This is a genomic window from Glycomyces sp. NPDC046736, from assembly GCF_040645615.1.
GTDB lineage: Bacteria > Actinomycetota > Actinomycetes > Mycobacteriales > Micromonosporaceae > Glycomyces.
The window spans coordinates 1-57,671 of sequence record NZ_JBEYYO010000009.1; the positions used below are offsets into that span (position 1 = coordinate 1).

Here is a 57,671-nt window from a genome sequence, read left to right on the forward strand (position 1 = left end):
CAGAAGTCGCGGCGGCCCTCGCGCATGAACGAGCCGACGTTCACCACGCCGGGGATGTTGGAGCCGACGCCCCATTTCGCGCCCGGGAACCGCCGTACAATCGCGGTATGGACGCCACCATGCGCGAGCTCAATCAGCGCACCGCTCAAGTACTGGCTCACGTCGAGTCGGGTGAAACCGTGACCGTCACCAAGAACGGCGCACCGATCGCGGTCATCCAGCCGATCGACGCGCACAGCCCGCAGACGTACGCCTTCCGTACCGATCCGATGGGCGACGACGACCGAGCACCGACCTTCAGGGGCGACCCGCTCTTCTCCGAGCGCGTCGACGACTGCCTGGCGGGTTTCGGCAGTGACTACTGACCTTCCTGTCGTCATCGCCGACACCTCGGCGCTGATCGCGTTCTTCAACGCCGACGACAAGCACCACGAGTCCACTCGCGCGGTGATCGCCGCAACCGGTCACCTGGTGGTCTCACCTTGCATCCTCGCTGAACTCGACTACCTGCTGGCGACCCGCAAAGGCCCGCACATGTCGAACCCGATCATGGGGTACATCGCCTCCAGGGTCGCCTCGGGCCGATGGGAGGTCCCGGGGATCGGCCCGCTGCTCCTCGCCGCCCACGCCGTGATGCAGGACTACCCCTCGATCGGATTCGCGGATGCCACGAATGTCGTGCTGGCCAGGGAGTTCCGGACGAACGCGATAGCCACATTCGACTGGAAGCATTTCAGGATGATCCGCCCGCTGACGCCCCACGACTCCTTCCGAATGCTGCCGGAAGACTGAGCCTCACGATCAAGGGCCGCAACCGGAACGGTTGCGGCCCTTTCGCTTTCAGCCCGGGTTGACGGTGATCGTGGGTTCGGCTCCCGGCCAGCCCGCCGGGGCGGGCGGCGGGGGCGCATAGGCCGGGGCCAAGCGCCGCTGCATGAAGAACGTGCTCACCGCCAGCAACGCCACCCCGATCACCACCAGGTACACCCCGCCGTCGGCGGTGATCTCCACCTGCGAGATCGCCGACGCCGCCTCCTCGTCGTAGTAGTCGTTGCCCGAAGCCGAGTTCTCCGCGAACTGCCGCATCTCCATCACCGGGTGGTACGAGAACGCCGCCGTCAACGCCGCCGACCCGATCGCGCCCAGCCGCGCGGGCCAGCGCAGCGCCGGGCTGCGGTGCGCGCTGATCCCCACCGCCGCCAGCAGCGCCACCGACATCACCACCGTAGGCGTGTCGACCGAGTACGTGCTCAGCCCGAACAGCCCCGCGAACGAATACGACCCGAACGTGTTCTCCGGATCGTCCACCTTCACCCGAGGCAGCATCATCGAGACGCACAGGATCGCCAACCCCACCCCGGCCACGGCCAGGCCCACCGGCGAGGGCGCGTCCGAAGGCGGACGCGGCGGGGCCAGGGGCGGCGCGAAACCCTGCGGCGCAGGAGGAGGCGGCGGCACCATCTCGGGCGGCGGCGCGGGGGAGGATTCCGGGGGAGGCATGGAGTTCACGCGCTCATGCTACCGGCGCGGCCCCGACCCCAGGGTCCGCCGAACGGCCGCCCGGGGCACGCGAAAGGGCCGCGTCCGAATCGGACACGGCCCTTCTCTGCTACTGCTGCGGGGCTCCGGGCCAGCCGCTGCCCGGCTGCTGCGGAGGCTGCTGCGCCTGCGGCTGCTGACCGGTCGGGGGCTGCTGCTGGTATGGCTGCTGCGGTGCGTACTGCTGCGGCGCGGGGGCCTTCGGCGGGGCCCAGCGCATCAGGAAGATGCTCGCCGCCAGCAGCGCCGCGGCGAGGATGTAGAGCCACACGCCGCCGCCGGCGCTGGCCTTGATCTTGACGTCTTCCCAGGCTTCGGAGCCGAAGACCTGGTTGAGCTCGATCACGGGGTGGAGCGCGGCCGCGGCGGTGATGGCGGCCAGGCCGATGCCGCCGAGCTTGGTGGCCCATTCGAGGCCGGGCTTGACGCCCGCGGCGGCCCAGCCGACGAGGACGACGAGGATCAGCGCGGCGGGCAGGCCGGGGAGGGCGACTCCGGCGGTCTCGTGTCCGAAGCCGGCGATCTCGTCGGCGTCGCTGCCGCCGAGGGAGATCTGGGGGATGAGGGACCCGATGGCGAGCAGGAGCAGGCCGGCGCCGGCGAGGCCGAGGCCGATGGGGGTCGGGCGGTCGGGGCCGCCGGGGAGCAGCGAGCTGTGCGGGGCCTGCTGGGGCGGCTGCTGGGGCTGCGACGGGTAGGGCTGTTGGGGGGCTGTGTAATCGCTCAAGCGACTGATCACACCTAACTGTGAGTGGTTCTGGCCGGATTGGGGGTGTCAGCCTTGGAATCCTACGGCCCCGGTGCCATTCGACGCGTATCCCGTTGAACGCGAGCCACTTTCGTAAACTCGCGTCGCTGATTCGTGTCGTACCCCCGCGCTAATATCGTGCCAGGGGTCCCTTAAGGGGGATTTATCGTGATATAGCGGGATTCGTCAGTTTCGCGCCTGGATCGGGAGCGGGTTCGGCGGCTCGATCCGCAGCTCGTTCACCACCATGTCCGCCGGGACCCCGAGCAGGTCCACGATGGTCTTCGCGACCGAGTCCACGCTGGTCGCACGCGCCACGTCGTAGTCCGAACCGTACTGCTCGCGCACACTGCGCTGCATGTCGGTGTCGAAATGCGAGGGGAACACGCTCGTCACGCGCACCCCGTTCGGCCGCTCCTCGGCCCGCAGCGCGTCCGCGAGCGCCTTCACCGCGTGCTTGCTCGCCGCGTACGAACTCCACTTCGCCCCCGCGCTGAGACCCGCGCCCGAGTTCACGAACACCACGTGCCCGCGCGCGGCCCGCAGCGCCGGGAGCAGCAGCCGGGTCAGCTCGGCCGGGGCGGTCACGTTGACCGCGAGCGTGCGCTGCCACCACTCCAGGGACTGCTCGGTCACCGGGGCCACGTGCGCGATCCCCGCATTGTGGATCACCGCGTCCAGACGCTCGATGCCCGCCTCGGCGCACGCCGCGGCCAGCGACTCCGGTTCGGCCAGGTCGGCGACCAGCGCCTGCGCGTGCGGGACGCGCTCCAAAGCGGACTCCGAGCGGGCGTGCGCGATGACGCGGTCCCCGCGGGCGCTCAGCCGCTCGGCCAGGGTTCGCCCGAGTCCGCGACCGGCGCCGGTCACCAAGATCGTTTTCGACATGCCGTCACATTAGCGGGGACCGCGAGTGGCTTCACCGCAACGCCGGGAGGCGTGCGGACGGTAACGTATGCACCATGATGGCCAGGACGAGCGGCAGATCGGGCGGCACCGCCCGCAAGGGAGGAGCGGCCCGCAAGGCCGCGCCCGCGGCACGTCGCAAACCCGCCGCGCAGCGCAAACCCCCAGCTCGCAAAACCGCCAAGAAAGCCGCGAAGAAGACCGCCCGCAAGGCCGCGCCCAAGCGCCGCGACGCGATCCCCGGCCCCCTCGAAGCCCTCGGCATGGGCCTGCGGGGCCTGTGGGTCGGCACCGCCCGCACCACCGGCTGGATGGCCCGCTCGGTCGGCAAAGAGGCCGCCACCGCCCGCGAGATCGACCCCGCGCACCGCCGCGACGGCCTCGGCCTGTTCTATGTGGCCGTCGCGATCGTCCTCGCCTGCGCGGTCTGGTTCGACGTGGCCGGGCCCGTGGGCGAGCGCCTCGCGTTCATCCTCGACTGGACCATGGGCCTGGCGACCCGGGCCCTGCCGGTCCTTTTGGTCCTGTGGGGACTGCGCATCATGCGCCAGAGCCCGCCCGAGGAAGGCGCGCACGGCCGCGCGCTGGTCGGTTGGGGCGGGATCTGGCTCTCCAGTCTCGGCCTCTTGCACCTGATCTCGGGCCTGCCCTCCGACATGGGCGAGCGCATGGCCGCGGGCGGCCAGATCGGCTGGCTCGTCGGCGGCGGGGTGGCCGCGGGCGTCTCGGCCTACGTCGCGTTCCCGCTGCTGGTGCTCCTGCTGCTCTTCGGGGTCCTCGTCGCCACCGCGACCCCGCTCAACCAGGTCCCGTACAAGCTCGGCCGCCTGTGGGTCCTGGCCACCGGCAAGGTCGAGTCCTACGAGGACGACGAGGCCGAGGACGAGCCGACCCCCCGCAAGACCCGCGCCGAGAGCCGCGAGGCCAAGCGCCTCAAGGAGGAAGAGGCCCGCCGGGTCCACCGCCCGACCACCGTCCTGCCGCGCCTGGCCCCCGAAGAGGTCCCCGAACTGGGCGTCGACACCGTCCGCGACTCGGAGCCGCTGCCCGAGCCCGAACCGGTGCGCGAACCCCCGAAGCACTCCGCGCCGCCCCAGCGCATCGAGCAGCCGACGCTCTCGGACGGCTCGGCCGCGATGGACGGCGACTACCGCCGCCCGCCGCTGGACCTGCTCCCGGCCGGGCCCGCCGCGAAGAAGCGCTCGAAGGCGAACGAGACCGTCATCGCCGCGCTCCAGGAGGTGTTCGCGCAGTTCAGTGTGGACGCCGCGGTCACCGGTTTCACCCGCGGCCCCACCGTCACCCGCTACGAGGTCGAGCTGGGCCCCGCGGTGAAGGTCGAGCGCATCATCCAGCTGTCGAAGAACATCGCCTACGCGGTCAAGAGCTCCGACATCCGCATCATCAACCCGATCCCCGGCAAGAGCGCGGTGGGCGTCGAGATCCCCAACACCGACCGCGACGACGTGGCGCTGGGCGACGTGCTGCGCTCCAAGACCGCCGAGTCCGACGACCACCCGATGATCGTCGCGCTCGGCAAGGACGTCGAGGGCGGCTACATCCTCACCAACCTGACGAAGACCCCGCACATGCTCATCGCCGGAGCCACCGGCAGCGGTAAATCCTCATGCATCAACAGCCTGCTCACCTCGTTGCTGGTGCGGGCCACGCCCGAGCAGGTGCGGCTGCTCCTGATCGACCCCAAGCGGGTCGAGCTGTCCAACTACGAGGGCATCCCGCACCTGGTCCACCCGATCGTGACCAACCCGAAGAAGGCCTCCGACGCGCTCCAGTGGGTCGTCAAGGAGATGGACATGCGCTACGAGGACCTCGCCAAGGCCGGGGTCCGGCACGTCGACGACTTCAACCGCAAGGTCCGCTCCGGCGAGCTCACCGCCGAGCCCGGTTCGACCCGCGAGCTGCGCCCGCATCCGTACCTTCTGGTGATCGTGGACGAGCTCGCCGACCTCATGATGGTCGCCGCGCGCGACGTGGAGGACTCGGTCGTGCGCATCACCCAGCTCGCCCGAGCCGCGGGCATTCACCTGGTGCTGGCCACGCAGCGCCCCTCGGTGGACGTGGTCACCGGCCTCATCAAGGCCAACGTTCCCTCGCGCCTGGCGTTCTCGACCTCGTCCCTGGCCGACTCCCGGGTCATCCTCGACCAGCCCGGCGCCGAGAAGCTCGTGGGCCGCGGCGACGGCCTGTTCCTGCCGATGGGCGCCTCCAAACCCGAGCGCATCCAGGGCGCGTGGGTCTCCGACGACGAGATCGACGCGATCGTGGGGCACGTCAAGAACCAGATGGAACCGCAGTACATCGAGGAGGTCACGGCCGCGCCCGGCTCCAAGCGCGACATCGACCCCGACATCGGCGACGACCTCGAACTGCTCATCCAGGCGATCGAGCAGGTCGTCACCACCCAGTTCGGGTCGACCTCGATGCTCCAGCGCAAGCTCCGCGTCGGGTTCGCCAAGGCCGGGCGGCTCATGGACCTCATGGAGACGCGCGGCGTCGTGGGCCCCTCCGAAGGGACCAAGGCCCGCGACGTGCTGGTCAAGCCCGACGACCTCGACGGCGTGATCGCCTCGATCCAAGGCGAATGAGACGGGGCCGGCCCGAAAGGACCGGCCCCGAATTCCTTGCGCCTATTCGAAGCTGACGCTCAGCTCGTGCGCCTTGTCGCCGGTGATCGGCAGCGTCACGCCCTCCTCTTTCCACTCCACCGGGCCCTTGGGGTGGAACACCAGCGAGTACGCCAGGGCGTCGGCGGGCACGTCGTACGACAGGTAGAACGTGCGCCAGACCCCTTCGGTGAACTCCTCGTCCACGTACTCCGAGGTGACCGCGGTGAGCGCCCCGTCCGGCCCGGAGACCTTGAGGGCCTCCTGCGGGTCGATGGCCCATTCGAGGCCGGAGCTGGAGTGCAGCCACCCGAACTCGACGTTGAGGACCGCCCGGTCGGGTTCGGCGACCCAGCCCTGGCCGGGTCGGTAGACCTCACGCGTGAAGGTGAACTGCGTGGCGTATTTCCAGTCGTCGAACCAGTACTCGTAGCTGCCGCTGGTGGCGTAGCCGTCGACCGAGCCTTCGGCGAGCGCGGAGTTGACCGTGTCGGTGGCGCCGTTGTACAGCGCCTGGATCAGGCCCTCGCGCGTGCGTTCGCGCATGTCGATCGACTGGGTGCGCTCGGAGTCGACCACGTCGAGGGTGATCGGGGCGTCCTCTTCGGTGACCACGAGGTAGGCCGCGCCGGGCGCGGGCACTTCGCCGTCGAAGTCCCAGGTCCGCTCCCCGATGGTGAGGGTCGCGGAGAGGTCGGTGAGGTCGTCGGTGTGGTAGGGGGCCTCGACGCCGGGTTCGGGCGCGAACTGGACGAGCGTGAACTCGTGCCCGGCGGGCGGCGCGTACGGGTCGGGGCCGTCGCCGAGGAGGTATTCGAGCTGGAAGTCCTCGGGGATCTCGGTGAAGGAGGCCACGCATTCGATGCGGAGCGCGAAGTGGGCGCCGACGAGGAGCCCTTCGTCGCCTTCGAAGCGGGTCTCGCCTTCGGCCGGGCAGACCGAGACGGGCACGTCGTCGCTGGCGAGGGCGAAGCCCGCGCGGGTGTTGAGCGTGCCGGTCGGGGCGGCGCCGCACGCGGTGGCGGTCAGGGCGGTCGCGCCGGCGAGGACCGCGAGGGCGGTGCGGCGGGCGGGGCTGTGGGGGGCAATGTCGCTGAGGGACATGCGACCAGCCTAAAGGATGCCCGCCACGCACCGTGATCCACTGTTGCCCCAGCGCAGTGCGGGTGTGAAAGTCCCGAATCGTCCGGTGCGAATTCGGGCCCGCGCGCCCGGGCCGGGCCATTTCCGCGCGGATGGGACGTAAGGTCGGCCACTGTAGCGCGGGACGCGACTGTGGCCCTGCCCGCCGCGCGGGCGTTCGCGGGCCGCCGGTGGGTACGCTTTCTTGGTGTCTCCAGCTCATTCGACCAGTGCTCAGGAAGCGACCGACCGTGACGCCTCCCGTAAGAGCGTCGCGCTCCTGACCCTCGGCTGCGCCCGCAACGAGACCGACTCCGAGGAGTTGGCCGCCCGGCTGGCCGCCGGAGGCTGGCAGATCAGCGACGACGGCGAGAACGCCGACGTCGTCATGGTCAACACCTGCGGGTTCATCGAGCAGGCCAAGACCGAGTCGATCGACGTCCTCCTGGACGCGTCCTCGACCGGCGCGAAGGTCGTGGCCACCGGCTGCATGGCCGAGCGCTACGGCAAGGACCTCGCCGAGAGCCTCCCCGAGGCGGACGCGGTGCTCGGCTTCGACCACTACCCGGACATGGCCGCGCGCCTCGACGACATCCTCGCCGGGCGCACCGTGGCCTCCCACCAGCCTTCCGACCGCCGCAAGCTCCTGCCGCTGGCCCCGGCCGCGCGCCAGGGCTCGGCCGCGGTCGTCCCCGGCCACACCCGGGCCGCCCAGGCCGACGGCGCGGCCGTCGCCGCCGGTTCGCCCCAGCACCTCGTGATGCGCAAGCGCCTGACCGAAGGGCCCGTGGCGAACCTGAAGCTCGCCTCCGGTTGCGACCGGCGCTGCACGTTCTGCGCGATCCCCTCGTTCCGCGGCTCGTTCGTGTCCCGCACGCCCGAGGAGATCATCGCCGAGGCCGCCTGGCTGGCCTCTGAGGGCGTCAAGGAGCTCAACCTCGTCTCGGAGAACACCACCTCCTACGGCAAGGACCTGAGCGACCCTCAGGCCTTGGAGCACCTCCTCGAAGGCATGGCCGCGATCGACGGCATCGAGTGGATCCGCCTGTCCTACCTCCAGCCCGCCGAGCTGCGCCCGAGCCTCATCGAGGCGATGCACCGCACCGAGAAGGTCGTCCCCTACTTCGACCTGTCCTTCCAGCACTCCTCGGCGAAGGTCCTGCGGCGGATGCGCCGCTTCGGCTCCACCGAGAACTTCCTCGCGCTGCTCAAGCAGATCCGCGACGTGGCCCCGCTGGCCGGGGCCCGTACCAACGTCATCGTCGGCTTCCCCGGCGAGACCGAGGATGACGTCCAAGAGCTCATGGGCTTCCTCGAAGAGGCCCGCCTCGACTCCACCGGCGTGTTCGCCTACTCCGACGAGGACGGCACCGAAGCGGTCGACCTCGACGGCCACGTCGACGAAGACGAAGTCTCCGATCGCCACACCCGCGTCTCGATGCTGGTGGACGAACTGGTCAGCCAGCGGGCCTCCGACCGGCTCGGCGAGGTCATGAAAGTCCTGGTCGAATCGGTCGAAGACGACGGCGTGGACGGCCGCGGCGAGCACCAGGCCCCCGAGGTCGACGGTTCGATCGCGCTGGTCGGCGAGGTCGACGGCCTCGAAGTCGGCGACTTCGTGACCGCGAAGGTCGTGGACTCAAGTGGCGTGGACCTGGTCGCCGAGATCGTGGAGGAGTCCTGGTGACCACCGCCCCGCCGGTCTCGCCGTGGAACATCGCGAACGTGGTGACGGTGGCCCGGATCTTCCTGGTGCCGGTCTTCGCGGTGTTCGTGGCGCTCTCGGGCATGGAGCACTCGGGGTGGCGGATGGCCGCGTGCGCGCTGTTCGTGTTCATCTCGGCCACCGACTTCGTGGACGGGTGGTTGGCGCGCTCGCGCAACCTGGTGACCGATTTCGGCAAGCTCGCCGACCCGATCGCCGACAAGGCCCTCATCGGCACCGCCCTGGTCCTGCTCAGCTACTACGGGGACCTGCCGTGGTGGGTCACCGTCGTCATCCTGGTCCGGGAAATCGGGATCACGGTGTGGCGCATGGCGATCCTGCGGCGCACGGTGGTCGCGGCCGACCGCGGCGGCAAGCTCAAGACCGTCCTCCAGATCACGGCCGTGGCCTGGTACCTGTGGCCGTGGCCCTCGCCGCTGGACGCGGTGGGCCCGTGGCTGATGGGCGCTGCGGTGATCCTCACGGTGCTGACGGGAATGGATTACCTGTGGAAAGCATTCAAAACGAGGGAGAGCGAGTCGAAGCGTCCGAGCTAGGCTTGCACGACCCACTTAAGCTCGCTTGAGCGATTGCGGCGCGGAGGAGAGTCCTATGGTCTTGTTGCGGGAACTGCTGGGAGAGACCCTGCGGCGCCGCCGCCGCGCGCAGAAGCGGACGCTGCGGGACGTGTCGAAGCAGGCCAACGTCAGCCTCGGGTACCTCTCCGAAATCGAACGCGGGCACAAGGAGCCGTCGAGCGAGCTGCTCGCCTCGGTGTGCGGCGCGCTCCAGGTGCGCCTCTCGGAGGTCCTCGCCGAGGTCTCCCGCGAGGTCGCCTCCCATGAACGCGGTGACGACGCCGCGCAGGGCCGCCCGGCCCTGGTGCTGCCGCGCGTGCGCGAGGCCGAGGCCCCCGAGGAGTCGGCCCGCCGCCGCCGTCACGCGCCGCCGGTCTCGCCCCCTTCCATCGCGCAGGTCCGCTCCCGGCACCGCCGAGGCGAAGTGACCGATTCGGTCGTTCGCGCGGCGGCCTGACTGAGTACTCGTCCTCGACGGTCGATGATGTAGTTTTGGCGAATAAGACGTCACCGTGTCCCGCATGGGTGGCGCGAATGTCCGACACTAGAGGCAAGTCGGCGTTGCACGGCAAAATTCTATGGCTCGCGAGCTTCGCCAAGGCTCCACCGGAAGGACCCCGATAATGGCCAATCCGTTCGTCAAGGGCTGGAAATACATGATGGCGCTCTTCGGTGCGAAGATCGATGAGTACGCCGACCCCAAGATCCAGATCCAGCAGGCGATCGAGGAGGCGCAGAAGCAGCACCAGGCCCTGGTGGGGCAGGCCGCCTCGGTGATCGGCAACCAGCGCCAGTTGGAGATGAAGCTCAACCGCTCGATGTCGGAGGTCGAGCGCCTCCAGGCCCAGGCCCGCCAGGCGCTCGTGCTCGCCGACAAGGCCCGTGCCGAAGGCGACGAGGGCAAGGCCCAGCAGTTCGAGTCCACCGCCGAGATCCTGGCCGGTCAACTGGTCTCCACCGAGCAGTCCCTTGAAGACATGAAGGTGATGCACGACCAGGCGCTCACCGCCGCCGACCAGGCCAAGAAGGCCGTCGAGAACAACCAGATGATCCTCCAGCAGAAGCTCCAGGAGCGCACCAAGCTCCTCGGCCAGCTTGAGCAGGCCAAGATGCAGGAGACCATCGCCTCGTCCCTGGAGTCGATGTCGCAGACCGCCGCCCCCGGCAACGTCCCCAACTTCGACGAGATCCGCGACAAGATCGAGGGCCGCTACTCCAACGCGATGGGCCGCGCCGAACTCGCCTCCAACTCCGTCGAAGGCCGCCTCCTCGAAGTGAACCGCGCCACTCGCGACATGGCCGGGGTCTCCCGCCTGGAGCAGATCCGCGCCTCCCTCGAAGGCGACCAGCTCTCCGGCACCAAGGCCGCCCCCGCGGTCGAGTCCAAGGAATCGGTCACCAACGCCCGCCTCGCCGACATCCGCGCCTCGCTCGGCAACGACGAGGGCACGGCCGAGGCCGAAGCCGACAAGACCAAGGGGTAGCCCCGCATGGACGCCAAGGCCCGCAAGCGCGCACTCAAGCGCCTGCGGGCCCGGCTGTCCTCCGCGAAGGAATGGTCGGTCACCGCCGGGGCCACCATCGCCGGCAGCGCGTTCTTCGTGCCCTACATGGGACTCGGCGTCGCCGACGGCGTCTGGGTCACCGCCGCAGGGCTCGCCACCACCATGTCGGTGATCCGCTGGGCCGACTACCGGCGCCTGGCCAAGGCGATCCCGGCCGAAGACCGCGCCTCCCTCGAACTCCACGGCCCGGCCGGGCTCTCCAAAGAGGCCAAGAGTCTCTTCGGCGAGACCGCCGAGGCGATTCGCCGCGGCCGCATGCGGGCCCAGTTCCGCCGCAGCCGCGCCCTGCGCCCCTACGAGCGCCTCGAACAGGCCACGATCGCCGCCGAGCAGATGGCTCAGCGCCTCGAAGGCAACGCCGAAGCCGTCGCGATCCTCTCCGGGGCCGCGAACGCCGGCGGCGAGCTCTACCGGCTCGCCTTGGGCGTCAAGGACATCGAGCAGGCCATCGCCGTCGCCCCCCAGGCCAAGCGCGCGGGCATGTCGTCGAGCCTCGACCGCATGGTCGAACGCCTGGAGACCGGTGTGGCCGCCTACGAGGACATGGTCAGCGCCGCGGGGGAGTGCCTGGCCGGTTCGATAGGCCTCAAGCACGCGCTGGCCGAGCACGGGCACGACCAGACCTTGGAGACGCTCACCGACGCGGCGGACAAGCTCCGCGCGGCCGGGGACGCGGCCAGCGAGATCCGGGACCTCGGTCCGCAGCGCGGCTGAACCCCAAGCGCCGCAACCGCATCCGAGCCGGACATTTCGGGACCCAATGCCAGGTACCCGAATATGTCTCATTTGATCTAATCTGCGGATGAAAACCCTGTTGTCTGGAGCCGCGGCGCTCGCCGCCGGCTCGATCGCGTTCTGGGGCAGCCCCGCCCAAGCCGACCCCGTCCCCGAGGGCCCGGTGCGGATGCACCTCAAGGACCACGCCGACATCCCGCTCGACGTGGACGGCGACGGGGTCCGCCTCGCCACCGAGTTCGACCTGTGGACCCTGCGCGCCCCCGAGGCCCTGGTGGACCTCGGCGAGTACCAGATCGTCCACGTCGAGTCCGGGCGCTGCCTCGCGGCCGACACCTCCGGCGGCGGCGAGACCGCCCCGGTCGCGCTCGCCGACTGCGCAGACTCCGAACCCTGGACCGTGGTCTTCGACGACGTGCCCTCCAACTCCGACTTCCGGTTCCTCACCCCCGACGGGTACTTCCTCGGCCTCGAAGACGACGCCGAGGCCGTCCACGGAGTCGAGGTCTTGGCCGTCCTGCCCGAGTCGGGCGCGAGCCGCCACTTCCAGGAGTGGCTCTTCGCCGCCCCGCCGGACGAGCCGTCCACGCCCCCGCCGAGCGAACCGCCCACGACCATCGTCGAGAGCGCCCCCGAGACCGAGACGCCCGGCCAACCGCAACTGCCGACCACCGGCACCGGCCTGGGCGCGGCCCTCGGCGGCGGCGCGGTCGCCGTCGCGGGCGGCGCGGCGCTCGTGTTGTGGCTGCACCGTCGCCGCTCACTCCGATCGGAATGGTGAAGCCGCTCATGCGCACAGCCGCGACCAGGCGATCCCGACACACTGAATCCCAGCATGCGGGAAATGCTGGCTCGGGTGACCGCTCGGTGGCATACTTCGACTCGTGACTTTCCAGCGCATGATGATTAGCTGCGGGCGTTCCGCGGGGCCTCTTCGATAGATGCCACCGCCGAACGCCAGACCTCCTGCCGCCCGCAGGGGGTCTTTTTCGTTCAGGGCGAACGAACGTTCAGGTCGGCTGCGCACACCGCAGCCTGAGACTAGAAATACCTGGAGCACCAAGTGACGCAACCAGACCCGCAACACGCGCGCAGCGGGGACTTCCACGTCTTCGACACGACCCTCCGCGACGGGGCCCAGATGGAGGGCCTGCGCTACTCCGTAGCCGACAAGCTCGCCGTCGCCGAGCTCCTCGACGACCTCGGCGTCGACTACATCGAGGGCGGCTGGCCCGGCGCGATCCCCTCGGACACCGAGTTCTTCTCCCGCGCCGCCGAGGAACTCAACTTCAAGCACGCCAAGCTCGTCGCCTTCGGCATGACCCGCCGCGCGGCCTCCAGCGCCGCCGAGGACCCCGGCTTCCGCGCCCTCCTCGACTCCCGCGCCCCGGTCCTGTGCCTGGTCGCCAAGTCCGACATGCGCCACGTCGAACAGGCGCTGCGCACCACCGCCGAAGAGAACCTCGCCATGATCGCCGACTCGGTGCGCACCGGCCGCGAGCACGAACGCCAGGTCTTCATCGACTGCGAACACTTCTTCGACGGCTTCCGCCACGACCCCGAATACGCGACCCTGGTGGTGCGCACCGCACTCCAGGCCGGAGCCGAAGCGGTCGTCCTGTGCGACACCAACGGCGGCCGCATCCCCTCCGACATCACCGCCGCCGTCACCGAACTGCGCCTGCGCCTGCTCGAAGACCTCCCGCCCGAACGCGTCCGCCTCGGCATGCACGCCCAGAACGACACCGGCTGCGCCGTCGCCAACACCCTCGCCGCCGTCCAAGCGGGCGTCATGCACGTCCAGGGCACCGCCAACGGCTACGGCGAACGCCCCGGCAACGCCAACCTGTTCAGCGTCATCGCGAACCTGGAGACCAAACTCGGCCGCAAGGTCCTGCCCGACGGCGGCCTGGAGAAGCTCACCCGCATCTCCCACGCCATCGCCGAGATCGCCAACATGATCCCCGACGAGCACGCCCCCTACACCGGGCACGCCGCGTTCGCGCACAAAGCTGGCATCCACGCCTCCGCGATCAAAGCCGACCCGGCCCTGTACAACCACGTCGACCCCGTCGTGGTCGGCAACGACATGCGCATCCTCGTCACCGAGATGGCCGGCCGCGCCTCCGTCGAACTCAAGGGCCGCGAACTGGGCATCGACCTCTCCGGCGACAAGACCGCACTCGACCGGATCACCAAGCGCGTCAAGGAACTCGAATCCAAAGGCTGGTCCTTCGAGGCCGCCGACGCGTCCTTCGAACTCCTCGTCCGCGACGAGGTCGAAGGCGGCCTGCCCCGCCCGTTCACGCTCGACACCTACCGCGTGATCGTCGACCACGATCCCGTGGGCGCGACCGTCGCCGAAGCGACCGTGCGCCTCGACGTCGACGGCGAACGCGTCATCTCCACCGCCCAAGGCAACGGCCCGGTCAACGCACTGGACGCGGCCCTGCGCTCGGCGCTGGCGGCCCGCCACCCGCGCCTGGCCGAGCTCACCCTCTCCGACTTCAAGGTCCGCATCCTCGCCGGCTCCAAGGGCACCGACGCGGTCACCCGCGTCCTGGTGTCCATGAGCGACGGCGAATCGGAGTGGACCACCGTCGGGGTCGCCCCCAACCTCATCGAAGCCTCCTGGAACGCGCTGGCGGACGCTCTCGCCTACGGCCTCAACCGCCGCTGAACTCTCCCACCTGATTCGCCACGAGCGACACCGATTCGGCCCGGTCCACAAGACCGGGCCCGAGCCCGGCCCGCGCCGATCGCGCTGGAGGGCGACGAAAAGGGGACCCGGCCACCCGGCCAGGTCCCCTTTCTCGCGCATCCGGTCAGTCGAAGACCGCGAGTCGCTTCTGCTCGATCGTGCCCGCGGCGAAGGTCGTGAACGACCCGCCCACGGCCAGGCTCGACCCGTCGGGGCTCGCGGTGGCGTCCCACGCCCCGATCACGCCGTTGGCGTTCGGGTTCCACGGCAGTAGCTTCCCGTCGCGGTCCACCGCCAGGAGCTTCCCGCGGTCGGCCTTGACGCCGTCGACGCATTCGCCCCGGGGCCCGGCGTGGTTGTTGACGCAGGCCTGGTCGAAGTGCCCGCCGCCGATGATGGTGTCGCCCCAGACCTCCACGGTCTGCATGCCGCCGTCGGTGGCCTGGTACCACAGGGTCGCCCCGGTGGTCGTGAACGCCCGGACCTCGCCGCCGCGCCCGTCCAGGGCCGCGTAGACGCGGTCGCCGGAGACCACGACCTGGCGGGTGAGGACGTACACCTTGGACTCGAATCCGGTGTCGACCGCGCCGGTGGCCGGGTCGACCGCGCCGAGCTTCCCGTACTTCTTCTCGCCGCCGAGGTAACTGAACGCCCCGGCGATGTAGAGCCGCCCGTGCCCGGGTTGGATGTCGCGCACGGCGCCTTCCTCGACGCGCGGCGCGAACGTGGTGATCGGCGCGCCGTCGGATGCGGTGACGGCGGCCAGGCGCGGCTGGGCCACGCCGCCGACGGTGGCGAACAGGCCGCCGAGGTACACGGTGGACCCGACCGGCTCGACCGCGTACACGGTGGCTGAGGGCTTCGGGTTCCAAGTGGTGTCGAGCTGTCCGCTGGAGAGCGCGAACCGCGCCACGCGAAGCTGCTTGACCCCGTCGACGTGGGTGAAGTTCCCCGCCACGTAAAGGAACCCGCCGCCGGTCGTGACCTCGTGGACCGGCCCGTCCAGTTCGGGCGCGAACGGCAGCAGCGCCCCTGTGGTCGAGTTCACGGCCGCGAGGTAGGTGCGGTCGGCGAAGGTCCCGTCGGTCTGCTTGGCGCGGGTGAACAGCCCGCCGGAGTACACGGTGTTCCCGTCGTAGGCGACCTTGTAGACCTGGTCGTTGAACGAGGCGGTGGTCAGCGGGACGCTGGAGTCGATCGCTACCGCGGGCGTCTGCGCGAGCAGGACGGCCCCGAGCAACGCGAAGAGTGTGATCATTCGGCGCATCACGGCAGTGTCGCACGCGTTTCGCGCACGACCGGGCATTCGCGGCGGCGCGTCACCCGCAGCCCCCGTTCGAGGCTCCACAACAGAGCCCCGAAAGCGCGGCGGTCGTTCGGGTCCAATGCCGTCAAGCGGTGGATGGTGCCGCCGTACTACAGTTGAGGCGTGACTTCTTACAGGACCGATCGCGCGCGCGCCGCCGCCTCGGCCGCGGATTCGGCCGTGTACGGCAGGCGGCGCTTCGGCTCCGGCTTCTTCCTCGGCCTGGTGCTCTTGGTGATCCTCGCCTTCGCGCTCGGCTTCGTGCTCGTCGGCGGCTTCAGTGAGACCCTCAAGGTCCGCCTCGGCGCGACCTCCCTCTCGCTCTTGGTCGCGACCCCCTTGACGTTCGTCCTCGGGTTCTTCGTCGGCATGTTCGGCAAGGTCCGCCGCCTGGGCATGGGCATCGTGGTGGGCGCCCTGGTCGGCACGATCGTGCTGGCGGGGCTGTTCCTGCTCATCAGTTAGTCCCGCGCCACTCGAGGCGAGGTAGTGCGTCCGGTCGCCCCCGGTTCCGAACTAAGCTGAGGCCGCCAGGTTTCACCGAGTCTTAGAGAGGGGCCGACTGTGCGGATCGCGCGGATCGCTCACCCCACCGGCATGTCGTTCGCGGTACTCGAAGGGGAAGGCCGCGGGGCCACCGCCGCCGAGATCGAGGGCCACCCGTTCGCGCAGATCAAGCTCACCAGCCAGCGCTGGTCGCTGGAGGACGTGCGACTGCTGGCGCCGATCCTGCCCTCGAAGGTCGTGTGCGTGGGCCGCAACTACGCCGACCACGCCGCCGAGCTGGGCAACGAGGTTCCCAAGGAGCCGTTGATCTTCCTCAAGCCGTCGACTTCGGTGATCGGCCCGGCCGAGCAGATCCGGCTTCCCGCCGTCTCCGACCAGGTCGAGCACGAGGCCGAGCTGGCGGTCGTGATCGGCCTGCACGGGGCGCGCGGCCTGGACCGCGAGGCCGCGAAGGCCTCGATCTTCGGGTACACGTGCGCCAACGACGTGACCGCCCGCGATCTCCAGCACCAAGACGTGCAGTTCACCCGGGCGAAGGGCTTCGACTCGTTCTGCCCGCTGGGGCCTTGGATCGAGACCGACGCCGACGTCTCGGACGCGGAGGTCCGCTGCGAGGTCAACGGTGAAGTGCGCCAGCTCGGTTCGACCAAGGACATGGTCTTCGACCCGGCGACGCTGGTCGCCTACGTCTCGCAGGTGATGACGCTGCTGCCCGGCGACGTGGTGCTGACCGGCACGCCCGCCGGGGTGGGGCCGCTCCAGGCGGGCGAGACCGTCTCCGTGTCCGTGGCCGGTGTCGGCACGCTCTCCAACAAGGTGGTTCCCAGTGAGTAACGTCCGTACCCGCTTCTGCCCGAGCCCGACCGGGACCCCGCATGTGGGCCTGGTGCGCACGTGCCTGTTCTCGTGGGGCTACGCCCGCGCCAAGGGCGGCGAGTTCGTGTTCCGCATCGAGGACACCGACGCCGCGCGCGACTCCGAGGAGTCGTACAACCAGCTGCTCGAAGCCCTGTCGTGGCTGGGGATGTCCTGGGACGAGGGGCCCGACATCGGCGGCCCGTACGCGCCTTACCGCCAGTCGCAGCGCCTCGACGTCTACGCCGACGTGATCAAGCGGCTCCTTGAGGGCGGCTTCGCCTATGAGGCGTTCTCGACCAACGAGGAGGTCGAGGCCCGCCACAAGGCCGCCGGGCGCGACCCGAAGCTCGGCTACGACAACTTCGACCGCGACCTGACCGAGGAGCAGAAGGCCGCGTTCCGCGCCGAGGGCCGTCTGCCGGTGTACCGGATGCGGATGCCAGGCGAGGACATCGTGTTCCAGGACGCGGTGCGCGGCGAGGTCCGCACGCCCGCCGGGACGGTCCCCGACTACGTGATCGCCCGCAATGACGGCTCGCCGCTGTACACGCTCACCAACCCGGTGGACGACGCCTTGATGAAGGTCAACATGGTGACCCGCGGCGAGGACCTCATGCCCTCGACGCCGCGCCAGATCGTGATGTGGCGGGCCCTGATCGAGCTTGGCCTGGCCGAGGCCGAACCGGAGTACGCGCACCTGCCGCTGATCGTGGACGAGCGCGGGAAGAAGATGTCCAAGCGCGATCCGCGTTCGAACCTGTTGCAGTACAAGGAGGCCGGGTACCTCCCTGAGGGCGTCCTCAACTATGTGGCGACGCTGGGCTGGTCGCTGTCGGGGGACCGGGACACGTTCACGGTCGCGGAGTTCCTGGCCGCGTTCGACCTGCACGACGTGAAGTCGAACCCGGCGAGGTTCGACGAGAAGAAGTTCGACGCGATCTGCGCCGAGCACTTCCGGATGGTCGACCCGGCCGAGTTGACGGCGCTGCTGGTGCCGCGCCTGACCGAGGCCGGGCTGCTCGGCGCCGAGGTCTCCGCTGAGGACGCGCACAAGCTGGAGGTCGCCGTCCCGCTGGTGCAGGAGCGCTGCTCGACGCTCGCGCAGGCCGTCGAGATGCTGCGGTTCCTGTTCTGCGGTACCGAGATCGCGATCGACCCCGACAGCGCGAAGAAGACCTTCAAGGACGACGCGGCGCAGGTGCTCGACGCCTCGATCGCGGCCGTCGAGGGCGTCGAGTGGACCACCCCGGCGATCGAGGAGGCCCTCAAGGCCGCGCTCGTGGAGGGCATGGGCCTCAAGCCCCGCAAGGCCTTCGGGCCGGTGCGGGTCGCGATCAGCGGCAAGACCGTCTCGCCGCCGCTGTACGAGTCGATGGAGCTCCTGGGGCGCGAGGTGAGCCTGGCGAGGCTCCGCGCCGCCCGAGCGATGCTCTAGCGCAACGGATGTGGCCCCGCCGCGAGGCGGGGCCTTTTTCGCGTCCTCTGATTCCGCGTAGCGCACTACTGTGCAATGCATGGTACTGTTCTATGCGTGGACCGATCGCAACTGCTCAAAGGGCTCCTGGACATCATCGTCCTGCGGGTCCTCGACACCGAGGACGGCTACGGCTACGAGATCCTCGGCCGCCTGCGCAAAGCGGGCTTCGACGACCTCGGTGACGCCTCGGTCTACGGCACGCTCCGGCGCCTCTACCGGGCCGGATACCTGTCGACCTACGTGCAGCCCAGCGAATCGGGGCCGCACCGCAAGTACTACTCGCTGACCGAGCCCGGCCGCAAGCACCTGCGTCAGATGCGCGACGCCTGGGAGGACGTCAGCACCAAGATGCGAGGCCTCTTCGACACGAAGGACGGATCATGACCGACGCCCCCACCGCCCGGACCACGGAGATCGCCGCGTACCTCGCCGCGGTCGAGCGCCACCTCGGCGGGCTGCCCGAGCACGTCCGCCAGGACCTCCTGACCGACCTCGACACGCACCTGGCCGAAGTTGCCGCCGACCTCGACGAGGACGCGAGCCTCGCCGACCTCCTCGGCAGCCCCGAGGCCTACGCCCGCGAACTGCGCGAGACCGTCGAAGTCCCCAGGGAAGGGGCCGGCACCCGTCTGCGCCGCTCCTTCCGCGAAGCGGCCGAACCGCTCACCCGCCGCCTCGGCGCCTGGGCCGACCGGTACGCGGTGAGCACCGGCCACACCGACGCCGCCGAACTGCGCGAACGCCTGCGCCCGGGCTGGTGGGTCCTGCGCGGCGTGCTCGCCGCGCTCTTGTTCCTCTACCTGTTCGCGGCCACGCAGTTCAACGCCATCGGATTCAATCCGCTCGGCTCCGTCTTCGGGACGGTCATCGCACTCGCGGTCGTCCTCACCGCCGTGTGGGCCTCGATCCGCATCGGCACCCGCTCGCAGTCGTGGAGCCCGCGCAAACGCTGGTGGACCGGCGCGATCGGCATCGCCTTGGTCGCCTACGTCGGCTACGGCATGACCGGTCCCTACTTCGGGTTCCTCGACCAGAATGACTACGTCGAGTCCGGATACCTCGACGACCATTACTACGACAACCCCTACTACATCGAGAACATCTACGTCTACGACGAGAACGGCGAACCGCTCACCGGCGTCTACCTCTACGACCAGGACGGCAACGCGCTGCGCTTCGGCGACCCCGACTCGTGCCCGCCCGGCCCGGCCCACGACCCGTTCGGCGAGGCGATCGACGAACGCGAGGCGTACGCCGGCTACGACGAATACGGCGAGACCGGCTATCAGTACCCGCTGTGCGTCTCGGAGCGCGCCGAAGCAGGCGAGACGCCCACCGAGGAATCGACCGAGGAACCCGTGGAAGACACCACTCCCACAGAGGAGTCCGCCGACCCGACCGAGGCCACGCCCACCCCGACCGGCGAACCCACGCCCTCGGAGACCGCCACGTCCTGACCGGGCAGATGCCTCCGGGACACCCGCCACACCACCAGCGCGCACACCAGGCCCAGACCGGCCAGGGCGAACAGCAGCGCCGCGGCGGGCGTCCCGGAGGCGTCGGCGATCGCCGACAGCGCCGTCGGCACCAGGAACCCGCTGTAGGCGACCGCGTAGAACACCCCGGTCAACCCCGCCAGGCCCGCCGCCCCTGCGATCCGCTGCACCTCCAGCAGTCCCGACACCATCCCGATCCCCATGCCCGCGCCCGCGATCGAAGCCGCCGCGATCCCCAGCGGCCACGACTGCACCTGCACCGCCACCGCCGACAACGCGATCCCCGCGACGACCCCGACCAACCCGATCAGCAGCCCGCGCGCGCTCTTCGGGGAATCGAACCGCCGGACCCACGGCTGCGCCAGCGACGACGACGCCAGCGCCACCCCGGTGAGGAGCGTGGCGTACGCCGTCCCCCAGCCCGGCGTCGTCTCGGCGACCAGCACCGGCAGGTACCCGTATCCGATCGCGGCCGCCACCAGCACCCACGGCGCGGCCACCACCACGACTCGCGTGAACCGCCGATGCCGCGCCGACGGCACCCCGAACCTGAGCGCCGCTCCGCCCGCGGTCTCGGGGACCTTGAGCACCAGCCACGCGAACGGGATCGTCAACGCCGCGTGGATCGCGAACGGCAACTGCTCGGGCCACGGCCCCCACTCGGCGATGAGCCCCGCCAGGACCGCGCCGGTGGCCGAGCCGAGCGCGAATGCGAGGGTGGCCCGCCGCGCTCCCGCCGTCGCGTCCGCTCCCGGGTCGAACGGCCCTTGCGAGAGTTCCTTCATCCAGCTCGCGCCCACGCAGGTCGCCGTCCCGACCGCGATCCCGGCGAAGAACCGGCCCAGGCAGATCATGAACGCCCCGGTCTCGCCGAACCCCAGCGCCACGCTCGCCGCGACCGCCGCCAGGACCCCGACGAACATGACCGGTCGCCGCCCGTACCGGTCGCTCAGCGCGCCGCCGAGCAGGAACGCGGGGACGAGTCCGAGCACGTACACGCCCAGGAAGGCGTTCACCGCCGTCGTCGAATAGTCATGGCGCTCTTGGTAGAACAGCAGCAGCGGACTGAACTGGTTCCCCGCCCACGTCGCGAAGAACATGACCGCGAAGACCGCCGCCCACGGCCGCCTCACAGCAGCCCCTGATGCCGGGCCAGGTGCCGGTCCAGCACCGCCTCGTACGCGGCCGCGTCCAGCTCGGCCAGATGCTCGGCGAGCCGGTGGTGATCCTCGAACGACTCGCCCAGCACGACTTCGCTCGACGTGAGCACCAGGTGCGCGAGGCGCCTTTGGCGGTCGCGGAGCAGGTCGAAGAAGTGGACGGCGATCGGGTTGCCGGACAAGGCGATCACGGCCGCGTGGAAATCGCAGTCGGCGTCCACGAACGCTTCGAGGTCCCCGGCGTCGATCGCGGCCTCCTGTCGCTCCAAGGGTTCGCGTAGCGCCTCGGCGATCGTCTCGGGGTCGACGCTCCTGGCCGCGACGCGGCGGGCGGCGGTGCGTTCGAGGGCGTCGCGCATCTCCAGCACGTCGGCGGCCTCGCTGACCGGGACGGGGTTGATCGTCGCGCCCTGGCGGGAGGAGAGCGTGATGAGCCGCTCGGCGGCGAGGCGCAGGAACGCCTCGTGGACGGGGGTGCGGCTGAGTTCGAGCTCTTCGCAGATGCGGACCTCGCTGAGCCGCGAGCCTCCGGGGAGTTCGCCGCGGATGATGCGGTCCTTGGTGTACGCGTACGCGCGTTCGGCGGCCTTCGCCTTGTCGGTCATGGACCCGGACGCTACCACTTGCATGCAACGATGCATACAACGAGTTCGCGCATTCTCGGTATGTGACATTGATCCCAATGGACCTAAGTGGGGGATGCTCGACCGCCCCGTCCAGTGTCAATGGCCCGTTCGGCCCACGCCCGAGCCCCGAGTCTCCGGCGCTGCGCGCAAGGCACGCGATACCGGCCCTATCGGTCAAGACGGGCAGTCGATAGTTCCGCTCGCAGACGGCAATGTGCCGTGTTGGGCTCATTACCGAGCGGTACGGACCGCGGCAGGGCGGTCCATATGGTTACCGCGATGTTTACCCGCATGATTCCCACCCGCGCGAAGCACCGCTCCGCCGATCGCCGCCCCGGCGGACTGCGGCACGTGGTCCGAGGCCGCGTGTTCGTGTCCGCCGTCGCCGTGCTCATCGCCGCCGGCACCGCGAGCAGCGCGAGCGCCGCGATCATCAGCACCGACGACCCCACCGCGGAAGAGCAGATCGCCACCGCGATCGTCGAAGACGCAGGCCAGACCGACCGCCGATGGAGCGACGTGGAGACGATGGACTCCCTCCTCCCCGAACGCACCGCGGTCGCACCCGAGACGGTCAAGCCCGAACCCGCCGAGGTCCCCGAAGAGGAAGAGCCGGTCGAGGAGACCACGCAGGAACCCGCGAACGACGACTCGTCCGACCAGGGCACCAGCGTCCAGGTCTCCGGCGAATGCTCCGACTACTCGGGCAACAAGGCCATCGGCTGCACCATGACCCTCGACCGCGGCTACGGCATGGACCAGTTCCAGTGCCTGCTCAACCTCTGGGAGCGGGAGTCGAACTGGAACGAGTCGGCGTACAACTCCGGCTCGGGCGCCTACGGCATCCCCCAGTCCCTCCCCGGCGACAAGATGGCCGCCAACGGCAGCGACTGGCAGACCAACCCGGCCACCCAGATCGACTGGGGCCTGGACTACATCGAAGGCCGCTACGGCGACCCCTGTGGCGCATGGTCGCACAGCGAGTCGGTCGGCTGGTACTAGAACCCCTATAGCCTCGACACCAAGCGGACCCGGAGTTCGCTGACCCACACGAACGGGCCCCGGTGCTTTCGCGCCGGGGCCCGATTCGCGTTGCGGGGGAGTAGTTCAGGCGATCTCCCGCGACGCCGCCCGCACCGACCGCAGCAGCAGGCGCGGGTCCCCGAGCATCCGCTTCAAACGCCGCTCCAGACCCGCGATCGGCGTGAGGTTCTGCGGCGCCCGCGCATCCTTGTGCGCGGCCGAACCCAGCGGCGGCAGCGCCGCCGCGGTCGCGTCCGCCAGCGCGATCGCCGCCTCCTCGCTCAAGTCGTCGGCCGCTTCGAGCCGGGCCACCCCGGCCCACCCGCGCGACGAGGTCCCCGGCAGCCGCAGATACCACGTGTACCGCGGCCAGCCCGACATCAGATGGAACACGGGAGTGCGCTGGCCGGGCCGCAGCCGCTCCACGACCGCGTTCAGCTCCCCTTGCAGGTACGAGCGGTGGTGGCTCTTGATGTACCCCACGGCGTGCGGCAGCCTGGTGCGCCCGCGCAGGGGGCCGTCGAGGACGGACAGCTCGGCGTCGAGCGACACCGCCGAGGCCACTTTCGCTTCGAGTTCGGCCATCGCGGTCTGGGCGGCGTTGATCAGCTCGCCCGGGTCGGCCGACTCGGCCTTGCGGTAGGGGTAGTGCCCGAAGTCCGCGCCCGGGTCGACGGCCGCGAAGAGCCCGCGCTCGACCGCGAAGTCGACGACCGCGGCTTCCGAGGACGGCCCGTCGAGGTCGCACACGACCGCCCCCGCGGCCCACGACACGCACAGCCCGGGCCACCGCTCGCCCTGGTGTTCGGGGGTGTCGTCGAGCAACTCGATCCGCGCGTCGATCCGCCGCACCCCGTCGACGACCACGATCCGCCGAGGCCCTGTCTCGGGTGCTTCGACCGGGCGCCACTCACTCGGATCGAGCTCCACATCCGCCCGGACCACGGCCCGGTCGGAACGGGAAGGCGACTCCGGATTATCGGCGAAGGACGGATCCCACGCATCAACGGTGACCTGCAAGACGCACCAGCTTTCAAGATCGTTGAGCCCCACAGTAGCCCGCCGAATCCCGCCACCCAGCCCAACGACCACCCGAGGCGGAACGGGGTGGAGTGGGTGGTGCGACGCGTGGTCGAGGAAAGGCCGAGGTGGGCCCGGGTTGACAACTGCCCGGACCGTTTGGTGGAAACCTAGAAAATCGGGGAGTGCGGCGGGGGGTTTGGGAGGAGTCCGTTGTGGGGGTCCTATAACAGCGGCACGTTTCTGGCAGGTGAGCGTTTGCGCATGGTTGCGAGACTGGCTCCATGAGCACCGCATCGAACACCGCCGACCGCAAGAGACCCGTCTCTTCCATCGTGGGCTGGGCGTTCGCCCCGGTCATCTGGTTCATGGTCTTCGTCTACATGATCTTCCTGGAGAACGGCGAGAGCGCCGCGCTCGTGGTCCTCGCCGTCGTCTGGGCGCTGCCGGCGCCTTGGCTGCTGTGGGTGTCGTGGCGGATGCCGCGCTCGCGCGCCCTCACGTACATCGCCGAAGCCGGCGCGCTCCTGTCAGGGCTCGTCGCTCTCTACGTCACCTTGCTGGAGTTCCTGTTCGGCAGGGACGGACCCGCGCCGCTCGCCCTCACGCTCATCTTCCTCGGTGCCGCAGCGGTGTTCATCGCCGCCGCCGTGCCGCTGCCAGGGCGGCGGATCGCATACGGTGCTGCGGCACTCGCATGCGCGGTCGGCGGGATCAGGCTGCGGCTGCTCTCCTCGGAGACCACGTACTACTCGGGCACCGAATTGGTGACGACGGACGAGCTGTTCGCCTGGGCGTTCCTCGGCCTGCCCGCGCTCGGAGCGCTGCTACAGCTCCTCTGGTGGCTGCGGCACAAGGCCCGCGCGGCCTGAACGACTTCGCGGAAGCCGCATCCCGCGGTCTCTCTCCCTCGACTCACAGCGATGGTCTGCTCGACGACGTAGCGGGTGACTCTGATCCCGAACCCCTGAGCCGTGCCGCGGCGGGCAATCTGGGTTCGGATGCTTTTGGCGTGCAGATTTTCCGGTACTTGTCGGGCCCGGGCCGGTTTGGGCCTGGGTTCGGGCGGCAGCGACGAAGGGGTGAGGGATTGGTGCGGGCTGTTTGTCGGAGCTAGGCCCGATCGGGGCGGGGCTCAGGCGGCGGCGATGAAGGGGTGAGTGGTTGGCGCGGGGCGTGGTCGGGGGGCCGGGTTGACCTGGGTTGGGGTTCAGGCGGCAGCGACGAAGAGGTGGGCGGCTGGCCTGGTTCGTGGTCGGGGGAAGGCCGAAGTGGGGCTGGGTTCAGGCGGCGGCGACAACGAGGTGAGGGGTTGGTGCGGGCCGCTTTTGAGGCCGGGCCTGATTGGTTCGGGGTTCGGGCTGGCGGCGACGGAGGCCGGTGGGGGAGGGCCCGGGGTGGGGTGCCGTGGCCTGGCCGGTGCCGGTGAGGGTTTGCCCGGCGGCGGCGGTCAGGGTGGCGGTGGCGGGGATGATGACCGTGCCGGTTGCCGTTGCCGTTGCCGTTGCGGTCGTGGTGGCGGTGGGCATGGTGGTGGTGTCGCCCGGGGTTTCCGGGTGGGAGGTCATGCCGGACATGCTGATGGCCTGTGTCGTGTGCATCGCTGCTCGCCTCCTTCCGGTTCCTCGTGGCCTGGCCTGGTGTGCCGGGCCTTGCTTGTGTGGCCTTGGGTCTTCGGCTGGCGAAGCCAGGACATGCCACTTCGGGCTGTGTGCCTTTCGGCTTCGTGCCCACACTTCCTCAGGCCTAGTGCCTCCCGGCCCTGGCCCATACGGCCTCGGCGCTCCGCTCCTTGGCGTTGCGCCCATGCCGCTTCGGCTCTTCACCTTCGCGGTGTCAAGCCATGGCGTGTCGGGCCTTCGGCCTTGCGGATTCGGGCCCATGTCTTCGGTGGCCCTCACCTTGCGGTGTGGGCCGGTGCACGGCGTGCGTGGGGTGTTGCGGTGTCCTTGTCCCTGTGGCAAGGCCGTAGCAACTATCCCCGTCGCTTTGTCGTGGTCGTCTCGAGTGGTCTGGCCCGGGAGTGGATACCCGGTGAGGGAGTGTCGTGCTCCCTTGCCAGTCCTGACCGCCTCGATACGGTGTGCCTCGTTCTACCGACACTGCCTCCTGGCCAAGGTGATCCGGGCCAGGTGATCTCTAGATCCTTCCTGATCCCATGTCTCACTCTGAGACAAGCTGCCGGAAGCGACCTAGACCCGATCGCACGAAGGATTGAGGAACGACCCACTCCCTAGATAGATCGGGAGCGCGAGATGGTCGGCTCGATCTTCGCCGAAGTGACGAGCGGGCCAGAGGCTTGGCTTAGTCTGCTTGCACCCAACACGCCACCCGTACGAAAACCATGTCCCTGTACGTACCTCAATGATCCCACCCACCAGCGGCACTGTCATCACCCACAGGGGTACACAACCCTCACATTCGACCCCGAACCCCAAGCGCCGCAAGCACATCCGGACCCGACCGCCACCACACGACCCCGCCCGGCCCGCCACCCCGTTGTCGCTGCCGCCTTTGACTTTTCCCCACCACACACCCGAACGCCACCAACCGGCCCCGAGCGGCCACCCACCCCGCCGTCGCTGCCGCCCTTTAAGACCTACACCCGCGATCAGCTGAAGGTTTTCTCCACGTGTGAGCCCTTGGCGTCCTTCGTGACTCGGAACCTCACCGGCACCCGCTCCGCCAGCTCGGCCACGTGCGTCACCAGGCCTACCGTGCGGCCCTCCGAGAGCGTCAGGGCCTCCAGCGTCGTCGCCACCGCGTCCAGTGTCTCCGGGTCCAGCGTGCCGAAGCCTTCGTCCAGGATGATCGATTCCAAGCTCGCCCCATGCCGTGACAAGCTCGCCAATTGGTCGCTCAGCGCCAGCGCCAGTGACAGTGAAGCCGCGAACGTCTCTCCACCCGACAAGCTCCTTGCGGGCCTTGGCATGTCCGCGTCGTGGTGGTCCACCACCCAGAAGTCCTGCTCTCGATACACCAGGTCGTACTGCCCGGCGGTGATCTGGTTGAGCATCACCGTCGCGCCCGCCACCAACTCGTCCAGCGCCTCGCTCAACAGCCATTCCATGAACTTGCGTGCATCTAGGTGCCGTGCCAGTTCCTTCGCCACCAGCGCTTCCCCCGCGAAGCGGCGCATCTCCGACTCCAGGTCGATGCGGCGCCTCCGCGCCTCCGCCAGGTTCGCCGAGTCCGCCCTCGCCGCTTCCACTGCCGTCGCGTGACGTGCGACGTAATCGCCGCCCGTGCCCTTTCTCGGCACCTCCACGTTGAACTCCGCCAGCGCGAACCTGAGCTCCCCCCGCAGCGTCTCCGCCCGTCCATCAAGCCCCGCCAGCTCCGTCCGGGCCGCCTCGCGTTCCTCGGCCGCTCGCTTCAGTGACGCCTCGGCCCACTCGACCAGCTGAGCCCAGCTTCCCGCCAGATCGTCGCCCGCCGCGGGCGGGCCGAGCACTGCCACCTGGTCCCGTGCGTGCTGGAATTCCTTCCAGGCCCGCTGTTGGCGCTCGTCGACCGTGGTCTTGCGCTTTTCGGCCTCGCGCAGCGCCCGCCTCGCGGCCCTCAGTGCGTTGCCCGTGCCCGCGAGCTGCTGGCGCGATTCCTCCGAGTTCGCCCGCTGTTGTTGCAGCACTGCCGCTTCGGGGACGTTCTCCAGTTTCTTCTTCAAGCGCCGTTCGGCCAGTTGCAGCTCGGTCAGGCGCTCCTCGTAGTTCTCCAACTTGGTCTGGAGCGAGACCACGGCGGCCTGTGCGTCCCTGAACTCGACCGTCGCGGTACGCGAGGCCTCCTCGGCCTGCTGCATCGACTCGGACAGGTCGTGCTCGGGCACCGCTTCCACAGCCCGGTCGCAGACGGGGCATTCGTCGCCGACTTCCAAACCGGCCCTGAGGGTTCCGGCGAGTTCGGCCATGCGGATCTTGTGGAGGACCGCGTGCTGGATCTCGACTTCCTCTGACGCGGCCTCTTCGAGTTCCTTGGCCTCGGCGAACTGCTCGCGGAGTTCCTCGGTCAACTCCTGCCCGGTCTTGAGCTTCGACTCGGTCTCGGCGAGTTCGGCCCAGGCCTTGAGGTCGCGTTCGAGTTTGGCCAGGTCGAGACCGTCGAGTTCGGATCGGAGCCGTTCGTCTTCGGTCTCGGTGGCCTCGACTTCGGCGGCCTTCTCCTTGACCGCGGCCGCGGCGCCCGCGACCTGCGCGGCGATGTCGGCGACCCCGGAGGGCTGCTTGATGTAGGTCAGTGAGGCGAGGTTCGCCTCCGCGTCGGTGAGCCTGCGCCGCGCGGTCTCGACCGCCGCCGCCAGGCCGTCGAGCGCGTTCGCCTTGTCCCGCACCGGTTCGGCGAGTTTCTCCAGGCGTTCGACGCGTTCGGCGGCGTCGCGGAGCTGCTCCTCGGAGATCGGACTGATCCCGGCGAGCTGCGTCTCGTAGGCCTGCCGCTTGGCGTCGGCGTCCACGAACCTGGTGCGGGCCCGTTGTTGAATACCTCGGTAGACGCTGTGGCCGAGCAGGTTCTCCAGGATGTTGCGCCGGTCGGCCGAGGAGGCGCGCAGGAACTCCGCGAACTCTCCCTGGGGGAGCAGCACGCACTTGGTGAACTGCTCGAACGGGAGCCCGATGATCCGCTCGGCCGCGGCGTTGACCTCGCTGGGGCTGCCGCCGAGGGCCTTGCCGAGGCCTTCGACGAGTTCGGTGTCCTCGGCCGGGTTCACGCCTTCTGGCAGCTGTTCCATCGCGGCCGTGGTGGTCTTGACCTTGCCGTTGCGGTCGCGCCGCAGGATCCTGGTCGCCACGTAGTGCCGCCCCGCCGCGCCGAACACGAGCCGGACCCGGCCTTCGACCGCCGACGGGGCGAGGGAGTTCTGCGTGGCCGACTTCGGCCACCTCGGGGTGCGCCCGTACAGCGCGAAGCAGATCGCATCGAGCACTGTGGACTTTCCGGCGCCGGTGGGGCCGGTGAGCGCGAAGAACTCCGCGTCGGTGAAGTCGAAGGTCTCGCTGCCGGTGTAGGAGCCGAAGCCCTGGAGGTCGAGTCGAACCGGTCGCATCAGGCCTCCTCGGCGACGGTCTGGGTGTCTTCGTAGAGCCGCGCGAAGAGCTCGGTCACGGCCGGGTCGTCGTGGCCGTGCTCGGTGAGGTACGTGGTGAACAGCTCGCCGGGGCTGCGCCCGGAGCGCCGCTCGCGCGGTTTGTCGTCGCCAGAGCGCAGGACCGGGTCGATGTGGATCTGGACGGCGCCCGGAAACAGGTCGGCGACCTCGCCTCGAAGTCCGGCTCTGGCCGGTTCGGTCACGAAGACCCGCAGCCAGGCCCGCTCGTCCACTTCGGTCTTTGCGAGCTGCTCCAAGGTGCCGCGCACGGTCTTGAGCGGCACGGCCGCGGTGAGCGGCACCGTCCGCACCTTGGCGGGGACACCGGCGCTGACCTCGACGATCGCCACGCTCGGGGTGTGGTCCTCTTCGCCGAAGTCCACCGCGAGCGGCCCGCCGGAGTAGCGGATCGGGCAGGGCCCGACGATCGCCTGCGCCTTGTGCAGGTGCCCCAGGGCCACATACGAAGTGGTGGGCGGGAAGATCGCGGCCGGGACCGCGTAGTCGGCCACGGTGTGGACCTCCCGTTCGCCGCCGCCGACCTTGCCGCCCACGACGGTCAGGTGCCCGGTGAACAGGTTGACGGTGTCGGCGCCGAAGTCCTGGGTCAGCGCGGCGACGAGGCGCCTGAGGTGGTCGGCGTAGTTCGCCTCGGCCCCGGCCGCGCCGAGTTCGAACAGTTCGGCGGCGCGCACCGCGTGGCGCTGCGCGATGAACGGCAGGGCCGCCACGCGCCACTTCTCGCCGTCCTTCGTGGTGCCGGTGATGATGTGGTCCTTGGCCTTCCCGAGGCTGCCTCGCAGGTGGATCCCGGCGGCGTGGGCCCAGCCGCGGAGGGCTTCGAGGGCCTTGCCGTTGTCGTGGTTCCCGGCGATGACCACGACCTCGGCGCCCGAGTCGCGCAGCGCCGAGAGCGCGGCGGTGAGGAGCTTCTGCGCGTCACTGGAAGGCGAGGCGGTGTCGAACAGGTCCCCGGCCACGATCACCAGGTCGACCGCTTCGGCCTTCGCCGTGTCCACGATCTGCTTGAACACCGCGCGCTGCTCGTCCAGGCGCGAGCGGCCCTTCATGGTGACGCCGACGTGCCAGTCGGAGGTGTGGAGAATCCGCAAAGCTCGCTCCCTGATCGTGGTCCCTAGAACGGGATGTCGTCTTCGTCGTCGCCGGCCAGGTCGAACGGGTCGACCTTCGCGGTGACCGACCTGGCGGTGGCGGCCGGGGCCGAGCCGGCCTCGGCGGGCCTGGTGGCCCAGGCGGGGAACGGGAAGTTCACCACCAGCGGCACCGGCAGTTCGGGCTGCGCGACGAACATGGTGCCCGGTTTGGCCATGAGCACACGCATCCGCTGCGCCTGGGTGAGGAACCCGTACTCGGGTCGGGTGGCCTCGGCCGCGTCGAGTCGGCCCACGACGCGGATCGCCGAGTTCGACGCGATCCGCCGCTCCACTTCGGACGCGGTCTGCTGCGCGCCGATGAGGATCACCCCGAGCGAGCGGCCGCGTTCGGCGATGTCGAGCAGGATGTCCTTGATCGGGCTGGTGCCCTCCCTCGGCGCGTACTTGTTGAGCTCGTCGAGGACCACGAACTGGAGCGGGCGGGCCGTCCCGGCCTTCTCCTTGCGTTCGAACTCGGTGCGCAGGACCACGCCGACGACGAACCGCTGCGCCCGGTCGGGCAGGTTGTGCAGGTCAACGACGGTGACCTGCGCGTCGGAGGCGAGCGCGGCCCCTCTCGGGGGCAGGTCGCCGCGGATGAGGCGGCCGATGTCGCGGCCGGAGGCGATGAGCCGCCGGATGAACGCGTTGACGGTGCCCAAGCCGATCGCCGACCCCGCCCATTCGGTGCGGGTCTCGTCGTCGGCGAGGCGCTCGCAGATCAGGTCCACGAGGTCGCGGTAGCTGGTGAGGAGCTGCCCGTCGACGCTGATCGCGCCGTTGTCCTTGGGGCGGGCCTCTTTTCGCAGGCGGGCGGCGACCTGGTGGACGACCATCGTGTACTGCTGGCGGTCGTCGTCGCCGTCGGCGAACACGAACGGCAGCAGGTTGAGCTGGCAGAACTCGGCGAGCGTCCAGTAGAACGCGTCCACGCCGGTGGACCGGCACGCCACGTCCGGGATCCCGTTCGAGTCGCCCTCCCGCGGCGGCGCGAGGACCTCCACGGACTTGAACGCGCCCGGTTCCATGCCGAGCCTGCGGTAGGAGTCGCGGATCGTCTCGTCGATCTTGGTGTTGTCGTGGTCGAGAAGCAGCAGGTCCTCGCCCTTGACGTTGAAGATGAGCGCCTTGGTGTTCGCGGCCTCGGCCCCCAGCGCGCCCGAGTGCAGCAGCGAGTACAGCATCCAGGTCGCGAACGAGGTCTTGGTGGCCACGCCGGAGATCCCCGAGATCGACACGTGCGCGCCCCGCGTGCCGTCGAGGAAGTCCGGGTTGAGGAACACCGGCTGCCCGTCGCGCGAGAACCCGAGGGGCACTTGGCGGGCCATGCCGTCGAAGTACAGGGCCCGGTCGCGGTCCTCACCGGCGGCCCGCTGTACCTCCGCGCCGGGGCGCGGGGGCACGAACACCTCGGGTTCGACGCGGGTCACGGTGACCTCGGCGGCCTCCTGGACCTGCGCGGGGAGCAGGCCCCCGGCGATGTCGAACACGTCGGAGTCGAATTGGGCGCCCTCGTGGCGGCTGCGCACCGACGTGACCACGCCCGAGATCCGCACCGCGCCGACCCCCGGCACCTGCCGCTCGGTGGTGAGCACGTCGTCGAGCTGCGCGTACGCCTCCGGCCCGACCCCGACCCAGAACGACAGAGGCGTCGCGTCCTCCGTGCCGAGCACGCGCCCCACCGATTCACTCATCCGACGATCCTCGCAGTTGACCTTCTCTCCCCCGTGACCGGGGGAGATTCCGCCTGGAGGCGGCCACTTGCCTCGCGACAGTGGTGATTGCTGCTTCCTCGCAGTCCCCAGCCGGGAGCTGGGCTTGTGTGGAACCTCGCCGCGCGAAGACCACTCGGCAACATCCGAATCCCCGCGCGAGCGCGCTGCGGTGCGCGCTCGTCGGGTAGAGCCGGAATCGATATCGGACTTGCGTCATGGGTCACCGCCGATCGAGATCTGGTATTTCCCGGGTTCAACGAGAGCTAAGGGGTACCGGTGACGCCATTGTGATCGAACACACGTCCTATGTTCGATCGCGTGTCGTTTTCTCGAGGGCGCAGATAGCGGAGGATGAGGTTGCCCCCGGCTTCGAGCACGTGTCGCAGCACGAGCGGCCGCGCTTCAGGTGCGGCCCGGCCTTCTGCTATTCGCATCGGGCCCGCGCCCACGAGTTTCGGGGAGAGGGTCAGGTCGAGCTCGTCGACCAGGTCGGCGGCGGTCAGGTCGGCGAAGACGTGGGGGCCTCCTTCGCAGAGGATCTGGCGCAGGCCGCGCTCGCGCAGCGCCGCCACGGCCGCGGTGTAGTCGACCGCGCCGATGCCGACCGCGATCACGTCCGCGACCTCCTTGAAGGGCTTGACGGCCGCTTCGGGGAGGTCGGCGGGGACGATGAGGATCGGGCGCCTCGGGGCGCGCGTGAAGATCGGCGCCTGCGGATCAAGATGCGCGGTGCGGGAGGCGATCGCCATCACCGGGACCTCGGGGAGCCCCCGCGCGAGCCGCCAGGCCTTGCGCTCAGGGGAGAGCTTCAGCTCCTTGTACTCCTCGGCCCGCACCGTCCCCGAACCGGCCATGAGCACGTCGCAGCGGGCCCGCAGGACCTTGAACACCCGCTTGTCCTCTTCACCCGAAAGTGGACCCGAGAGGCCGTCCAACGTCGCCGCGCCGTCGGCGCTGGAGACGAAGTTGACGCGCAGCCAGTCCGGCCGGGGCGCCTCGTACGCCGCGTACACCTCGTCGTCGGTCAAGTCATCGAGTCGTCGGTACTCCACCTGTGCCACGGCGACAACGTAGCCCACCCCTGTGACACCCGGTCAGGGGCCGAGGACCCGCTCCAGGTACGCGTTGGCGAACCGCCGCTCGGGGTCGACCTCGTCCCTCACCCGCCGGAAGTCCTCGAAGTGCTTGTAGCGCTTGGTGAGCTGCTCGGCCGTGGCCGAGTGCATCTTCCCCCAGTGGGGCCTGCCGTCCGCGTCCGCGAAGACCTTCTCGCAGTCGGCGAAGTACCGCTCGTGCTCGTGCCGGTGGAACTGGTGCACCGCCACGTAAGCGGTGCGCCGCCCCTGCGCGGTGGACAGCCAGATGTCGTCGGCGGCCGCGAAGCGCACCTCCACCGGGAACGACACCGTGTGCCCCTCGCGGTCGACCAGCGCCCGAAGCTCCCGCAGCGCCTCGGGCAGGGCCTCGCGCGGCAGCGCGTACTCCATCTCGCGGAACCTCACCGACCTCGGCGAGGCGAACACCCGGTGCGACACGTCCGTGTAGCTTCGGGCGCTCCAGACCCGCCCGGCGATCCGGTTGAGCCGCGGCACCAGGCGCGGGAACTTCGCCCCGAACCGGTTGCTGGCCTCGAACAGGGCGTTCTCGGTGAACGTCTCGCTCCACCAGTACGACAGGCGGCTGGGCGAGCGGCTCGGTTCCGACATCGCGTACCGGTTGTTCCGCTTGGTCAGGGTGCGGTCGGTGTGCGGGAACCAGTAGAACTCGAAATGGTCGTTGTCGGCCACGAGCGCGTCCAGGCCCTCCAGGACCGCGTCGAACCGTTCGGGCCTTTCAGTGGCCTTGAGCCGGAACGCCGGGACGCATTGGAGCGTGACCTCGGCGATCACCCCGAGCGCGCCCAGTCCGAGCCGCGCGGCGGCGAACAACTCGGGCCGCTCGAACTCGGTGCACGCCACCACCGAACCGTCCGCGAGCACCAGCTTCAACCCCTTGACCTGCCAGGCGAATCCCCGGTAGCGGTCCCCGGTGCCGTGCGTCCCGGTCGAGATCGCCCCCGAGATCGTCTGCTGGTCGATGTCGCCCATGTTCTCCAGGGCCAGGCCGTGCGCGTCCAGGACCCGGTTGAGGTCCCACAGGCGCATCCCGGCCTCCACGGTCACCAGGCCCGACCGCGGATCGACCTCGACGACCTGGTCGAGACCGGACATGTCCAGCTGCACCCCGTCGGCCACGGCCACGCCGTTGAACGAATGGCCCGCGCCCACGGCCTTGACCCGCAGTCCCTCGCCGGCCGCGGCGCTCACCGCCGCCGAGAGCTCCTCGACCCCCTCGGGCCGGACCACGCGCACCGGATCGGCGCTCTCGGTCCTCGCCCAGTTCTGCCATCGAGCCGAATCCATCTCGGCGGCATCCATAATCGCCAGTCCCTTCGACGGCTACGCTTTCCCACGACACCGGTTGAACATGAGGTGTACTTCACGGTAGCTTTCATCTAACCCCACATGACCTGCTGAAGGGAAGTCGGATGGGCCACCAGGCAGCATCGGGTTCGGCGAAGACCGCCGCTCCGGCCGCACTCGACCGGAGGTTCGCCGAGCTCGAACGCGCCACGGCCGGGCTCCAAGCCCCCTTCGCCGTCGTCGATCTCGACGCCTTCGACACCAACGCGGCCATCCTGCGCCGAGGCGCGATCGGGAAACCGCTGCGGCTGGCGAGCAAGTCCCTGCGCAGCCGGGCGCTGATGGACCGCGCGCTCGCCCAGCCCGGATTCAAAGGCATCCTCGGCTTCACCCTCCCCGAAGCGCTCTGGCTGGCCGCGGGCGGCCACGACGTGGTCGTCGCCTACCCCACCGCCGACACCGACGCGCTGCGCGCCCTCGCTGCCGAGGACGAGCTCGCCGGCCGCGTCACCCTCATGGTCGACTCGGTCGAGCACCTCGACTTCCTGCGCCGCCACGTCACCCCCGACCCCGCACGGCCCCTGCGGCTCTGCCTCGAACTGGACGTGTCGCTCGAACTGTTCGGCGGCCGCGTCCACATCGGCGCCCACCGCTCCCCGGTCCACACCCCCGAGCAGGCCCTCGACCTCGCCCACGTCATCGAGAAACGCCCCGGCGTGAACCTCGTGGGCATCATGGGCTACGAAGGCCAGATCGCCGGCATCCAGGACACCGTCGGCGCCGCCGCGCTTCGCTACCCGCTCGTCCGCCTCATGCAGCACGTCTCCAAGACCGAGCTCGCCGCCCGCCGCGCCGAGGCCGTCGCCGCCGTCCGCAGCGTGGCCGACCTCGAATTCGTCAACGGCGGCGGCACCGGCTCGGTCCACTCCACCGCCGCCGACCCCTCGGTCACCGAGATCGCGGCCGGCTCCGGGCTCTACTCGCCCGCCCTGTTCGACGGCTACCGCTCCATCCGGCCCATCCCCGCCGCGTTCTTCGCCCTCCCGGTCGTGCGCCGCCCCCGCCGCGGCATCGCCACCGCCCTCGGCGGCGGCTGGATCGCCTCCGGGGTGCCCGGCCCCGACCGCCTCCCCAAACCGACCTACCCGACCGGCCTGCGCTACACCAGGACCGAAGGCGCCGGCGAAGTCCAGACGCCCCTGCGCGGCAGGGCCGCCGACGGCCTCGCCATCGGCGACCGGGTCTGGATGCGCCACGCCAAAGCCGGTGAACTGGCCGAACGCGTCAACACCGTGCACCTCTACTCGCGCGGCCGCATCGTCGACGAGGTCCCCACCTACCGCGGCGAAGGCCGCGCCTTCGCCTAAGCCACAACTCGAAAGGGGCCCGGCGAATCGCCGGGCCCCTTCCTCGTCATCGGTCAGTCGTCGTTCCCGCGACCTCGGTTGTTCTCGTCCCCAGGCGTGCACTGGCCCAAGAACTCCTCGATCGGCGAGCACTCTTCATCGTCGTCGCCCTCTGGCGGCGCCGCCGGAGCGCACCGGCCGTCACCGGGGTTCGTCGCGCAGTACGGACTGTCCGCGTCGATCTTCCCCTCCCCGTTCATGATGTCGTCCACGATCGGACTCCCGGCGTGCGGCGCCTCCTGCCAGCTCGTCGCCTCGAAGCCCTTCGCGTCGATCACCCCGTTCATGAACTGGATCCACACCGGATAACTCAGCCGCGAACCGTACACGCCGTCCGTGCCGCCGTCCCGGTTCAACAGCGGCGCCGACTCGGCCGTCGCGTTCCCCACCCACGCGGCGATGCTCAACTGCGGCACCGCGCCCACGTACCAGGTGTGCGCGTTGGCGTTCCCGTACTTGTCCGCGGCCTGCCACGTACCGGTCTTGCCCGTCAGCGCCCGGTTGTCGCGGATGGTCTCGCCCTCACCGGTGATCGTCGAACCCACGAACTGGAGGTTCCGGGCGATCCCCGCGTCGATCGCCTGGTACGACTCCAGCGGCTTGCCGGTCGGCTCGATCTTCTCCCCGTCGCGGTTGTAGACCGCCTCGACGTAGTGCATCTCGTTGTAGACGCCGTCGGCCGCGATCGTGGCGTACACACTGGCCATATTGGACACCGAGGTCGGGTACTGCCCGAAGCTCACGTGGTAGTAGAACGGCGAGTTCGGCGTGGACGCGTCCAACTCGGTCCGCACCGGATTCCCGTCGCCGTCCTCTCCGTCCAGCGACGCGAATCTGTCGATGTTGCCGTTCTCGTCGGTCACGAACGAACCGTCCTCGTTCTCGATCACGCCGTGCCGCGAGTACGTGATGTTCCCGTCCCCGTCCCGGTAGAACCGGTACGTGACCGCCTCACCGTCCTCGGTCTGCGTCATCTCCCGCACACCCATGTGGACGGCCATCTCCAGGATCGCCGTCGCCCCGTACTTCTCGGCGATCGCGTACATCGGGGTGTTCTTCGACTGCCGCACCGCCTCGGTGAGCGTCATGTCCACGTCCTCGTTCGCGCCCGAGTTCGCGATCGTCTTGTCCTCGAAGTCCTTCAACGTGTCGAACTCGCGCGGCGAGAGTGACCGCCACCACGAGTCGATCGACGCGCCCTTCTCGATCGCGGTCGCCGCGGTGATCATCTTGAACGTCGAGGACGGCGGGTGCGGGTTCTCCAGCCCCGCCTTGTCGATGCCCAGGCCGTTGTCCCCGCCGTAATAGCCCAGGACCCGGCCCGTGCCCGGCTCGACCGCCACGACCGCGCTGGCCATCGACTCGTTGTAGTCGTACAGCGCCGCTTCTTTGTTGTCGTTCTCGAACTCGAAGTAGTCGTCGCCGTTCACGTACTCGGCGGCGGCCGCGCGCTCTTCGACCGGGTTGTTCTCGTCGTCGACGAACTGGCCTTCGTCGTTCGTCATGCGCTTGAGGTCGCCGCGGCTCGCGGTCTCCACCGCGAGGTTCTGGATCTCCTGGTCGATCGTCAGGGCCACCGTGTAGCCGCCGGTGTCCTTCTCCTTGCCGTAGAAGTCGTCCTTGGTGAGGCCGTAGCGGCGCTCCAGCTCTTCCCAGATGTAGCCGTCGGTGGGGTTGGTGATGAACCCGGTGGTGGTGTCGTGGCCCCAGGTGCCGGGGTTGGCCAACCGGTCCAAGGTGGCGGGCATCCCGGCTTCGAGCTGGGCCTCGATCTCGGCGATCTGGTCGCCTTCAAGGCCTTCGAGGTCGTCGGTCATGGTCAACAGGGAGTCCATGCCGTGCTTCCACCGGTCGAACGCCTTGGGGTTGACCTCTTCTCCCTCGGGGATGTTCAGCAGCGGGTCGAACGAGCCGTCACCGGCTTTGACCTGCATGACCAGCATCATGCCCTCGCCCCAGGTCAGCTCCATGAGCGGCTTGTTGAACCAGACCTCGGCGGCGGCGGCGATGCCGTAGGAGCCGCGGCCGTAGAAGTTGAGGTTGAGGTAGTGGAGGAGGATCGTCTCCTTGGAGTTCTCCTGCTCCAGCTTCATCGCCATGACCGCCTCCTGGGCCTTGCGGCCGTAGGAGATGTCGTCGCGCAGGTCCATGACCATGCCCGCGTACTGCTGGCTGATCGTCGAGGCGCCCTGCGTGTCGCCGCCCTTGATGTTGTTGACCAGGGCGCGCATCGTGCCCTTGTAGTCGACGCCCTCGTGCTCGAAGAAGTCCTTGTCCTCCAGGGCCAAGAGCGACCAGACCACGGTCGGCGGGATCTCGCCGTACGTGTCGGTGAGCTTGCGGGTGTACTCGCCGTAACCGGCGATCTGGGTGGTCCCGTCGCTGTAGGTGAACGTGGTCGACTCGCCGAATTCGAGGTCCTGCGGCGGCGGCACGCTCTCGAAGAACCAGGACCCGGCCACCGTGATCGCGCCCAGGAACATGAGGCAGACCATGATCAGCGCCGCGTACACGCGGCGGCGGCGCACCGAGATCTTCTTTTTCTTCTTGCCCTTGCGTCCGGGCCCTGACGCGCCCTTCTCGGTCTTGGGCTTCGCGGCGCCCACGACCGAGGCGCGGCCCATGTTGCCCGCTCCGGGAGCGCCCGGCGGCGGCCCCGGCGGCGGCTTCACCGAAGCGGAGCCGGACGGTGGGGGCGGCGGGCGCCGAGGACCCATGGGCGGCGGCGGGGGACCGAACGTCGAGCCGCCCGAACCCGCGCCGGGGCCGGGAGGAGGACCTGCCGGAGGGCGCGAGGGAGGGCCGAACTGCGGGCCCTGGGGGCTGGGGCCGGGGCGTTGAAAGTCGCTCATGCTCAACCATCCACGAGTTGTGAGGTGCCGGTCCGCGCTGCGCGGCCCTGGGGCTGCTTCGGCGAGCGCCGCCGGAGAGATGGTCGGCCCGGCGGACATCCGCAGAACATCGGATGTTAGCGGACCACGCCCCGTAGGCGAGGAGTGCTCGGTTCGGCGGGTGAGGAATGCCGCTCAACGCCCACCTTAGACCGCCGATGCCACGCCTGTGCAGGCGCGCTGCATGGGCCCGGTGTGCCCGGGTTGGTGAACTATCACACGTTTCGCGTCCTTCAGGACCCCGCGGCCACGCCCCTCGCGGCCTGCCTGCCCGAGTACAGGCACCCGCCCAGGAACGTGCCCTCCAAGGACCGGTAGCCGTGCATGCCCCCGCCGCCGAAGCCCGCGGCCTCGCCCGCCGCGTACAGCCCCGGAAGCGCTTCGCCGCCCGAGCGCAGGACCCGGCCGTCGAGGTCGGTGTGCAGCCCGCCCAGGGTCTTGCGGGTGAGCAGGTTCAGCCGCACCCCGATGAGCGGGCTCGCCTTCGGATCGAGCAGGCGGTGCGGGGTGGCCACCCGGATGAGCTTGTCGCCGCGGTAGTTCCGGGCCCCGCGCAGGGCGGTGACCTGGAGGTCCTTGGTGAACGTGTTGGCCATCTCGGCGTCGCGCGCCTCCACGGCGGCCTTGACCGTGGCGAAGTCGAGCAGGTCCTCCCCGGTGATGGCGTTCATCTTGGCGACCAGCTCGGGCAGCGTCGGGGCCACCGCGAAGTCCGAGCCGTGCTTCTTGAACGCCTCCACCGGCCCCGGAGCCCCCGGCAGCACCCGCTTGAGCAGCAGCTTCACGTCCTTCCCGGTGAGGTCGGGGTTCTGCTCCGACCCTGAGAGCGCGAACTCCTTCTCCAGGATCTTCTGGGTGAGCACGAACCACGTGTACTCGTGGCCGGTGGTCATGATGTGCTCCAGTGTCCCGAGCGTGTCGAACCCGGGGAACAACGGCGCGGGCAGGCGCTTGCCGGTGGCGTCGAGCCACAGCGACGAGGGCCCTGGCAGGATCCGGATGCCGTGGTGGGGCCAGATCGGGTCCCAGTTCTCGATGCCCTCGGTGTAGTGCCACATCCGGTCGCGGTTGATCAGGTCGGCTCCGGCGGTCTCGGCGATGCCGAGCATCCGGCCGTCCACGTGCTCGGGGACGCCGGAGATGAGGCGCTCGGGGGCCTTCCCGAGGCGCTCGGGCCAGTTCCGTCGCACCAGGTCGAAGTTCCCGCCGATGCCGCCGGAGGTCACCACGACCGCTTCGGCGCTCATCGCGAAGTCGCCGAGCGCCTCCCGGCTGGTCGCGACCCCGCGCGCCGACTCGTCCGGGGACAGCAGCGTGCCGGATACCCCGGTGACGGCCCCGTCGGTCACGGTCAGCTCGTCGACCCGGTGCCGGAAGCGCAGGCGCACCTTGCCTTCGGCGGCCGCCTCGCGCACGCGCTGCGCGAACGGCTCGACCAGCCCGGGCCCGGTGCCCCAGGTGATGTGGAAGCGCGGCACGGAGTTCCCGTGCCCCTGCGCGGTGTACCCGCCGCGTTCGGCCCAGCCCACGACCGGGAAGAACCTGACCCCGAGCGAGTGCAGCCAGGCCCGCTTCTCACCGGACGCGAAGTCGACGTAGGCCTCGGCCCATTTGAGCGGCCACTCGTCCTCGGGCCGGTCGAACCCGGCGCTGCCGAGCCAGTCCTGCCACGCGAGGGCCTGCGAGTCCTTGACGCCCATGCGGCGCTGCTCGGGCGAGTCCACCAGGAACAGCCCCCCGAAGGACCAGAACGCCTGGCCGCCGAGCGACTGCTCGCCCTCCTGGTCGACCAGCGTGACGGTCTTGCCCAGCCGCACCAGTTCGCACGTGGCCGTCAGTCCGGCCAACCCGGCCCCGATAACGATGACGTCGCTGTCCATCGCCTGTACCTCTCGCATGGCCTCGCGGCATCGAATCTCGCTTAACAGCTTGTGTTCCAGGAGGTTACGGCAGCGGGTGAGCGACGGCAAGGGCCCGCGCCCGGAGTGCGGGCGCGGGCGTGCGGTGCCCGACGGGGCCAAGCCTTGCCGGTCGGCTCGGTCCCGCCGGGCGGAGGGTGGACTCGGGTCAGGCCCTGGCCCACAGGGCCGGAGTCACGTCCGGGGTCCAGGTGGACTGGGAGGTGTGGGCGATGGTGCAGCGGTATTGGACCCCGTTGTAGACCACTTGCGCGCCGACTTGGTACGCGGTGCCGGTCTGCCAGGTGGTCTCGCCGCCGCCTCCGCCGCCGATGACCAGCGTGAGCGTGGCCGTCCTGGTGACGGTGCCTTGTGCGGTGACGGTGATCGTATGGGTGCCGGACGCGGCCGAGGCCGCGACGTTGACGGTGAGCGTGGCCGTGCCCCCGGTGGTGACCTGGGTCGGGCTGAGGCTCGCCTGGACGCCGGAGGGGGCGCCGCTGACGGACAGGTTCACCGTCTGGGCGCTACCCGAAGTCGTCTGGGTCGACACCGTCACGGTGGCGGACTGGCCGGGGTTGAGGTTCGTCGAGCTCGGCGAGACCGACATGTTGAACCCCGGCTGGGTGCCGCCGGTCGTGACCAGGGTGGCCCCGGTGCGCTGGAGCGCCCGGTTGAGCGGTTCGTACACCGTCCAGCCGCTCGGGCAGTTGCCCGCGCCGCCGGAGGTGATCCCCTGGGCGGAGTTCCCGGAGATGTACGAGCCGCCCGAGTCACCGGGCTGGGCGCACACGCTGGTGCGGGTCATGCCGGTCAGCGTGCCTTCGGGGTAGGTGATGCTCACGCCCTTGGCCTGGATGACGCCGCAGTACCAGCCCGTGGTGGAGCCGGAGCGGCACACCGAGGCGCCCACGGCCGCTTCGGTGCCGTTGGCGACCTGCACGTTCGTGCCGTCGTAGCGGTTGACGTTGGGGGAGGTCTGCCAGCCGGAACCGGCCTGGACGTAGGCCCAGTCCTCACCGGGGAACTGCGAGAGGCGGAACTGGCCGCCCGCGCCGGTGCCGCCGGTGATCTGGCCGTTGCCGATGCGGCAGTGGCCCGCGGTCACGAAGCCCTGCCCGTAGGTCGGGTGCGTGGCCGAGAAGCCCACCGAGCAGCGGGACTGCCCGGCGATGTTGTAGGCGTCGCCGCCGCGGATGGTGCCCTGGTAGGGGACCGGCTGGTCGGCCTCGACCGTGAGGGACCAGGCCCCGTCGGCCAGGCCGGCCTCGTCGGCGACCTTCTCGGCGGACGCGGCGTCGGGCGCCACGATCGCGATCGAGTTGCCGGGCAGGTCGACGTACCAGCTGTGGATCTCGTCGCCGTCGAGGCGGTCGAGCGCGGCCGTCACGTCGGCCGAGAAGGTCTCCAGTTCTGCGAGTGAGTAGTCGACGACCAGGGATTCGTAGCCCGTGGCGTCGAGGGTGGAGGCGAACGGCACGGTGGCCGCGACGGCGATCGCGCCGTCGTCGGTGATCCAGGTGCCGGCGTACTCGTCGCCGAGGGACGCGGCGGCGAGGAACTCGATCTCCAGCGCCGCGTCCTCTGCGGCGAGGCGGTCGAGGGCTTCTTCGGTGGTGAGGCCGAGGTCGCGTTCCATCGCGGCGAGCACCGCGGGGTCGACGTCAACGGCGGGCGGAGGGGAAAGGGACTCTTGGGCGTTGACCGTGGCGGGCGCGCTGAGGATGAGCGCGGCGCCTCCGGTCAGCACCGCGGCGCTGACCGCGGCGATGCTCCTTCGAGGACTCATGTTCAGGCCTTTCTCGCAGGTCATGCGAAAGGTTCGATGAGAACTGTGGTGTGGCCACGCGCTCAGCCTAGAGCCAGATTAATTGATTGTAAAGTTTCTATATAGAAAAATCTGATGCTTTTTCGTCCCTTGTGTTCATACCAGTCCACACTGCATCCACCGCCGCAACCGGCAGCGCAGCCGCACCCGGCGCACGAATCGCCAAACGTCGCGCACGGCGGCGGGCACGCGCAAGGGGCCGAAGGATCAGAGTCCTTCGGCCCCTTGCGCTTCGCTCAGACTCGGCAGAGGATTTCTCCGTGGGGGATCATGAGCCAGGACCGCTCGTCTTGGCCCCAGGTCTTCCAGGCGTTCGAGATCGCGTGCAAGGTTTCGGGGGTGGCGTGGGCGCCTTCTAGTGCCTGCTTGGCGAAGTCGGAGTGGAGGCTGCGGTCGGCCCACAGATCGCCCCACCAGGTGCGGGTCTCGGGGTCGGCGAAGGTCCAGGTGGATGAGGTCGACGTGACCTGGGCTTCGGTGAAGCCGGCGTCGAGCGCCCAGGACTTGAGTCTGCGGCCCGCGTCCGGTTCGCCGCCGCCCGCGCGGGCCACGCGTTCGTACAGGTCGAGCCATGCGTCGAGGCCCTGCGAGGTCGGGAACCACGTGAACGCGGCGTAGTCGCTGTCGCGCACCGCGATCAGGCCGCCCGGGCGCACCACGCGGCGCAGTTCCCGCAGCGCCGCGACGGGGTCGCCCACGTGCTGGAGCACCTGGTGGGCGTGGGCGACGTCGAAGGTGTCGTCTTCGAATCGCAGCCGGTGCACGTCGGCCTGCTCGAACGTGACGTTCGACAGCCCCCGCCGGGCCGCCTCCTCGGCGGCCTTGGGCAGGATGTCCGCCACATGGTCGGCGCCGATCACATTGCCGCTCTTGACGATCGCGGCCAGGTCGGCGGTGATGGTGCCCGGCCCGCAGCCGATGTCGAGGATCCGGTGGTGCTCCTGGAGGTGCGGCAGCAGGTAGGCCGCCGAGTTCTCCGCCGTGCGCCAGGTGTGCGAGCGCAGCACCGAGGCGTGGTGGCCGTGGACGTAGGTCGCCGTCTCTCTTGTCATGCGCCCGACCATATCGCGTGCATACCAATTATTGAGAGCATCATTCCATAATATGGTCACCAGCCGCGCCGTCGCGTGAGCCAGTCGGCGGCCGCGAGGCCGCTCCATCGCTGGTGCGCGCGCAGGTACGGCGACACGTCGGGGATCGGGTCCTTGGCGGACTCGCCGAGGTAGTACCCGGCGATGCACGCCAGCGCCGAATCCAGTTGCGCTGCGGTGACTCCGGCGGCGGTCGGGTGGTTCCAGAACAGGCGGTCGGCGTCGTGCCCGTCCCCGTGCGCGGCCACCAGGAAGCACGCGGTGTCGAACCAGGTCGAGTGGACCTGGACCCAGTTCCAGTCGCAGATCCAGGCCCGCTTCTCGCCCACGATCATGTTGTCGGGCCGCAGGTCGAAGTGCATCACCGAGTCGGCTTCGAGCGCCTCGTCCACTCCGGATTCGAGCCGGGCCAGTTCTTCGACGCGGCCTTGCAGCGCGGGCGGCACGAAGAACGGTTCCAGTTTTCCCGAAGCCACGGAGGTGAACTGGCGGAGATTGTCGTCGATGGGTTCGGCGGCGACGCCGAGGTCGAGCAGCGCCCGCGGTGCCGGCGTGAGCGCGGCGGCGGCCTGGGCCCAGGCGTCGAGCATGAGGTCGAGGTCGCGGGGGTCCATCGGGAGCGTCGGGGCCCTGCCGGGCACGGCTTCGAAGCCGAGCACGGTCCAGTCTTCGAAGTCGGCGGCGAATTCGAGGCGCGGGGCGGGAACGTCGTGGGGGAGCGCCTGGTTGACGCGGGCTTCCTGCCGGTAGGCGTCGAGCGCCCAGGATCTGTCCCTTCCGGCGGCCTTGACGAACAGTTCGGCCCCTGAGCTCGAGCGGACCCGGGCGGCGAAGCCGCCGCTGAATCCGCCTCCGGCCATGCGGATCTCGGCCGGTTCGCCGCCGAGTTCCTTCGCGATGCGGGCGCGCACGTCGGCGGGGAGCGTGGGCCATGTGGCGCGAATCGCAGTGGCGTCGTAGGGGACCGTGGGTCCGAATCGGGACATGTGTCGAGTCTCGACCGCTGGGGCCCGGCTCGCAATCGCTTTATCGAAGTGGCCGCCGCTCGCGCTGTGGAGCGGCGGAACCCGAGGTGGCGCCGGGTATGCGAGCGGCCCCCCGCCGCCGTGGTGGGGACGGCGTCGAGGGGCCGGGTTCCATTCTAGGCGTTCGCCAGCAAAGATGGAATCACCACGGGCAGTACATAGCAGCCGATGTCGCCCACAGTGCTGTACGTGAGTGCCCAACGGGCGGTCCTGGCGTCGCGGCACAGGACCACGAACGCCACCATGCAGCTGAGGGCGCGCTGCGCGTCGGTCATGAACTGGAGCCAGGACTCGGCCTGGGCCGGGTCGGGTTCGAGGACGGCGTCGAAGAGCACGGCGAGGACGCGCTCGCCGTCCTTGGCGTAGGCGGCCGCGACGCAGACGCGCAGGCGCCCTTGCTGTTCGGGCAGGGTCAGGGTGCGGCGGGAGACGCTGATGTCGTCGTATTCGGGGAGGTCGGGACCCTCGGTGCAGTAGTACAGCTCGGTGGCGAATTCGGGGCGCGTTTCCATCAACATGGCGAGGAGTTCGTTGTACTCGATTGACATTCGAGTTCCTAACTTCCGCGTGGGGTCACAAAAGGTGGGTTGTAGGAACAACGAGGACAGGTGTTTCCGGTTACGGGTACTGGTGACAACTTGACGATGCAGGACGCGGATGCACGAGCCTCGGCGGCCGAACGCCGCAGGGGCGCGGCGGGTGTCCCCGCCGCGCCCCTGTGAGCCTTGCTCTTAGAGTCCGAGCTGGTGCTCGAAGTTGCCCTCTTCGATGCGCTTGGTGACCGCTTCGAGGTAGCGGGCCGCGTCGGCGCCGTCGATGAGGCGGTGGTCGTAGCTCAGCGTCAGGTGCATGACGGAGCGGACCGCGATGACCTCGCCCAGGTCGGGGTCGTTGATCACGCGGGGGCGCTTGACGATCGCGGCGGTGCCGAGGATCGCGGACTGCCCCAGCGGCACGATCGGCGTGTCGAACAGGGCGCCGACCGAACCGGTGTTGGTGATCGTGAAGGTCCCGCCGAACAGGTCGTCGGGGGCCAGGCCGCCTTCGCGGGCCTTCTTCGCGATCTCGGCGATGCGCTTGGCCAGGCCCGGGATGTTCAGGTCGCCGGCGTTCTTGACGACCGGGACGATGAGGCCCTTGGGCGTGTCCACCGCGAAGCCCACGTGCTCGGCCTCGGGGTAGGTGACCGTCTTCTCCTCCATGTTCATGGAGGCGTTGACGATCGGGTACTGCTGGAGCGCCTCGATCGCGGCGATCGAGAAGAACGGCAGGAAGGAGAGCTTGACGCCGTGGCGGGCGAGGAACTCGTCCTTCTTGGCCGCGCGGAGCTTGGCCACCTTGGTGACGTCCACTTCGCGCACCGTGGTCAGCTGGGCCATGGTCTGCATCGACTGGAGCAGGGCCTTGGCCGCGGACTGGCGCAGGCGGCTCATCTTCTCGGTGCGGCCCCGCAGCGGGCTGACCTCGACCTTGGCCGGGGCGGCCGGTGCGGCCTTCTCCTCGGCGGCGGCCGGGGCCGGCGCCTTCTTGGCGTCGATGACGGCCTGGACATCCTCCTTGCGGACCCTGCCGCCGACACCGGAGCCGGTGACCTCGGAGAGGTCGACGCCGTTGTCGGAGGCCAGCTTGCGCACCAGCGGGGTCACGTAGGAGCCGGACGGCTTGGACGCCGAGGGCGTCGTCACGGCCGGGCCCTCGGTGACCTCGGGCGCGGCCGGGGCGGGCTTGGTGGGCGTCGACTCGGCCTTCGCCGGAGCGGGCTCCGGTTCGGGCTCGGACTTCACCGCAGGCGTCGGCTCGGACTTCGCGGCCGGGGCCGCGTCGCCGGAGCCGATGATCGCGAGCACGGAACCGACCTCGGTGGTCTCGTCCTCGTTGACGCGGATCTCCAGCAGGGTCCCGGCGGCCGGGGACGGGATCTCCGTGTCGACCTTGTCGGTCGAGATCTCCAGGAGCGGCTCGTCCAGGTCGACGTCGTCGCCGACGGCCTTGAGCCACTGGGTGACCGTGCCCTCGGTGACCGACTCGCCCAGTTCGGGGAGCAGCACCTCGGTGCCGGAGGCGGGACCGGAGTCGGCCGCGGGGGCCTCCTTCGCGGGTGCCTCCTCGGCGGCCGGGGCCGCTTCGGCCTCGGGCTCGGGAGCGGACTCGGCGGCCGGGGCGGGCTTCTCGGCCGGGGCCGATCCTCCGGCCTCGGACGGGTCGCCGATGATCGCCAGCTCCCCGCCGACCTCCACGTCGGTGTCCTCGGCGGCCACGATCTTGATGAGCACGCCGGCGACCGGGGACGGGACCTCGGTGTCGACCTTGTCGGTCGAGACCTCCAGGAGGGGCTCGTCGACCTCGACGGTGTCGCCCTCCTGCTTGAGCCACTGCGTCACGGTCCCCTCGGTGACCGACTCACCGAGGGCGGGCATCGTTACCGATGTCGACATCGTTTCGTTCAACTCCTGTTGTCGTTCTTAGTCGTGGACGTGCAGCGGCTTGCCGGCCAGCAGCATGGCCGCCTCGCCGATCGCCTCGTTCTGGGTCGGGTGCATGTGGATGAGGTTCGCGACGTCGTCGGCGTACGCCTCCCAGTTGTAGATCAGCTCCGCTTCGCCGATCTGCTCGGAGATGCGGGCGCCTACCATGTGGACGCCGACGATGGGGCCGCCCTCGACCGAGACGAGCTTGATGAAGCCCTGCGTCTTGAGGATGATCGACTTGCCGTTGCCCGCGAGGTTGAACGACACCGACTTGATCTTGTCGGCGCCGTACTTCTCCTTGGCCTTGTCCTCGTTGAGGCCCACCGACGCCACCTCGGGCTCGGTGAAGGTCACGCGCGGGATGCCGGTCTCGTCGATCACGCCCGGGTTCAGGCCCGCGATGTGCTCGGCGACGTGGATGCCCTGGAGGAAGCCGCGGTGCGCGAGCTGGACGCCGGGGACGATGTCGCCGACGGCGTAGACGCCGGGCACGTTGGTCTGGAGGTGCTCGTCGACCAGGACGAAGCCCCGGTCCATATTGATGCCCTGCTCCTGGTAGCCGATCCCGTCGGTGACGGGGCCGCGGCCGACCGCGACGAGCACGAGGTCGCCCTCGACGACGGTGCCGCCCTGGATGGTGACCTGGACGCCCGAGGCGGTCTTCTCGACCTTCTCGAAGAACTTGCCGGTGTGGAACTTGATGCCCCGCTTGCGGAAGGCGCGCTCCAGCTGCTTGGAGGAGTCGGCGTCCTCGGCCGCGATGAGGCGGGGGAGGCCTTCGATGATCTCGACCTCGACGCCCAGGGACTTCCAGGCGGAGGCGAACTCGACGCCGATGACGCCGCCGCCGATGACGATGGCCTTGTTCGGCAGCTCGGTGAGTTCGAGCGCGTGCTCGGAGGCGATGATCTTCTCGCCGTCGATCTCCAGGCCCGGGAGGGTCTTGGAGTACGAGCCGGTGGCGAGCACGACGTGCTTGCCGGTCACGGTCTGGCCGTTGTCGACCTGGACCTTGTTGGCCCCGACCAGCGTGCCGGTGCCGTTGATGAACTCGACCTTGTGGGCCTTGACCAGGCCCTGGAGGCCCTTGTACAGGCGGGCGACGACGTCGTCCTTGTACTTCTTGACCGCCGGCATGTCGACGCCCTTGAACTCGGCGAGCACGCCGAACTGCTCCGAGTCGCGCGCGGTGTCAGCGACCTCGCCGGCGTGGAGCAGTGCCTTGGTGGGGATGCAGCCGCGGTGCAGGCAGGTGCCGCCGACCTTGTCCTTCTCGATGAGGGCCACGGACAGCCCCAGTTCGGCCGCGCGGAACGCGGTGGCGTATCCGCCGCTGCCACCGCCCAGGATGACCACGTCGTATCCTGCGTTCGGGTCGCTCATTGCTCTCCCCACTTAACGATCCATCGGTATCAGAGACCATCCTTCCACCGGACGCGACTCGTGATCGCCCAGACCCGGTGGTTGGAGTGTGCAACACCATTCAACCGCTTGCGGGGACCTTCGGAAAGTCCAGTTCGTGTGCGGCTGGACACAGGCCTCATCGCGCGTGTGTACGCTTGAGAGTCGACGCCTCCAAGGGTGCAGAAGGAGCGGCTGTGGGCTTGTTCGGCAAGAAGAGGAAGAAACAGGGGAACGGGACGCTGGACCGCGCCTCTGACAGCACTGACCAGCGGCATCTCATCGACTTCATCAAGACGCGCAGCGGTGTCGAGGCCTACGTGGAGCCCAAGACCACCGTCACCGAGACCACCGTCATGCTCATCGCCCACGACGGCGAGTGGACCCGGCGCCGCATCGACGGCCCGGCGGGCGCCTTCGCCTTGGGGCGCAAGCACAACGTCCCGGTGTACGAAGTGGCCAAGACCGGGTATCCCCAACGTAAACGCGATTTCGACGCCAGGCGCAAACTGGAGCAGCAGCGCAACCAGTGAGCAGACGAACGCGGCCGACCCGAATCGGGTCGGCCGCGTTTCGCGTTCCTTAAGCGGCGTGCTCTTCGAGCAGCGCGACCAGGGTCCGCACCGGAGCGCCGGTGGCGCCCTTCGCGATGTACCCGTACGCCGAGTCCGAGTCGGCCGTGCCCGCGATGTCCAGGTGCGCCCAAGGCAGCTCCTCGGGCACGAACTTCGACAGGAACACCCCGCCCTGCACCATGTGGCCGTCCCGCTTGAGACCGGTCGCGCACTGCGACACGTCCGCGATCGGGGACTCCATGAGCTTCACGATGTCCTCGGGGAACGGCATCGGCCAGCCCTGCTCGCCGGTCGCCTCACCGAGGCGGCGCAGCCGCTCGGTCTCGGACTCGGTCCCCATCAGGCCCATCGTGCGGCGGCCCAGCGCGATGAGCTGCCCGCCGGTGAGCGTGGCGACGTCGTAGACCGCGTCCGGCCCGTCCTCGACCGCCCGCGACAGCGCGTCGGCCAGGACCATGCGGCCCTCGGCGTCGGTGTTGAGCACCTCCACGGTCATCCCGTTGCGGATGGTGACCACGTCGGAGGGCCGGTAGGACGAACCCGAGACCATGTTCTCGGCCAGCGCCACCGTGCACGTGACGTTCACGGCCAGGCCGAGCCTGGCGGCCGCGAGGGTCGCGCCGACCACGGCCGCCGCCCCGGCCATGTCGCCCTTCATGTCCCACATGCCCGCGGTGGGCTTGATGGACAGGCCGCCGGAGTCGAACGTGATGCCCTTGCCGACCAGCGCGACGTGCGCCTTCGCGCCCTCGGGCCGGTAGGAGAGCCGCACCAGGCGCGGTTCGGCCGCCGAGCCGCCGCCGACGGCGAGCACGCCGCCGTAGCCGCCTTCGGTGAGCGCGGCGGCGTCGAGGATCTCGACGTCGAGTCCGGCCGCGCGGGCGGCCTGCTCGATCTCGGTCGCGAACCCGGGCGGGCGCAGCAGGTTCGCGGGCGTGTCGGCCCAGTCCTTGACCTGCGCCACGGACTCGGCGAGCACGCTCGCCTTGACCACCGCGGCCTCGGTCGCGCCGAGGACCTTGATCGTCTCGGGGGCGTCGTCGCCGTTGCCGTCGGTCTTGTAGCCGGCGAACTTGTAGGCGCCCAGGGCCGCGCCGGTCGCGGTGGCCTCGGGGTCGCCTTCGAACGCGATCGCGACCGAGGCCTGCCCGAACGCGGCCCGCACGGCCGTCCCGGCGGCGCGGCGCAGCGTCTCGTCGTCGAGGTCTGTGGCCTCGCCCAGGCCCACGGCGTACACGAGCGTCGCGGCCAGGCCTTCGGGCGCGGGCAGGCGCGTCAGCGAGGACGCGCTCCCGGTGTTGCCCAGGGCGGCCAGTTGCGCGGCCAGGCGGCCGCCGAACGCGGCGTCCACGCCTGCGGCGCTCTCGGGCAGTTCGGGGGCGTCCTCGCCGGAGAAGACGCCGATGACGAGCACGTCGGCGTCGACGCTCGCCGCGTCGCCGGAAGCGCTGATCAGATCAGTCACGATCCATCCTTAGGTGTTCAGGTACGGGGATCAAATGCTCCGATCCTAGCCACTGGGACACGCGCGATAGGCTCTGTCCCATGTCCAACACGTCACCGCTGACCTCCCCCCTGCACGACCGACACCTCGCCCTCGGCGCGAAGTTCGCCGAGTTCGCCGGCTGGGACATGCCGTTGCAGTACCCCGGCGGGGTGCTCGCCGAGCACCAGGCCGTGCGCGGCAAGGTCGGGGTGTTCGACGTCTCCCACCTGGGCAAGGTGTGGGTGCGCGGGCCCGGCGCGGCCGCGTTCGTCAACCGCTGCCTCGCGAACGACCTCGACCGGATCGAGGCCGGGGGCGCGCAGTACACGCTGTGCCTCGACCAGGACGGCGGAGTCGTGGACGACCTCATCGCCTACCGCTTCGGCGACGACGAGGTCTTCCTCATCCCCAACGCCGCCAACACCGCCGAAGTCGCGCGGCTCCTCGCCGAGGCCGCGCCCGAAGGCGTCGAGGTCCGCGACGTGCACCGCTCGTTCGCGGTGATCGCGGTGCAGGGCCCGGAGTCGCCGAACCTCCTGGGCTACCTCGGGCTGCCGCACGACCACGAGTACATGACCTTCCGTGAGCACCTGGTCGACCACGCCGACGTGATCGTGTGCCGCTCCGGCTACACCGGCGAGACCGGCTACGAGCTGGTCGTCCCCAACGAAGCGGCGGGGGACCTGTGGGACGCGCTCTTGACCGCCGGTGCCGTCCCGTGCGGGCTCGGCGCGAGGGACACGCTGCGCCTGGAGATGGGCTACCCGCTGCACGGCCAGGACCTCAGCGCCGACATCACCCCGGTGCAGGCGCGCCTGATCTGGGCGATCGGCTGGGACAAGCCCGAGTTCTGGGGCAAGGAGCCGCTCACCGCCGAGCGGGCTGAAGGCCCGAAGCGGCGCCTGTGGGGCCTGGAGGCCACCGGCAAGGGCGTTCCGCGCGCGCACATGAGCGTCATGGACGGCGACGAGACGGTCGGCGAGACCACCTCCGGCGGGCACGCGCCGACGCTGAAGAAGGGCGTCGCGCTGGCGCTCCTGGACGCGTCGTACAAGCCGGGGGCCGAGCTCGAACTCGACGTCCGTGGACGGCGTTTGCCGGTGCGAGTCGTCAAGCCCCCCTTCACGAAAGCCACGCCCAAGTAGGCTCTGCGCGGCCCTGGTCTTGCCTGCCGCGACGTTCTCGGATAACGTTTACCGAAACTCGCGGACGAAGGAGTCACATGTCAGGCACGCCGCATCCCCTCGCCATCGTTCGGACCGGATCGCGCCCCGCGCGGTGACGATCCGATGAGCCTGCACCCCGACCGGCTGTTCCCCGCCGACGAACGCACCCGCGCGATCGCGCGCGAACTCCACGGCCGCACCGCCGGTCTGCCGCTGGTCAGCCCCCACGGGCACGTCGACCCGCGATTGATCGCCGAGGACCGGCCCTTCCCCGACCCGGCGCGCCTGTTCGTGGTCCCCGACCACTACCTGACCCGGATGCTCTACAGCCAGGGCGTGACTCCGGACGAACTCGGTGTGCCTTCAGTGGACGGCACGCCCTCTGAAGTGGACGGTCGAGTGATCTGGCGGCGCTTCGCCGAGCACTACCGGCTCTTCCGCGGCACGCCTTCGAAGCTGTGGCTGGACTACACGTTCCAGGAGGTCTTCGGGATCTACAAGGAGCTCGGCCCGGACACCGCCGACGAGTACTACGACCACCTCTCGGCGAGGTTGGCCGAACCGGCCTTCCGGCCCCGGGCCCTGTTCGACCGCTTCAACCTCGAAGTGCTCGCCACCACCGAATCCCCAGTGGACTCGCTGGAGTCGCACGCGGCCCTCGCGGAGGTCCAGGACGCGAACGGGCGCAGGTGGGGCGGGCCGGGAGGCAAGGTCGTCACCACGTTCCGGCCCGACAACCTGATCGAACCGGACTGGCCCGGCTGGAAGGAGCGCGTCGAGGAACTCGGGCGTCTGACCGGCGAGGACACCTCCACGTTCGACGGCTTCCTGGCCGCGCTGCGCAAGCGCCGCCAGGACTTCATCGCGGCCGGTGCGACCTGTTCGGACCACGGGAACGCGACCGCCCAGACCGCCGACGACCCGGCCGAGGCCGCCGCGATCTTCCACCGCGCGCTCAAAGGCGAGGCGAGCGAGGCGGACGCGCGGGCGTTCCCGGCGCACATGCTGGTCGAGTTCGCCCGCATGAGCGTCGACGACGGCCTGGTGATGCAGCTGCACCCCGGTTCGGTGCGCAACCACAACGAGTGGCTGCACGAAGGGTGGGGCCGCGACGTCGGCGGCGACATCCCGCGCGCCACCGAGTACACGCGGGCGCTCAAGCCGCTGCTCGACGCGTTCGGCAACCACCCGCGCCTGCGGATCGTGCTGTACACGCTGGACGAGACGGTCTTCAGCCGCGAGATCGCGCCGCTCGCGGGCGGCTACAGCGCCGTGTTCGCAGGCGCCCCCTGGTGGTTCCTCGACTCACCCGAGGGCATGCGCCGCTTCAGGGAAGCCGTCCACGAGACCGCCGGGTTCTACAACACGGCCGGGTTCGTGGACGACACGCGCGCGTTCTGCTCCATCCCCGCCCGCCACGACCTGGCCCGCAGAGTCGACGCCGCGTTCCTGGCGCGCCTCGTGGCCGAGCATCGCATGACCGAGAACGAAGCCGCTGAGATCGCGGTCGACTTGGCCTACACACTCCCTCGCAAGATCTACGGAATGGAAAAGTAAGTGACGACTCGGATCGAACGCCTCGAAGTCCACGACGTGCGCTTCCCCACCGCCACGGCCGGGGACGGCTCCGACTCGATCAACCGCGCCGACTACTCGGCCTGCTACGTCGAGCTCCACACCGACGGCGGCCCGACCGGCACCGGGTTCACGTTCACCGGCGGGCGCGGCACCGAGATCGTGGCCGCCGCCGTCCTGGCCTTCAAGCACCTCGTGGTCGGCAAGACGATCGAGGAGATCTTCGCGAACCCGGTCGAGTTCTCCCGCTCGATCGTGCAGGAACCGCAGATCCGCTGGCTCGGCCCCGAGAAGGGCGCGACCCACATGGCCGTCGGCGCGATCGTCAACGCCGTGTGGGACCTGCGCGCCAAACTCGAAGGCAAGCCCATGTGGCGCCTCCTCGCCGAAATGGACTCCGCCGAGCTCGCCGCGCAGATCGACTACCGGCACATCGAGGACGAGCTCACGCCCGCCGAGGCCGAGGCGATCCTGGACGCGGGCCGCGACGGCTACGAGGACCGCCTGAAAGTCCTGGAGACCGACGGGTTCCCCGCGTACACGACCTCCGTGGGCTGGCTCGGCTATTCGGACGACAAGGTCCGCGCCCTCACCGAGCAGGCCGTCGCCGAGGGCTGGACGGCCGCGAAGATGAAGGTCGGCTCGCCCGACGTCGCCGACGACGTGCGCCGCGCCGGGATCATCCGCGACGTGCTCGGCCCCGACCGGCTGCTCATGATGGACGCCAACCAGATCTGGTCGGTGCCCGAGGCGATCGACAACATGCGGCGCCTGGCCGCGTTCGACCCGTACTGGATCGAAGAGCCCACCCACCCCGACGACATCCTCGGCCACGCCAAGATCGCCAAGGCCGTGGCCCCGATCCGGGTCGCCACCGGCGAGGTCGCCGCCAACCGCGTCATCTTCAAGCAGCTCCTCCAGGCCGACGCGATCGGGGTGTGCCAGATCGACGCGTGCCGCGTCGGCGGCATCCCCGAGGTCCTCGCGACCCTCCTCATGGCCGCCAAGCACGGCGTGGACGTGTGCCCGCACTCCGGCGGCGTCGGACTGTGCGAATACGTGCAGCACCTCGGGATGTTCGAATACCTTCGAGTCGGGAAGACCCTGGAGGGACGCATGATCGAATACGTCGACCACCTGCACGAGCACTACACCGACCCGGTCACCGTCAAAGACGGCCGCTACCGGCTGCCGCAGCAGCCGGGGTACTCCGTGACCCTCAAACCCGAGTCGATCGCCGAGTTCTCCTTCCCGAACGGGCCCGCATGGAGCGCCTGAGCAACGCGAACGTCAAACGGCTCCCTGAGGAAGTGCGCGTCCCCGGCGACCGCCCGCAGAACTCCGGGGTCCTCCACCTCGGCGCGGGCGCGTTCCACCGCGCCCACCAGGCCGTCTACACCGACGACACCGACTGGGGCATCACCGTCGCCGCGCCGCGCTCGCGCGAGGTGATCGACGCCCTCGCCGCCCAGGACGGCCTCTACTCCGTGGCCACCCTCGGCCCCGGCGGCGCAGCCATGCGCGTCGTCGGCTCGGTCGTGGACACCCTCCACATCGCGAGCGAACGCGACCGGACCCTCGACCAGCTCGCGGCCGAGACCACGCACGTCGTCACCCTCACCGTCACCGAGAAGGCCTACCGCGACCCGCACGGCATCCCCGCGCTCCTCGCCGAAGGCCTCGCCCGCCGCGCGGCGCACGGCGCGCCGCTGACGATCCTCAGCTGCGACAACCTCCCCGACAACGGCACCACCACCCGGGAGGCCGTCGAGCCGCTGCTCGACGACAAGACCAGGGCCTGGGCCGACGAGAACGTCACGTTCCCCTCCACGATGGTCGACCGCATCGTCCCCGCCTCCACCCGAGGCACCTTCGAGCGGGCCCTGCTCGAACTCGGCGCGACCGACCTCGCCGCCGTCGAAGCCGAACCGTTCACCCAATGGGTCATAGAAGACGACTTCGCCGGACCCCGGCCCCCGTGGGACGCGACCTACACCGACGACGTGGCCGGATGGGAGCGCCTCAAACTCCGCACCCTCAACGGCGTCCACTCCACCCTCGCCTACCTCGGCGCCCTGGCCGGAGCCGAGACCATCGGCGACGCCCTCGCCCTCCCCGGCGCGGAAGCGTTCGCGCGCAGGCTCATCGTCGAGCAGATCGCCCCCAGCCTCACCCCGCCCGACGGACAGGACGCACTCGCCTACGGCGAGGGCGTCCTCGCCAGGTTCGCCAACCCCGGCATCCGGCACCGCTGCATCCAGATCGCCATGGACGGCTCCCAGAAACTCCCGCAGCGACTCTTCGCGACCATCGCCGACCTCACCGACAAGGGCATCGGCCTCGACCTCATCGCCCTGCCCCTGGCCGCCTGGACCCGCTTCTGCGCGGGCACCGGCGACACCGGCGCGACGCTCCCGCTCGACGACCCGCTCGCCGACGTCCTCCGCCAGAGCCTGACCGCGGCAGGCTCCAACCCGGCAGCGAGAATCGACGCGATACTCGGCATCAGACAGGTCGTCCCCACCGACCTCGCCGACAACCACCAGCTGCGCCGGGCGGCCACCGCATGGCTGCGCGAACTCGACCGGCACGGCGTCGCCACCACACTGGAGCATCTGTGACCGAAACGATCACCCCGCGCATCGCCCTCGTCGGCGCAGGCGGCTACGGCCTCCACCACCGCGAGAACCTCCTCGCCCGGGGCCGAGACATCGACTTCGTCGGCATCTGCGACACCGCCGACATCCCCGACACCGACCGCCTCCCCCTGGGCGAGACCCCCGTCTTCGCCGACTACCGGGCGATGCTGGAGGCCACCGCGCCCCACATCGTCATCATCGCCACCCCGCCCCCCACCCACCTGCCCATCGCCACTGCGGCCATGCGCGCCGGCGCCGACGTCTACCTCGAGAAACCGCCCGTCACCGACCTCGCCGAATACGCCGAGCTCTACCAGGTCATGACCGACACCGGACGCAACGTCCAAGTCGGCTTCCAGGCCCTGGGCTCCCACGCCATCGACGCGCTGCGGGACGCGGTCGAATCGGGCCTCCTCGGCGACATCGAGACCGTCGGCGTCGCGGGCTCCTGGCAGCGCCCCGACTCCTACTACCGCCGCTCCCCCTGGGCCGGAAAACGAGAACTGGACGGCGCGCTCATCGCCGACGGCGCGCTCGCCAACCCCTTCGCGCACGCCTCCCAGCAGGCCATCGCGCTGGCGGGGGACTGGCCGCTGGGGCCGGTCGAGCTGGAGCGGCTGCGCACTCGCGCGGGGATCGAAGTGGACGACACGGCGGTGTGGCGCGCGGTCAACAAGAACGGGGTGCGCATCACCGTGGCGGTGACGTTGTGCGGGGAGCGCCGGGTCGAAGGCGACATCTACATCAAGGGCACCGCGGGCGAGGCCTGGCTCGAATACACGACCGACCGGCTGCGCCTGCCCGGTGAGACCGAACCGAGGCAGTACGGGCGCACCGACCTGCTCGACAACCTCATCACCCACCGCCGCGAAGGCAAGGGCCTGCTCTCGGGCCTGCGCCGGTCCAAGACGTTCACCGGCCTCCTCGAACAGGTCCTGAACGATTCCGTGCCGCGCCTGGTGGCCGACGAGCACCTCCAACGCGTCGATGAAGATCCGGTAACGATCCTGAAGGGAGCCGATCAGGCCGTGGTGGACGCCGCCCGCGATGGCAGACTGTTCAGTGAACTCGATCTCCCTTGGGGGTGAAGGACATTGGTCATACTCGCGCGCGTCCTGGCGCTGCCGGTCAGCCTGATCCTGGTGTGGTGGCTGGCGACCGACGCCGATTACCGCTCCGACAACATCTTCGCGCTCCCGGACCTGGCGTTCTCGCTGCTGTTGATAGTGGCCGCGTTCCTCCCGCGCCGCGCGGCGGTCCCGTTGCTGACGGTCGGCTTCTACTTCGGCTCCGGCGTGATCACCGTGGCGGCCTTCGAACGCCTCGCCCAATCCGAAACCGGCCCGGGCACCCTCAACTTCGCCATAGCGGCGATCTACCTCGCGATGGCCCTGATCCTCTCCTTCAAGGTGGGCCTGACGTCTCAGCAGCCGAAACCGGCCGAGTAATCACACTCAGTACGGTGCTTTGACCTGCGAGAATATCGAGGCAAGCGGTTGCGGTGGTGTTTTCTGTCGGGTCGTGCTAGAAATCTCTGCATGGCACTTTTCGATCTTCCCCTGGAACAGCTTCGCGAATATCGGCCCGAGCATGGGGCTCCGGCCGATTTCGACGAGTTCTGGAAGCGGACCCTGACCGAGGCCGCCGGCCATGACCTGGACGTGCGGGGCGAGGCGTTCGACGCGGGGCTGACGCAGGTCGAGGTCACCGATCTGGTCTTCGCCGGGTTCGGCGGGCACCCGGTCAAGGCCTGGCTCCTCAAGCCCAAGGGCGTGGACGGCCCGCTGCCGTGCGTGGTGGAGTACATCGGGTACTCCGGCGGGCGCTCGTACCCGTGGGCGCACACCGCGGTCCCGGCCGCGGGGTGGGCGCATCTGGTGATGGACACGCGCGGGCAGGGCTACGGCAACTGGCAGCCCGGCGACACCGGCGACCCGTACGGGACGACCGGCCCCACGAACAAGGGCTGGATGACCCAGGGCCTGGAAGACCCCGAGCACTACTACTACCGGCGGGTCTACACCGACGCGGTGCGCGCGGTGGACGTCGCCAAGAGCATCGAGGGCATCGACCCCGACCGGATCGTGGTCTCCGGCGGCTCGCAGGGCGGCGGCATCACCCAGGCGGTCGCGGGTCTGCGGGACGACCTGGCGGGCGCGATCGTGGACG

48 protein-coding genes and 1 pseudogene (1 of these 49 running past the window's edge) are annotated in these 57,671 nt (G+C 69.8%); 25 read left to right on the forward strand and 24 right to left on the reverse strand.

All coding sequences use genetic code 11. From position 1 onward, the window contains the following. A partial coding sequence (locus AB0B28_RS10805) for a type II toxin-antitoxin system prevent-host-death family antitoxin (RefSeq protein ID WP_360119514.1) occupies positions 1-365 on the forward strand: 365 nt, incomplete at its 5' end. Further along, on the forward strand, positions 355-792 hold the full coding sequence (locus tag AB0B28_RS10810; protein WP_360119516.1) for a PIN domain-containing protein: 438 nt from the start codon (positions 355-357) through the stop codon (positions 790-792). The genes AB0B28_RS10805 and AB0B28_RS10810, both read left to right, overlap by 11 nt. Before the next feature lie 48 nt (positions 793-840). Here AB0B28_RS10810 and AB0B28_RS10815 read toward each other — a convergent pair whose 3' ends face one another. From AB0B28_RS10815 to AB0B28_RS10825, 3 genes are all read right to left on the reverse strand, one after another. Beyond that, complete coding sequence (locus tag AB0B28_RS10815; RefSeq protein ID WP_360119518.1) at positions 841-1,509, reverse strand: hypothetical protein; 669 nt, start codon at positions 1,507-1,509, stop codon at positions 841-843. 100 nt (positions 1,510-1,609) lie between these two features. Next, positions 1,610-2,266 (reverse strand): hypothetical protein, encoded by a 657-nt coding sequence (locus AB0B28_RS10820; RefSeq protein ID WP_360119520.1) that lies wholly within the window; start codon positions 2,264-2,266, stop codon positions 1,610-1,612. 207 nt (positions 2,267-2,473) lie between these two features. Further along, complete coding sequence (locus AB0B28_RS10825; RefSeq protein ID WP_360119522.1) at positions 2,474-3,175, reverse strand: SDR family oxidoreductase; 702 nt, start codon at positions 3,173-3,175, stop codon at positions 2,474-2,476. Between the two features lie 74 nt (positions 3,176-3,249). On the opposite strand from AB0B28_RS10825, the gene AB0B28_RS10830 reads away from it, so the two are divergent. Next, positions 3,250-5,799, forward strand: coding sequence for a DNA translocase FtsK (locus AB0B28_RS10830; RefSeq protein ID WP_360119524.1), 2,550 nt, complete (start codon positions 3,250-3,252; stop codon positions 5,797-5,799). A 42-nt stretch (positions 5,800-5,841) separates the two neighbouring features. Here the strand turns inward: AB0B28_RS10830 and AB0B28_RS10835 are convergent, their stop codons facing one another. After that, positions 5,842-6,921 carry a hypothetical protein gene (locus tag AB0B28_RS10835; RefSeq protein ID WP_360119526.1) on the reverse strand — a complete coding sequence of 360 codons (1,080 nt, stop codon included), beginning with the start codon at positions 6,919-6,921 and terminating at the stop codon, positions 5,842-5,844. A gap of 226 nt (positions 6,922-7,147) precedes the next feature. On the opposite strand from AB0B28_RS10835, the gene rimO reads away from it, so the two are divergent. The 7 genes and pseudogenes from rimO (at position 7,148) to cimA (ending at position 14,202) form a co-directional block, all read left to right on the forward strand. Then, the gene (gene rimO, locus AB0B28_RS10840) at positions 7,148-8,626 is read left to right on the forward strand and encodes a 30S ribosomal protein S12 methylthiotransferase RimO (protein WP_360119528.1); all 1,479 of its coding nucleotides are present in this window, start codon (positions 7,148-7,150) and stop codon (positions 8,624-8,626) included. Continuing rightward, the gene (gene pgsA / locus AB0B28_RS10845; protein ID WP_360119530.1) at positions 8,623-9,201 is read left to right on the forward strand and encodes a CDP-diacylglycerol--glycerol-3-phosphate 3-phosphatidyltransferase; all 579 of its coding nucleotides are present in this window, start codon (positions 8,623-8,625) and stop codon (positions 9,199-9,201) included. Before rimO ends, pgsA begins: the two co-directional genes overlap by 4 nt. Before the next feature lie 55 nt (positions 9,202-9,256). Next, positions 9,257-9,481: pseudogene (locus AB0B28_RS10850) on the forward strand (helix-turn-helix transcriptional regulator); the annotation flags it as partial. Between the two features lie 364 nt (positions 9,482-9,845). Then, the gene (locus AB0B28_RS10855) at positions 9,846-10,706 is read left to right on the forward strand and encodes a PspA/IM30 family protein (RefSeq protein WP_360119532.1); all 861 of its coding nucleotides are present in this window, start codon (positions 9,846-9,848) and stop codon (positions 10,704-10,706) included. A 6-nt stretch (positions 10,707-10,712) separates the two neighbouring features. Beyond that, positions 10,713-11,501 carry a hypothetical protein gene (locus AB0B28_RS10860; RefSeq protein WP_360119534.1) on the forward strand — a complete coding sequence of 263 codons (789 nt, stop codon included), beginning with the start codon at positions 10,713-10,715 and terminating at the stop codon, positions 11,499-11,501. 88 nt (positions 11,502-11,589) lie between these two features. Further along, positions 11,590-12,303: a hypothetical protein gene (locus tag AB0B28_RS10865; RefSeq protein WP_360119536.1), complete on the forward strand. Its 714-nt coding sequence runs from the start codon at positions 11,590-11,592 to the stop codon at positions 12,301-12,303. A 282-nt stretch (positions 12,304-12,585) separates the two neighbouring features. Continuing rightward, complete coding sequence (cimA, locus tag AB0B28_RS10870; protein ID WP_360119538.1) at positions 12,586-14,202, forward strand: citramalate synthase; 1,617 nt, start codon at positions 12,586-12,588, stop codon at positions 14,200-14,202. Between the two features lie 145 nt (positions 14,203-14,347). Here the strand turns inward: cimA and AB0B28_RS10875 are convergent, their stop codons facing one another. Further along, complete coding sequence (locus AB0B28_RS10875) at positions 14,348-15,490, reverse strand: hypothetical protein (RefSeq protein WP_360119540.1); 1,143 nt, start codon at positions 15,488-15,490, stop codon at positions 14,348-14,350. Positions 15,491-15,652: 162 nt separating this feature from the next. Between AB0B28_RS10875 and AB0B28_RS10880 the strand changes: the two genes are divergently transcribed. From AB0B28_RS10880 to AB0B28_RS10895, 4 genes are all read left to right on the forward strand, one after another. After that, positions 15,653-15,994: a hypothetical protein gene (locus tag AB0B28_RS10880; RefSeq protein ID WP_360119542.1), complete on the forward strand. Its 342-nt coding sequence runs from the start codon at positions 15,653-15,655 to the stop codon at positions 15,992-15,994. 99 nt (positions 15,995-16,093) lie between these two features. Further along, on the forward strand, positions 16,094-16,870 hold the full coding sequence (locus AB0B28_RS10885; RefSeq protein ID WP_360119544.1) for a fumarylacetoacetate hydrolase family protein: 777 nt from the start codon (positions 16,094-16,096) through the stop codon (positions 16,868-16,870). After that, positions 16,863-18,329: a glutamate--tRNA ligase gene (gltX, locus tag AB0B28_RS10890; RefSeq protein ID WP_360119545.1), complete on the forward strand. Its 1,467-nt coding sequence runs from the start codon at positions 16,863-16,865 to the stop codon at positions 18,327-18,329. Before AB0B28_RS10885 ends, gltX begins: the two co-directional genes overlap by 8 nt. Positions 18,330-18,425: 96 nt before the next feature. Then, positions 18,426-18,755: a PadR family transcriptional regulator gene (locus tag AB0B28_RS10895; RefSeq protein WP_360119547.1), complete on the forward strand. Its 330-nt coding sequence runs from the start codon at positions 18,426-18,428 to the stop codon at positions 18,753-18,755. 901 nt (positions 18,756-19,656) lie between these two features. Here AB0B28_RS10895 and AB0B28_RS10900 read toward each other — a convergent pair. Further along, on the reverse strand, positions 19,657-21,000 hold the full coding sequence (locus AB0B28_RS10900) for an MFS transporter (protein WP_360119549.1): 1,344 nt from the start codon (positions 20,998-21,000) through the stop codon (positions 19,657-19,659). Further along, a complete protein-coding gene (locus tag AB0B28_RS10905; RefSeq protein WP_360119551.1) occupies positions 20,997-21,632 on the reverse strand; it encodes a GntR family transcriptional regulator in 636 nt (211 codons plus the stop codon). The genes AB0B28_RS10900 and AB0B28_RS10905 overlap by 4 nt, the downstream gene beginning before the upstream one ends. 312 nt (positions 21,633-21,944) lie before the next feature. On the opposite strand from AB0B28_RS10905, the gene AB0B28_RS10910 reads away from it, so the two are divergent. Then, positions 21,945-22,655 carry a lytic transglycosylase domain-containing protein gene (locus tag AB0B28_RS10910; RefSeq protein WP_360119553.1) on the forward strand — a complete coding sequence of 237 codons (711 nt, stop codon included), beginning with the start codon at positions 21,945-21,947 and terminating at the stop codon, positions 22,653-22,655. A gap of 105 nt (positions 22,656-22,760) precedes the next feature. On the opposite strand, the gene AB0B28_RS10915 is transcribed toward AB0B28_RS10910, so the two are convergent. Continuing rightward, positions 22,761-23,696: a hypothetical protein gene (locus AB0B28_RS10915; protein WP_360119555.1), complete on the reverse strand. Its 936-nt coding sequence runs from the start codon at positions 23,694-23,696 to the stop codon at positions 22,761-22,763. A gap of 284 nt (positions 23,697-23,980) precedes the next feature. On the opposite strand from AB0B28_RS10915, the gene AB0B28_RS10920 reads away from it, so the two are divergent. Further along, on the forward strand, positions 23,981-24,568 hold the full coding sequence (locus AB0B28_RS10920) for a hypothetical protein (RefSeq protein WP_360119557.1): 588 nt from the start codon (positions 23,981-23,983) through the stop codon (positions 24,566-24,568). Between the two features lie 411 nt (positions 24,569-24,979). Here AB0B28_RS10920 and AB0B28_RS10925 read toward each other — a convergent pair whose 3' ends face one another. The 7 genes from AB0B28_RS10925 to AB0B28_RS10955 form a co-directional block, all read right to left on the reverse strand. After that, positions 24,980-25,297, reverse strand: a complete 318-nt coding sequence (locus tag AB0B28_RS10925) for a hypothetical protein (RefSeq protein ID WP_360119559.1) — start codon at positions 25,295-25,297, stop codon at positions 24,980-24,982. 1,010 nt (positions 25,298-26,307) lie between these two features. Further along, a complete protein-coding gene (locus tag AB0B28_RS10930; RefSeq protein WP_360119561.1) occupies positions 26,308-28,740 on the reverse strand; it encodes an SMC family ATPase in 2,433 nt (810 codons plus the stop codon). Continuing rightward, on the reverse strand, positions 28,740-29,894 hold the full coding sequence (locus AB0B28_RS10935; protein WP_360119563.1) for an exonuclease SbcCD subunit D: 1,155 nt from the start codon (positions 29,892-29,894) through the stop codon (positions 28,740-28,742). Before AB0B28_RS10935 ends, AB0B28_RS10930 begins: the two co-directional genes overlap by 1 nt. Before the next feature lie 23 nt (positions 29,895-29,917). Next, the gene (locus tag AB0B28_RS10940; protein ID WP_360119565.1) at positions 29,918-31,630 is read right to left on the reverse strand and encodes an ATP-binding protein; all 1,713 of its coding nucleotides are present in this window, start codon (positions 31,628-31,630) and stop codon (positions 29,918-29,920) included. Next, positions 31,623-31,868: a helix-turn-helix domain-containing protein gene (locus AB0B28_RS10945; protein ID WP_360119566.1), complete on the reverse strand. Its 246-nt coding sequence runs from the start codon at positions 31,866-31,868 to the stop codon at positions 31,623-31,625. Before AB0B28_RS10945 ends, AB0B28_RS10940 begins: the two co-directional genes overlap by 8 nt. A 46-nt stretch (positions 31,869-31,914) precedes the next feature. Then, positions 31,915-32,712 carry a pyrimidine reductase family protein gene (locus AB0B28_RS10950; RefSeq protein ID WP_360119568.1) on the reverse strand — a complete coding sequence of 266 codons (798 nt, stop codon included), beginning with the start codon at positions 32,710-32,712 and terminating at the stop codon, positions 31,915-31,917. A gap of 33 nt (positions 32,713-32,745) precedes the next feature. Further along, on the reverse strand, positions 32,746-34,053 hold the full coding sequence (locus tag AB0B28_RS10955) for a D-arabinono-1,4-lactone oxidase (protein WP_360119570.1): 1,308 nt from the start codon (positions 34,051-34,053) through the stop codon (positions 32,746-32,748). Between the two features lie 125 nt (positions 34,054-34,178). Here AB0B28_RS10955 and AB0B28_RS10960 point away from each other — a divergent pair, with 125 nt between their 5' ends. Further along, on the forward strand, positions 34,179-35,420 hold the full coding sequence (locus AB0B28_RS10960) for an amino acid deaminase/aldolase (protein WP_360119572.1): 1,242 nt from the start codon (positions 34,179-34,181) through the stop codon (positions 35,418-35,420). A 53-nt stretch (positions 35,421-35,473) separates the two neighbouring features. Here the strand turns inward: AB0B28_RS10960 and AB0B28_RS10965 are convergent, their stop codons facing one another. The 8 genes from AB0B28_RS10965 to lpdA form a co-directional block, all read right to left on the reverse strand. Then, positions 35,474-38,083, reverse strand: coding sequence for a transglycosylase domain-containing protein (locus tag AB0B28_RS10965; RefSeq protein ID WP_360119574.1), 2,610 nt, complete (start codon positions 38,081-38,083; stop codon positions 35,474-35,476). A gap of 500 nt (positions 38,084-38,583) precedes the next feature. Next, complete coding sequence (locus AB0B28_RS10970) at positions 38,584-40,230, reverse strand: FAD-binding dehydrogenase (RefSeq protein WP_360119576.1); 1,647 nt, start codon at positions 40,228-40,230, stop codon at positions 38,584-38,586. A gap of 187 nt (positions 40,231-40,417) precedes the next feature. Next, a complete protein-coding gene (locus AB0B28_RS10975) occupies positions 40,418-42,037 on the reverse strand; it encodes a carbohydrate-binding protein (RefSeq protein WP_360119577.1) in 1,620 nt (539 codons plus the stop codon). 275 nt (positions 42,038-42,312) lie between these two features. Continuing rightward, positions 42,313-43,128 carry a class I SAM-dependent methyltransferase gene (locus tag AB0B28_RS10980; RefSeq protein ID WP_360119579.1) on the reverse strand — a complete coding sequence of 272 codons (816 nt, stop codon included), beginning with the start codon at positions 43,126-43,128 and terminating at the stop codon, positions 42,313-42,315. Between the two features lie 56 nt (positions 43,129-43,184). After that, positions 43,185-44,153 (reverse strand): aminoglycoside phosphotransferase family protein, encoded by a 969-nt coding sequence (locus tag AB0B28_RS10985; RefSeq protein WP_360119581.1) that lies wholly within the window; start codon positions 44,151-44,153, stop codon positions 43,185-43,187. 155 nt (positions 44,154-44,308) lie between these two features. Further along, positions 44,309-44,740, reverse strand: a complete 432-nt coding sequence (locus AB0B28_RS10990; RefSeq protein ID WP_360119583.1) for a hypothetical protein — start codon at positions 44,738-44,740, stop codon at positions 44,309-44,311. Positions 44,741-44,923: 183 nt separating this feature from the next. After that, on the reverse strand, positions 44,924-46,627 hold the full coding sequence (gene sucB / locus AB0B28_RS10995) for a 2-oxoglutarate dehydrogenase, E2 component, dihydrolipoamide succinyltransferase (protein ID WP_360119585.1): 1,704 nt from the start codon (positions 46,625-46,627) through the stop codon (positions 44,924-44,926). Positions 46,628-46,654: 27 nt separating this feature from the next. Beyond that, a complete protein-coding gene (gene lpdA, locus AB0B28_RS11000; protein ID WP_360119587.1) occupies positions 46,655-48,043 on the reverse strand; it encodes a dihydrolipoyl dehydrogenase in 1,389 nt (462 codons plus the stop codon). Between the two features lie 215 nt (positions 48,044-48,258). Between lpdA and AB0B28_RS11005 the strand changes: the two genes are divergently transcribed. Next, positions 48,259-48,594: an oxidoreductase gene (locus AB0B28_RS11005; protein WP_360119589.1), complete on the forward strand. Its 336-nt coding sequence runs from the start codon at positions 48,259-48,261 to the stop codon at positions 48,592-48,594. Between the two features lie 49 nt (positions 48,595-48,643). Here the strand turns inward: AB0B28_RS11005 and AB0B28_RS11010 are convergent, their stop codons facing one another. Beyond that, on the reverse strand, positions 48,644-50,101 hold the full coding sequence (locus AB0B28_RS11010) for a leucyl aminopeptidase (RefSeq protein ID WP_360119591.1): 1,458 nt from the start codon (positions 50,099-50,101) through the stop codon (positions 48,644-48,646). A gap of 80 nt (positions 50,102-50,181) precedes the next feature. Between AB0B28_RS11010 and gcvT the strand changes: the two genes are divergently transcribed. The 7 genes from gcvT to AB0B28_RS11045 all read left to right on the forward strand — a co-directional run. Then, positions 50,182-51,267, forward strand: coding sequence for a glycine cleavage system aminomethyltransferase GcvT (gene gcvT, locus AB0B28_RS11015; RefSeq protein ID WP_360119593.1), 1,086 nt, complete (start codon positions 50,182-50,184; stop codon positions 51,265-51,267). A gap of 144 nt (positions 51,268-51,411) precedes the next feature. Further along, positions 51,412-52,845: a glucuronate isomerase gene (uxaC, locus tag AB0B28_RS11020; RefSeq protein WP_360119595.1), complete on the forward strand. Its 1,434-nt coding sequence runs from the start codon at positions 51,412-51,414 to the stop codon at positions 52,843-52,845. After that, positions 52,846-54,141, forward strand: a complete 1,296-nt coding sequence (locus AB0B28_RS11025; RefSeq protein WP_360119597.1) for an enolase C-terminal domain-like protein — start codon at positions 52,846-52,848, stop codon at positions 54,139-54,141. Then, a complete protein-coding gene (locus AB0B28_RS11030; protein ID WP_360119599.1) occupies positions 54,129-55,484 on the forward strand; it encodes a mannitol dehydrogenase family protein in 1,356 nt (451 codons plus the stop codon). Before AB0B28_RS11025 ends, AB0B28_RS11030 begins: the two co-directional genes overlap by 13 nt. Beyond that, positions 55,481-56,590 (forward strand): Gfo/Idh/MocA family oxidoreductase, encoded by a 1,110-nt coding sequence (locus AB0B28_RS11035; protein WP_360119601.1) that lies wholly within the window; start codon positions 55,481-55,483, stop codon positions 56,588-56,590. The genes AB0B28_RS11030 and AB0B28_RS11035 overlap by 4 nt, the downstream gene beginning before the upstream one ends. A 6-nt stretch (positions 56,591-56,596) precedes the next feature. Then, positions 56,597-56,950 (forward strand): hypothetical protein, encoded by a 354-nt coding sequence (locus AB0B28_RS11040; RefSeq protein ID WP_360119603.1) that lies wholly within the window; start codon positions 56,597-56,599, stop codon positions 56,948-56,950. Between the two features lie 90 nt (positions 56,951-57,040). Beyond that, positions 57,041-57,671, forward strand: the 5' portion of a protein-coding gene (locus AB0B28_RS11045) for an acetylxylan esterase (RefSeq protein WP_360119605.1). 338 nt of this gene lie beyond the right edge of the window; only the first 631 of its 969 coding nucleotides appear in the window; the start codon lies at positions 57,041-57,043; its stop codon lies beyond the right edge, outside the window.

What these genes read in the sequence shown, in the direction of transcription:
- AB0B28_RS10825 (WP_360119522.1), bottom strand. Translation starts at nt 3,175, where the DNA reads ATGTCGAAAACGATCTTGGTGACCGGCGCCGGTCGCGGACTCGGGCGA.
- AB0B28_RS10830 (WP_360119524.1), top strand. Translation starts at nt 3,250, where the DNA reads ATGATGGCCAGGACGAGCGGCAGATCGGGCGGCACCGCCCGCAAGGGA.
- AB0B28_RS10835 (WP_360119526.1), bottom strand. Translation starts at nt 6,921, where the DNA reads ATGTCCCTCAGCGACATTGCCCCCCACAGCCCCGCCCGCCGCACCGCC.
- AB0B28_RS10855 (WP_360119532.1), top strand. Translation starts at nt 9,846, where the DNA reads ATGGCCAATCCGTTCGTCAAGGGCTGGAAATACATGATGGCGCTCTTC.
- AB0B28_RS10860 (WP_360119534.1), top strand. Translation starts at nt 10,713, where the DNA reads ATGGACGCCAAGGCCCGCAAGCGCGCACTCAAGCGCCTGCGGGCCCGG.
- AB0B28_RS10865 (WP_360119536.1), top strand. Translation starts at nt 11,590, where the DNA reads ATGAAAACCCTGTTGTCTGGAGCCGCGGCGCTCGCCGCCGGCTCGATC.
- AB0B28_RS10875 (WP_360119540.1), bottom strand. Translation starts at nt 15,490, where the DNA reads ATGCGCCGAATGATCACACTCTTCGCGTTGCTCGGGGCCGTCCTGCTC.
- AB0B28_RS10905 (WP_360119551.1), bottom strand. Translation starts at nt 21,632, where the DNA reads ATGACCGACAAGGCGAAGGCCGCCGAACGCGCGTACGCGTACACCAAG.
- AB0B28_RS10910 (WP_360119553.1), top strand. Translation starts at nt 21,945, where the DNA reads ATGATTCCCACCCGCGCGAAGCACCGCTCCGCCGATCGCCGCCCCGGC.
- AB0B28_RS10920 (WP_360119557.1), top strand. Translation starts at nt 23,981, where the DNA reads ATGAGCACCGCATCGAACACCGCCGACCGCAAGAGACCCGTCTCTTCC.
- AB0B28_RS10925 (WP_360119559.1), bottom strand. Translation starts at nt 25,297, where the DNA reads ATGCACACGACACAGGCCATCAGCATGTCCGGCATGACCTCCCACCCG.
- AB0B28_RS10930 (WP_360119561.1), bottom strand. Translation starts at nt 28,740, where the DNA reads ATGCGACCGGTTCGACTCGACCTCCAGGGCTTCGGCTCCTACACCGGC.
- AB0B28_RS10940 (WP_360119565.1), bottom strand. Translation starts at nt 31,630, where the DNA reads ATGAGTGAATCGGTGGGGCGCGTGCTCGGCACGGAGGACGCGACGCCT.
- AB0B28_RS10945 (WP_360119566.1), bottom strand. Translation starts at nt 31,868, where the DNA reads ATGACGCAAGTCCGATATCGATTCCGGCTCTACCCGACGAGCGCGCAC.
- AB0B28_RS10955 (WP_360119570.1), bottom strand. Translation starts at nt 34,053, where the DNA reads ATGGATTCGGCTCGATGGCAGAACTGGGCGAGGACCGAGAGCGCCGAT.
- AB0B28_RS10960 (WP_360119572.1), top strand. Translation starts at nt 34,179, where the DNA reads ATGGGCCACCAGGCAGCATCGGGTTCGGCGAAGACCGCCGCTCCGGCC.
- AB0B28_RS10965 (WP_360119574.1), bottom strand. Translation starts at nt 38,083, where the DNA reads ATGGGCCGCGCCTCGGTCGTGGGCGCCGCGAAGCCCAAGACCGAGAAG.
- AB0B28_RS10970 (WP_360119576.1), bottom strand. Translation starts at nt 40,230, where the DNA reads ATGGACAGCGACGTCATCGTTATCGGGGCCGGGTTGGCCGGACTGACG.
- AB0B28_RS10975 (WP_360119577.1), bottom strand. Translation starts at nt 42,037, where the DNA reads ATGAGTCCTCGAAGGAGCATCGCCGCGGTCAGCGCCGCGGTGCTGACC.
- AB0B28_RS10980 (WP_360119579.1), bottom strand. Translation starts at nt 43,128, where the DNA reads ATGACAAGAGAGACGGCGACCTACGTCCACGGCCACCACGCCTCGGTG.
- AB0B28_RS10985 (WP_360119581.1), bottom strand. Translation starts at nt 44,153, where the DNA reads ATGTCCCGATTCGGACCCACGGTCCCCTACGACGCCACTGCGATTCGC.
- AB0B28_RS10990 (WP_360119583.1), bottom strand. Translation starts at nt 44,740, where the DNA reads ATGTCAATCGAGTACAACGAACTCCTCGCCATGTTGATGGAAACGCGC.
- sucB (WP_360119585.1), bottom strand. Translation starts at nt 46,627, where the DNA reads ATGTCGACATCGGTAACGATGCCCGCCCTCGGTGAGTCGGTCACCGAG.
- lpdA (WP_360119587.1), bottom strand. Translation starts at nt 48,043, where the DNA reads ATGAGCGACCCGAACGCAGGATACGACGTGGTCATCCTGGGCGGTGGC.
- gcvT (WP_360119593.1), top strand. Translation starts at nt 50,182, where the DNA reads ATGTCCAACACGTCACCGCTGACCTCCCCCCTGCACGACCGACACCTC.
- uxaC (WP_360119595.1), top strand. Translation starts at nt 51,412, where the DNA reads ATGAGCCTGCACCCCGACCGGCTGTTCCCCGCCGACGAACGCACCCGC.
- AB0B28_RS11030 (WP_360119599.1), top strand. Translation starts at nt 54,129, where the DNA reads ATGGAGCGCCTGAGCAACGCGAACGTCAAACGGCTCCCTGAGGAAGTG.